Consider the following 57,671-nt stretch of genomic DNA (forward strand, 5'->3'; position numbering starts at 1 on the left):
ACTGTTCATATTCTATATCCTTATTCTGCAGCTTCTTTCTCTTCAGCCAAGAGCTTTTCGCCCTTCTCTTCAGCCTCCTCAATGGTACCTACCATGTAGAAGGCATTCTCAGGCAGATGATCGAGTTCACCGTCAAGAATTTTCTTAAAGCCCTTGACCGTATCTTCGATGTTGATATACTTACCGGGTTGTCCCGTAAACTGCTCAGCAACAAAGAACGGCTGACTCAGGAACCGCTGGATGCGACGGGCACGGGCGACGGTTGTCTTGTCTTCATCCGAAAGCTCATCCATACCAAGGATTGCGATAATATCCTGCAAGTCCTTGTATTTCTGAAGAATTTCGATAACCCGCTGTGCCGTTTGGTAATGCTTCTTACCCACAATATGAGGATCCAGAATTCGTGAAGAGGAATCCAGGGGATCTACAGCAGGATAAATACCGATCTGCGTCAGCGCTCGACTCAATACCGTGGTAGCGTCCAGGTGAGCAAAAGTCGTTGCCGGTGCGGGATCGGTCAAGTCATCCGCCGGTACGTAAACGGCCTGGACTGAAGTAATGGATCCTCCCTTTGTTGAGGTAATGCGCTCCTGCAAATCACCCATCTCGGTAGCCAGCGTGGGCTGGTAACCCACGGCCGACGGCATTCGTCCCAGCAGGGCCGATACCTCGGAACCTGCCTGTGTAAAGCGGAAAATGTTGTCAATGAAAAGCAGAATGTCGCGCGAAACTTCCTCGCGGAAATATTCGGCCAGCGTCAAACCGGAAAGTGCCACACGTGCACGCGCTCCCGGCGGCTCGTTCATCTGGCCAAAAACAAAAGTGGCCTTGGATTCCTTGAGCGCTTCCTTGTCAACTTTCTCAAGCTCCCAGTTGCCACTCTCAAAGGCTTCCTTGAAGGCTTCACCGTAATCAATAATATCAGCCTCAAGCATCTCACGAAGCAAGTCATTCCCCTCGCGGGTACGCTCGCCTACTCCGGCAAACACTGACAAACCACCATGTCCCTTGGCAATATTATTAATGAGCTCCTGAATAAGAACCGTTTTTCCTACTCCGGCACCACCGAACAATCCGGTTTTGCCCCCTTTGGCATAAGGACACAACAAGTCGATAACTTTGATACCCGTCTCAAGCATTTCGGTCGAGGTTGCCAGATCTTCAAAATCAGGGGCGGGCCGGTGGATGGGATATTTGCGGTCCCCTTTCGGCGCCTCAATGCCATCAATGGGCTCACCGACAACATTAAAGACACGTCCCCGGATATCTTCGCCAACTGGCATGGAAATCGGAGCACCCGTATCAACTACCTCTGTCTGCCTGACCAAACCATCAGTAGAATCCATGGCAATCGTACGAACACGGCTTTCTCCCAAGTGCTGGGCAACTTCCAGGTACAGTTTAGAATTATCTTCTCGTTCGATGTAGAGTGCGTTTAATACAGGTGGAATATCTCCCTGATCAAAGTCGACATCCACAACCGGACCAATAACCTGTGCAACGGTTCCTTTATTCATTATTTATAGTGGATTGTAATGAGTTAAGTATTGATAATTTCGTTTTGATGACAAAATCTTCCATGACTATGGAAGCGGCAAAATTAGCCTTTTTCCTGTGAAAATGAAAGTAATAAGCCAATTTATTTTCCTCCAGTGCAAAAATAATGGATGAATTTCACCGGACTTCCAACTGAAGATTCAAGCCTACCCATGGGGCTTCCGGGTCTATGCCACCACCGCATGTGTCTTCAGCAGGAAATATCTTATAACTGTTGCCAGGAAATTTGCCTATCTAATAATATTTTTACTAGCTTGTGAGCTACGAATCATTTTTTTACATCTACCAAGGAACACAGAAAAAGTAGAGGGAGTTATACTAACGGGCCAAAATACCTAAGCATGCTGCACCCTGGCAATCTAACTACATTTCTCATCCAACGAAACAGGTGATCATCATGGCAACATACCTTCATCAGTCAATACGATCGATAACCCGCAACATATGCCTTGCAGGGATTTTACTCATATATACCCTACCGCTGAGTGCACAGGACCTGGATGTGCCTTACGTACCCACCCCGAACGAGGTGGTGGAAAAAATGCTTGATCTTGCCGAGGTCCAGTCTGATGACTATGTAATAGACCTGGGATCCGGCGATGGACGTATTGTTATTGCAGCAGCCAAGCGTGGAGCCTCCGGCCATGGAATCGACCTGGACCCCAAACGTATTGCGGAGGCGCGGAAAAATGCAACCATGGCTGAGGTAGATGACAAAGTCATGTTCAAACAGCAGGATATCTTTGAAACCGACTTTCGGGAGGCCTCCGTCATAACGATGTACCTGCTTCCTTCAGTCAATAAAAAGCTGCGTCCCCGCCTCCTCGATGAGCTGCGTCCCGGCACTCGCCTGGTGTCGCACAGCTTCGATATGGGCGATTGGGAACCCGACCAGGAAGTAACGCTTTCATCAGAAAGCAGCAACCGAACGCACAGCATTTTTTACTGGGTCGTCCCGGCCAAAGTGGATGGGAGCTGGCAGTGGTCGGCCGAGAACACCACCTTCAATATGAACATCGATCAAAAATATCAAGAGATCATCGTATCCCTGAAGGATGAAAACGGGACTTCCTACGATATTCAGGATAAGAAGCTCGAAGGAGAACGTATCACGTTCCAGGCTCTCAACGGCAACGAACGCTTTGTATACAGCGGGCGCATAAGCGGTGATAACATCGAGGGAACGATGCAACATCATTCCACCAACGACAAAACCGTCTCTGACTGGTCTGCTACGCGGCAGTAGCCTCCAGCCACAGCAAATTTAACAGCCTTATATATGCAAGACAGCGACCCGGGACAGCCGAGGCAGATCTTCAATAATCTGAGTGCGGCTGCAGTCGTTATCGGCATTGTTGTGGGCATCGGCATATTCCGCCTGCCCTCCATGGTTGCCCAGAATGCATCCTCTGAGTTGCATTACCTCGGGTTCTGGCTTGCCGGGGGTATTATCTCGATACTCGGGGCCCTCTGTTATGCCGAGCTGGCTTCCGCCAAACCGGACGCCGGAGGGGAGTATCATTTCCTGACCGAGGCGTATGGCCCGGCCATGGGATTTCTCTTTTCATGGGGACGAATGTCGGTCATTCAAACCGGCTCTATCGCTCTTGCCGCCTTCATCCTGGGCGACTATGCGGCCACTATATATTCCCTCGGGCCACAGAGTTCCGCTATCTATGCAGCTATTACGGTTATCACCCTGACCGGGCTCAACATCTGGGGTACCCAGCCATCCAAGAATGTCCAAAACCTACTGTCGTCACTTATCGTCATCGTTCTTCTTGCAGCGGGTATCTCCGGGCTGATCGAAGAGCCGATGGCCTGGGGCAACAGCAACTCGGGAGGTGTCAACACCTCGGCCGGTGCCGCTATGATCTTTGTCCTGCTGACCTACGGGGGATGGAATGAGGGCGTATATCTTTCTGCTGAGCTCAAGGAGGTACGCCAAAACATCAGCCGGGTACTGCTCCTGGCCCTCGCGACCATCACTGTTTTATACCTGCTCATTAACGTCGCCTACGTGCAGGTACTGGGAATGGAGACCCTTCGAAATTCTGCCACCATCGGCGTCACACTCAGTGACCGCATCGTGGGTTCGGGCGGAGCCTACATAATGGCACTCTTTGTCATCATCTCAGCCTTGTCTACTGCCAATGCAACCATTATTACCGGAGCCCGAACCAACTACGCACAGGGGCGCGATTTCCCTCTTCTTGGATTTCTGGGTCGATGGAATACAACAGCCAACGCTCCCGTTAATGCCCTCCTGTTACAGGGCGGAATTGCCCTGGCCCTGGTGGGGCTGGGAAGCTTTACCCAGGAAGCCGTCTCTACCATGGTGGATTATACTGCACCCGTATTCTGGTTTTTTATCCTTCTCACCACGGCCTCCCTGTTCATTTTCCGTCAGCGGACGGATGCCAGCTACAACCCGGGTTTTCATGTACCTTTCTACCCCCTGACCCCCATCCTCTTTATGCTTGTCTGCCTCTATCTTCTCTATTCAAGCGTAGTTTTTACCGGCGCCGGGGCCCTCATCGGCATTGGAATACTGCTGCTCGGATTGCCGGTTTATGCCCTGGCCAGGAAGAGAACAGCATAGCGAGCAGCTATGTTATTACCGGATCGACCGAATTTCATGATTCTTCATTAGCAACTCCCCTCCTAAAACTGTATTTTTTGCAACCTTGGTTGTCCATTTATTTTTGAATTATATGGCTGCATTTTAAGAATGGCCCCCGGTATCGGCAGCAACGCATTCGTCAGTTATGGTCAGCTAAGATCACCAGAAAGTTTAACCTAAAATTGGATATTGCATTGGATACTGAAGCATCTGCTCGTTCTGTCAGCGTAGAAATATTAATTGATTTTGATGAAAATAATGTCCTGGATTATTCAGCTGCCAATCAGCTTGATGCACGAGGCCGTGCTGAAGTACGTGAATATGTGCAAAACATTCTCAGACGCCGCTCCTACCTCGATTTCCTGATCGATGAGTTTTCAAATGTCAAAATCGTGGAGATGAAGTCCAGTTTAAAAAATATTCTCCGGCTGGGCATCTATGATATGATTTTCATGGACAGCACTCCCGATTATGCGGCCATTAATGAGTCTGTTGAAATTGCCAAGCTTAAACTTGGCTCCCGTACAGGTGATCTTACCAATGCCATCATGCGCAACCTGCAGCGCGATATCAATAATCTGCCCAAGCCATCTTTTGAAGATCGCACCAAGCTGGTGGCCACCACATTTTCACATCCGGAATGGCTGGTGAAGCGATGGACGAAGCGTTTTGGCGAACGCGAAGCTTTTCAGCTGATGCAGGCCAACAACCAGCGCCCCAATTATTACATACGAGCAAATAATCTGCGTACCAAGACCAAAAACTTCCGCCTCCGCATGACCAAGCATGGTATCACTTTTACGGAGAGCGACTGGCTGCCCGGATATTTCCAGGTAGACAGTGTGGCTCCCTTTATCAGCAAAGGCTGGCTAGACAAGGGCTTTTGCCAGGTTCAGGATATTGCTGCCGGCTTTGCTCCCTTCCTGCTCCACCCCCAGCCGGGCGAAAACATTTATGACCTCTGTGCCGCACCGGGCACAAAAAGTATCTTGATGGCTGACCTTATGAACGCCGAAGGCAGTATCCTGGCCGTCGACATCTCTTCTGAGCGACTGGACAAGCTGGCTGAAAGTGCCCTCTCCTACCATGCGGAAAATATCCGGGTACGTCGTGCCGACGTAACGGAACTAACGCTGGAAGAGGCCGACGGCGTGCTTCTGGACGCTCCATGTACCGGAACCGGCGTGCTAAGCAAACGGGCCGACCTTCGCTGGCGTCGAGACGAGGAAAGCCTAAAGAATGCTGTCGAACTGCAGAAAAAGCTTCTGGATTCGGCTGCCAGGATGGTCAAGAAAGGAGGACGCCTGGTCTACAGTACCTGCTCACTGGAAGAAGAAGAGAATATGGATCAGGTTATGAACTTCCTTGACCGGCATGAGAATTTCGAGCTTCAGACAGTAGAGGGATATGTGCCTGACGAAGTCATGGTGGATGGCGGATTTGGCTACCAGACCTTCCCCCACAAACATCAGTGCGATGGTCATTTTGGGGTGTTATTGAAAAGAGTAAACTAACCCTCTTTGTCATTGGTAATCTAGCAGCTCGAACATCGTGGCCCGGCGCCCGTCCTGTTCGAGCTGTACCATCTTATAAGAAGAGCGATTTCATAAATCACTCAACATCTTCTCTCCTTTTTCTTATCTTCCTTTTCTAAAATCGAAACCTGTTTAACACCTAACATATTTCCTCATTTTGAGTACTTCAGTATCCCAAACAAGCATTCCAAAGCATTTTGATCCCGCCAGCGTTGAAGAGAAATGGTATCGTTTCTGGGAGGAAAACGGTTTTTTTCATTCCGAACCTGATGACAGAGAATCCTATACCGTCGTGATTCCACCGCCCAACGTCACGGGAGTGCTTCATATGGGACACATGCTCAACAATACCATTCAGGACGTGCTGGTTCGTCGTGCACGCATGCTCGGGAAGAATGCCTGCTGGGTGCCCGGAACCGACCACGCCTCCATTGCCACGGAGGCCAAAGTGGTGCAGAAGCTACGGAAAGAAGGCATCACCAAAGCGGATCTCACGCGTGAAGAGTTTCTGGAGCACGCCTGGGAGTGGACCGATGAGCACGGCGGAATCATCCTGCAGCAGCTTCGGAAATTAGGGGCCTCTTGCGACTGGGAGCGTACCCGTTTTACCCTGGAGGATGACCTCTATGAGTCTGTTATTGACTGTTTTATCGAACTCTACGACCGGGGGTATATCTACCGCGGCAAGCGTATGATCAACTGGGATCCTGAAGCACAAACAGCCCTCTCCGATGAAGAAGTGATCCACCGGGAAGAACAGTCAAAGCTGTACCATGTACGTTATAGAATTAAGAACAGCGCGGAGTGGGTTACCATTGCTACCACGCGTCCCGAGACCATTCTGGCGGATACGGCCGTCTGTGTTCATCCCGAGGATGAACGCTACCAAAACCTCATAGGCAAGACCGCCATCATCCCCATTGTAGAGCGGGAGGTGCCTGTCATTGCGGATGAGTATGTGGACATGGAATATGGAACGGGCTGCCTGAAAATCACACCGGCTCACGACGAAAATGACTATCAGATCGGGCAGAAGCACGATCTTGAAATTATTGACATGCTGAATCCTGACGGCACTTTGAGTGAGGCGGCAGAACACTATATCGGCAGCGACCGGTTTGAGGCACGGCAGCGGATCATCGATGAACTTGAAGAACGGGAACAGCTGGTTGACACAGAAAAGATAAACAACAAAATAGGTTATTCAGAGCGAACGGATGCGGTCATCGAACCCCGCCTGTCACTTCAGTGGTTTTGCAGGATGGACGAACTCTCCAGGCCGGCTCATGAGAATGTAATGAACGACAACATCCAGTTCCACCCGGCAAAGTTTAAAAACTCATACAACCACTGGATGGAAAACATCCGGGACTGGTGCATTTCAAGACAGCTGTGGTGGGGACAGCGCATTCCAGCCTGGTACTACGGCCACGGAAAGGATGATTATGTTATTGCCAAAACCGAAAATGAAGCGCTCGAGAAAGCCCGGGAAAAATCTGGCACTCCCTCCCTGGGCCGCGACGATATCCGCCAGGATGAGGATGTACTCGACACCTGGTTTTCCTCCTGGCTGTGGCCCATAACAGTCTTTGATGGTATCAAGGATCCCGACAACGAAGAGATCAACTACTACTACCCTACCGATGATTTGGTAACAGCCCCCGAGATTATGTTTTTCTGGGTGGCCCGCATGATCATCGCCGGCTATGAATTCCGCAATGAAAAACCATTCAGTAACGTTTACTATACAGGCATTGTCCGTGACAGCCAGCGGCGGAAAATGTCAAAGTCACTGGGAAACTCCCCGGACCCCATCAAGCTGATGGAACAATACGGGGCGGACGGAGTGCGGGCAGGCATGCTTTTTTCCTCTCCCGCAGGCAATGACTTACTCTTTGAGGAACAGCTCTGTGAACAGGGCCGGAATTTTGCCAACAAGATCTGGAATGCTTTTCGCTTCCTTTCCATGAATAAAAAGGAAGAGACAGACTACAGTCCCGAGCTCCGTATTGATGAGTCGAACCTTGTTGACCGGTGGATGTTCTCCCGGCTGCACGAAACCATTGATGCCATCAATAACGATATGGAGTCGTTTCGCATCAATGAAGCACTGCATAAAATTTATTCACTGATCTGGGACGACTTCTGCGACTGGTATATTGAGCTTATCAAGGCGGATGAGCGGGGCGCTAAAATTCCCGCAGACCGGCTGGCAAGGGGACTGAACTTCTTCGAGCAGCTTATGAAACTGCTTCATCCTTTTATGCCGTTTATAACCGAGGAGATATGGCAGCATATTCGTCCCAGAGAAACCGGGGAAGCAATGATCGTTGCCTCCTGGCCGCAATTTGATAGCACTGCGGTATCAGAAGATGACCAGGCCCTCTTCGGCACTATCCAGCGGATCATTTCCGCTGTACGGAATATCCGCGCTGAATTCAAAATGAGTCCCAACGATGAGATTGAGCTGCTAATCAACGCTAAAGATAAACAGACGGAAGAGGCATTCCGCCAAAATAGCTGGATCTTTGAGAAACTGCAGACTATCGCACGTTTCGAGGTGAAAGCGGGCTTGAGCAAACCCGGCACCTCCGCTTCAGCCGTGGTAGAAGGTTCTGAAATTTTTGTGCCTCTTGAAGGCTTCGTGGATATCGAGAAAGAACGGGAACGCATCCAAAAGGAAATTAACCGGCTGGAAGGCTTCTTGAAATCAGTTGAAGGAAAGCTCAGCAACGAGGGTTTTATCAATAATGCCCCCGAGGCGGTGGTTCAGCGCGAACAGAACAAGAAACAGGATACAGAGACAAACCTTGAAAAGCTGCGCGGTATTCTATCAGAACTCACCGCATAGCATAGGGCGGGGCGGCGAATACCGCATCTCCCGCTCGGGAAGCTGCCCTCTGTTTGATTCACATATAAAAATATTTTTACAGTTAGCATATGCCTCGAGAACCCGAATTTATTCACGACCTGAATGATGAACAGCAACGTGCCGTTCGGCATACTAATGGTCCCCTGTTAATTGTTGCCGGGGCCGGAAGTGGAAAAACACGGGTATTAACCTACCGTATTGCCTACCTCATTCAACAGCAGAAGGCCTCCCCCAACGAGATCCTGGCCTTGACGTTTACCAACAAGGCAGCCAAGGAGATGAAAGAACGCATCAAGCAGCTCATTGGCGATGAAGCCCGGCGCCTCTGGATGGGAACATTCCACTCCGTCTTTTCCAAGATACTGCGTTTTGAGGCTGAAAAAATCGGCTTTACCTCTAATTATTCCATTTACGATACGGATGATTCCAAAAATGCCATCAAGCAGCTGCTGCGGGAAAATAACTATGACCCGAAGGAGATCCGCCCGCGAACCATTCAGCGCCTGATCAGCGATGCCAAGAATGAGCTGATCCACCCGGACCATTACCAGGAGAAATTTGTTCACAGCACCCTGGATGACATCACGGCAAAAATCTACGGACAATATGTTGAGCGGCTGAAGCATAACAATGCCATGGATTTTGATGACCTGCTCATCAAACCCATCGAACTGTTTCAAAAGCATGAAGAGGTCCTTGAAAAGTACCAGGATCGGTTCAAGTATATCCTGATTGATGAGTACCAGGATACCAATCACGCGCAGTACAAGGTAACCAACATGCTTGCAAGTAAATACCAGAATCTGTGTGTTGTGGGCGATGACGCCCAGAGTATCTATTCGTTCCGCGGAGCCGATATCCGCAATATTCTTGATTTTAAAAATGATTATGAAGATGCCGTAGAGATCCCGCTCGAACAAAACTACCGTTCTACCAAGGCTATTTTGAAAGCTGCGGACTCTATCATCAAGCGGAACAAAAGTCAGCTTGACAAAACGCTCTGGACCGACAACGACATGGGTGATACCATCACCATGCTCGACAACTATGACGAGCGTGACGAGGCCAACCGGGTGGCCAACTATATCAAGGAACTGAAGGCCCGCAAGGGATATGATTACAACGACTTCGCCGTTCTGTATCGAACAAACTACCAGAGTCGCGTCTACGAGGAGACTTTTCGCCGCAAAGGAGTTCCCTACCAGCTGGTGGGCGGACTTTCGTTCTATCAACGCAAGGAAATCAAGGATATCCTGGCGTATTTGACGCTTCTCATCAATCCGGACGACGACACCAATCTCGTCCGCATCATCAATGAGCCCTCGAGGGGGATTGGCAACAAGTCGCTGCATGATCTCATGGCCCAGGCTCGGGCTAAAAATCAGTCGCTGTGGCGCATCCTGGAAAATGTGGAAGCCATAGACCTCTACAAGCCCGCTGAAAACAGCGTTAAGAAGTTTGTGTCGATGATCAACGAGCTGAAACGGGATATGGAGAACGGAAAACGGCTCGTGGATATCACGAAAAAACTGTTGGAAAAGTCGGGATACATGAAAGCGCTGGTCGAGGAAAATTCCCCCAAGTCGATGTCGCGCCGTGAAAACATCCTGGAGCTTGAAAACGCGATCTCCTATTTCGAAAAAAATAATACCAATCCATCGCTGAGCTCTTTTCTTCAGGAGATCAGTCTCATTACCGATACTGACAAATACGATGAAGATAAGCCAGCCGTAACCATGATGACGGTGCATGCAGCCAAAGGACTGGAGTTTCCGGCCGTCTTTGTGGTAGGGTTGGAAGAGGAACTTTTCCCCGTCGGGAGTAGGGATAATGAAGAGGTCAATATTGAGGAGGAGCGCCGTCTCTTTTATGTGGCCATTACACGGGCCGAGGAAGTGCTCTTTTTCAGTCACTGCCGCAGCCGTTACAAATACGGGGAAGAACAGCGGAAGCGTCGCTCACGTTTTTTGGACGAGGTGAGTCCCGATGTTGTACGGACTGAAACAGGCGCCTCCATTAAGCAGAATAAGAAGAAGCTGGGCCAGAGCAATCAAACCAATCACAACTCTTCAGGCACCACGATAGAGTACGACTGGAAAAAACCTCTTTACCAGAAAAACAACCGGTCTTCGAACAATACTCAAATTCACTACGACAATCCCGATGAAGATCCGTTCCAGGTAGGAGCTAAAGTGGAACATAATATTTTCGGTCCCGGTAAAATAATTAGCCGGAGTGGGCAAGGTGAACGCACCAAAGTCGTTATCTATTTTACAGAGCGGAAGCAGCGCAAAACCCTGATGCTGCGGGTAGCCAAACTCCGTGTAGTCGGTTAGTATAAAACAGATCATCCATTGACAAAGGAACACCTTATTTCATCACATAAAGAGACACGGGCTTGGCTGTCGGCCTTCACCTTTCTGGTACTTGCACTGAGCACCCGGCTCGTCTGTGCCCAGCCGGCCATCACCGCCGAAAGCATTGGGCTGGGCGGAGGTGGAACGGCATACCTGAACGGACCCGAAACCACCTTTTGGAATCCGGCCAACCTGATGATTTCCGACCGTCCCGGCAACTTCCACATTGGAATTGGTCAAAGTGCACTCCAGTACAAACCTGTTCTCGCTGGCCGTTCATTACAGCATCAGCTATCAAATTTCATCGACGGCTACCAGCCCTACGAACGTAAAGCAGTCCGCATAAGCCCCTGGAAGCAAAACCGTATTCTCAATACCCATTTCCCTGACCATACACTCCGATCGCAGAACAGTCAACGGGCCGACATGGTCCTTGCGGGGGCCCTTTGGCAGCGGAAAGACTATGCCCTCTCCATCGCCTTGCGTGCCCGCTATGCTTCGATGACCACCACGGGACGCGGCTGGTACGACGACCGGTTTATTGAACAGAACGATCGCCAGGTTCGAGATTTTACACTGTCGCAGCGTCGCAGCGAATTTTATGAGCTTGCCGTGGGTTATGCCCAGGAGTTTACCTTTATCAATGGACTGATTCCACGACTGAACAAGCTCTATATCGGCATTTCTCCCAAAATCATCCTTGCCGGTCCCACCTTTCAGGCCGACTATAAGGCGCAATACCTGCGCGAAGATAAACCGGGCATCCGTCATACCTTTATTTCCGATTTCAAGCTGCATAGCTCCGGCAATTTCAGCAGGTTAATATCCGACTACCTGCAGGTACAGAATCCCCGCGACGCTGTCCGCCAAAACCTCAGCTGGGATTATCAATTCCAGCCAACGGGTTACGGTGTCGGTTTTGACTTTGGTTTCAACTATGTAATACCCCTGAATGGCAATTCCCCAGCCAGTGCTGGCTCCACAAGCCGCCCTCCCCTCCACAAGTCGCTGCGGTTGGCCTTCTCACTGAACGATATAGGTGCCATCCGGTATTATGATCAGCCCCTGGCCCTATCTTCTCCCGCTGACACCGCACATGCTGATCTTCAGGCATCGAGCAACACCATTTTTGTGGGAACGGGCGGCCAGTATATCAACCACCTCCACCAGGCGAAACTGCTTCCCAATCCCCTGCTTGCTGCGCCTCAGCGATCCGAAAACAATTACACATCTCTTCTTCCCACATCTTTGAATGCGGGGCTGCTACTCGATCTTTCACAGTTGCGGTTCATGGGAGACATTAGCCTCGGCCTTAACAATTCCGCGTTTACGAAGTCTGGACTATCCGCACAGCTGGGGGCCGAATTCCGTCCCGTTCAGCAGGTTCCCATTCGCCTGGGAACCCGTTTTGCTGCTGAACAGCCTTTTCAGATGGGCTTTGGAACCGGCATAGAAACAGAGCACTGGGATTTTGCGATCAGCGCTCGGGCCCTGTTTTACCGGGAATCTTCCCAGACAACCATCGGGAGCGGAGCTTTTGGCGGACTCCAGCTTCACTTTTAGCACATATTACTGCCAAGCTGTCAATTAAGACTCCATATTCTGCAACATTTTGTTATTTTGCCAGTAAGCATGACTAATTGGTAGGCAGAATGACCTTGGCTCCTTATTTGCATCTTACGTATCATAAAATATGAACCATTTACTAAATTATTGCTTACATGAAGGATATGTTCAAGAATATTATGAACTTTGAGGATATCGACGATCAACTGGAAGATTTTGAGCAAGCAATACCTTTGATGTCCGAGGAGGAAGAGAAGGCACTTACGGAGTCTGAGATTCCCGATGAGCTGCCGTTACTTCCGCTTAAAAACACGGTTCTTTTCCCGGGCGTGGTCGTTCCTATTACCGTAGGCCGCGACCGTTCCCTTGAGCTTGTCAAGGAAGCTTATGAATCTGATAAAACCATCGGGGTTGTCAGTCAGAAAGACGAAGAAGATGAAAACCCCAGTCCAAAGGACCTTTACGAGGTCGGAACAGTGGCCCAGATCCTTAAGCTCATTAAAATGCCCGATGGCAGCAAAAGCATTGTGATCCAGGGCAAGACCACCTTCAAGGTGGACGAATTCCTACAAGAGGAACCCTATTTCAAGGCCAGGGTGAGCCCCTATCGTCAGGAAATGGACCTTGAAGGCGTCGAACTGGACGCCTCTATCCGTTCGGTTAAAGAAACGGCGTCAAAGATCGTTAACCTGTCGCCCAATATCCCTTCGGAAGCGTCCATTGCCATCAATAACATAAGCAGTCCCATTTTCCTGCTGAACTTCATCTCCTCCAACCTGAATGTATCCACAGCGGATAAGCAGGAAGTGCTGGAGATTCGCACCTTCTCCACGCGCATGGAGCGTGTCATGGAATTCCTTAACAAAGAACTTCAGGTGCTGAACCTGAGCGAGGAGATCCGTACCAAGGTAAAATCCGATATCGATGACCAGCAGCGCGATTTTTACCTGCGCCAGCAGATGAAAGCAATTCAGGAGGCGCTTGGCGAAGACGGAGAGCACCAGGAGGTAGAAAAGCTGCGCAAGCGTGCCAAAGAAAAGAACCTACCGGAAGAGGCCCAGGAAACCGTCGATAAAGAAATCACCCGGCTGGAACGCACCCCCAATTCATCACCGAACTACGGGGTCATTCACAGCTATATCGAGTGGATTCTGGACCTGCCGTGGGATCGTTATTCCGAAGACAACCTTGACCTGGAAAATGCCCAGAAGGTTTTGGATGAAGATCACTATGGTCTGGACAAGGTGAAAAAACGTATCATTGAATATCTGGCCGTACTCAAGCTGAAAAGTGATATGAAGGCGCCCATCCTTTGCTTCTACGGTCCTCCGGGCGTGGGTAAGACCTCGCTTGGAAAATCAATTGCCCGTGCGCTGAACAGAAAATTCGACCGTTTTAGCCTAGGCGGCATTCATGACGAAGCAGAAATACGAGGACACCGACGCACCTACATTGGAGCCCTGCCCGGACGCATACTGCGATCTATGAAAAAGGCAGAGACGGCTAATCCCGTCATAATGCTCGATGAAATTGACAAAGTTGGCTCAGACTACCGCGGGGATCCCACCTCGGCACTGCTTGAGGTCCTCGACCCTGAGCAGAATGACAGCTTCACCGACAACTATCTCGAACTGGAGTACGACCTTTCGAAGGTACTGTTTATTGCTACGGCAAACTCGCTGGATACCATTCCCGCTCCCCTGCGCGACCGTATGGAAATTATCAATATCAGCGGTTATACCCTGCAGGAGAAGTCCCAGATTGCCAAGGAACATCTCATTCCCAAGCAGATTAAAGAGAATGGACTGACTGAAGATAAGATTAAGATTACCCACCAGGGCCTTGAGAAAATCATCGAACAATATACCCGTGAATCGGGGGTCCGCTCCCTCGAACGCCAGATAGGATCGGTCTGTCGTGGGGTCGCAGCCAAAATAGCCAAAGGCGATGAAGGGCCGCATACCGTGGGAGTCAATGAACTCCAGGAGTATCTGGGCAAGCGCAAATACTTCTCTGAGGTTGCTGAACGAACCAAGGTCCCCGGTGTAGCAACAGGACTGGCGTGGACGCCTTATGGAGGCGATATACTCTTCATTGAGGCCAGCGTTTCCAAGGGAAGCGGAAAACTGCATATTACAGGACAGCTCGGTGATGTGATGAAAGAATCAGCCATGCTGGCAATGTCTTACCTGAAGGCTCATTCCGAGGAGCTGAATATTCCCGAAGAGGCGTTCAAGTACTGGGATCTGCATATTCACGTACCCAAAGGCGCTGTGCCCAAGGATGGTCCTTCGGCCGGGGTATCGATCTTTTCGGCTGTGGCATCCATCTTTACCCAGCGCAAGGTCAAAGGTACGCTGGCTATGACCGGCGAAATCACCCTTCGCGGACTCGTATTGCCGGTGGGCGGTATCAAGGAAAAAGTGCTCGCTGCGAAACGAGCCGGTATTCAGAAGGTATTGCTGCCTCAGAAGAATGAAAAAGATGTGGAAGAGATAGACAAGGAAGTTATGGGTGACCTGGAAGTTCAATACCTGGAGCGGATGGATCCACTGCTGGATATTGTTCTGGAAAAGGAATCCGTTGCTGACCCGGCTGAACGGTTCAAAGTCAGCGAGGAATATAAATCGCAGAATGGTAAAAATTCCAAGAAAAGCGATTCCACCGAAGAGACCACTTTAATGGAATAAGGAACATGCGCCTCTGTTTTTCTGCATGTACAAGTCACCTCGATTTATCGGGGTGACTTTTTTATGTTATATTGACCAAAAATTATAAATAACCATAACCACTTGGAATACCGAGGACGTGTTGTAGAGTCAACGGGACGCTGGTACGAAGTCTCGTACCAACAGGATGAGGGCATGGAAAACATAAGCTGTCGTCTTCCGGGTCGATTTCGTCTTGAAGATCAGAAGCTCACCAATCCAATTGCTGTGGGCGACTTTGTGCAGTTCAGTATCAATGAGGATGGTACCGGTCGTATTGAAAAGATCGAGGATCGCAGGAATTACCTGATCCGTGAATCAACCCACCACCAGGAAGGCAACCAAATACTGGCCGCCAATATCGACCGCGCCTATGTTGTTCAGGCGATCAGACAACCAATTCTCAAGCGGGGATTCCTGGATCGCTTTCTGGTAACCTGCGAAGCCTACCAGATTCCGGCCCGCATCGTCTTGAACAAAATGGACCTGGCCACCGAGCAGGACCAGGCCTTTATTGATGATTTTACAGAACTCTATGATTCCCTCGGCTACCATGTCCTCCTTACCAGCATCTACGATGAGCCATCGCTGGAGAAACTGAAGGATGATCTGCGCGATAAAACCTCGGTCTTTGTGGGACCTTCAGGAGTTGGCAAAACCAGTCTGCTAAACCATATAGAGCCATCCATCGACCGTAAAGTGGGAGCAATTTCCCATTATAACGAGAAAGGCATACACACCACTACCTTTGCCAAGCTGCTCCCCCTTCACTTTGGAGGATACCTGGTGGATACTCCCGGTATCCGTGAATTCGGCCTCGTTAACATTGAACCCTGGGAACTCTCCCTCTTTTTTCCAGAGATGCTCGAATATCGACAGCAGTGCAAGTTCAACAACTGCACCCACAGCCATGAGCCCGGATGCGGTGTGGTTAACGCTTTTAAAGAGGGACATATCCATCCCGACCGCTACGACTCCTATCTCAACATCCTCGATTCTCTGGAAGAAGACTGACCGGCGGGCGAAAGTTCCGCTTCGTACCTGTCTTGTATCATAGATGGATGCACCGGCAAATGAACTGGCCGGAAAGTTTTGGAACTAAACGGGCAATTCGTTGTTTAAATAAGGGCAGGCGTCCCATAGTTTTACTCACTTTCTTCAATTATTTCCAACATTATTCCTCACGCTATGAATAAAACGATATATGCCATCATCAGTTTTGGTTTCCTTTTAATAGCAGGGGCTTCTCCTCTACGAGCCCAGCTCGACAATGCCGGAACCATTATCAAGGCGTCCGCCACCGAGCAGGGCCGGCAGGATGCCAACACGCTTCTAAAAGCCTATTTTAAGCCCATCGGTAAAGGATTTGGTACGGACCTCAACACCGGCTGGTTCAATACGGCAAAGACCCACAGCCTGCTGGGTTTTGATCTGACCGTCAGTGCCAGTGTAGCCCGGGTCCCCGGCAGTGATCGCTCCTTCAACGTACAGAAACTGAATTTGAAAGAACTGGAATATATCGAAGAGGAATCGACCTCACCGGTCACTCCCACCGCCTTCGGTCCCGGCGAATCAAATACTACCATGGGCGCCTACTATTCGTACACCAACCCGCAGACGGGCGAGCAACAGCGGGAGCGGGTGGACTTTGAAATGCCCGCGGGTACCGATGTCCCCTATGTGCCTGCCCCCATGGTACAGGCAAGCGTGGGCTTTATCAAAGGAACCGATGTAACGGTACGCTATGTACCTCCCCTTGATCTTCCCAACGATATCAAGCTGGACCTCTGGGGAGTCGGGCTCAAACATGACATCACAGAGTGGCTGCCTGGCGGTAAGCTTATCCCGGTCAATATTTCACTGCAAGCCGGTTATACCAAGCTGAACTCTTCTATTGCTTTTAATGTTGATCCGGAGCAGGGCGCTGATGTGGAAAACAACTATGATCCCTCTACCTGGAATGGACAAAAAGCAGCCCTGCGCACCAATGCCTTTACCGTGAACGCCCTGGTCGGCAAGACCCTCCCTTTCATCTCCTTGTATGGAGGCATCGGCTACGAAACCTCAAGCCTGGTCATCGACACCCCGGGTTCATATCCCGTGACCGTTCCTAATGAAGATTTTCCCGACCAGTCGAGCCAACCTAAAAAAATAAAAAAGGTCGATAACCCTATTGATATCTCCTATGACAAAAACAGCTCTTTTCGTGGGCTGGTAGGAACACGAATCAAGCTGGCCTTCTTTAATGTCACTGCGTCCTATACCCTCTCAAAATATCCCGTTGGTCAGGTCGGCGTGGGATTCAGTTTCCGGTAAGCCCCCCCTGTGGCGGCCCGGGCATGAGGCTGGCAGACCAAGCTTTGATAATACAGGGAAAACCGATCCTCGAATAGGTCAGGCACAGAAAACGGGATCCGGGGGCCTTCGCGTCGAATTTAATGGGCTTCCAGCCAGTTATCGGCCAGCCCCATCTCCACCTCCAGGGGTACAGCCAGCTCATAGGCCGATTCCATAAGATCCTTGAGTTTTCCGGGCACTTCATCCGCCTCTTCATCCGGTATGCTGAAGATAAGCTCATCGTGAACCTGCAGCAGCATGCGTGAGCCAAGCCCCTCCGTCTCAATATACCGCTGGATGTTGATCATTGCGGCTTTGATGATATCAGCTGCCGTACCCTGTATGGGCATGTTAATAGCCGTCCGTTCGGCAAAAGCCCGTACATTCCAGTTGCCGGAAGTGATCTGCGGGATATAGCGACGTCGACCCATCAACGTTTTGACGTACCCATGCTCTTTGGCGAATGCCTTGGTTTCATTAATATAATCGAGGATGCCCGGAAAGCGCTCAAAATACTGATCGATCATTTCCTGTCCCTCACTGTTGCTGATGCCCAGCCGCCGGGCGAGCCCATAGGCACTGACCCCATAGGGAATACCAAAGTTGACTTCCTTGGCTTTCCGGCGCTGGTTCGCGGTCACTTCATCCAAAGACGCCAACCCGAAGATCTCCTTGGCTGTCCGGGCGTGAATGTCCTCCCCGTTGTTAAAGGCTTCAATCATGTTCTTGTCTTTGGCGATGGAGGCAATCACGCGAAGCTCCACTTGCGAATAATCAGCCGAGAGCAGCTGACGGCCCTCCCCGGCGGTGAAAGCCTTCCTTATTTCACGTCCCCTTTTGGTTCGAATGGGGATGTTCTGCAGGTTGGGGTTGGAGGAGGAAAGACGTCCGGTTGCTGCAATACTTTGATTAAAATCCGTATGAATACGCCCGGTCTCCTCGTTGATCAGCTTCGGTAAGGCATCCACATAGGTCGATTTCAACTTGCTCAGGGCACGATATTCCAGAATGAGATCGGGCATTTCGTAGTCTTCAGCAAGCTTTGTGAGTACCGACTCGGCCGTGGAATACTGTCCTGTTTTGGTCTTCTTCCCGGCTGGCAGCCCCATCTTGTCGAACAGAACCTCTCCCAGCTGTTTTGGAGAATTGATATTGAACTCGGTTCCGGCCTTCTCGTAAATGTTTTCTTCCAGGGCAAGCAGGTCGTCCCTGAGCGTCTCGGAAAACTCCTCCAGCTTGGCACGGTCCACCAGCACCCCTTCCATCTCCATCTTAGCCAACACTTCCATCAACGGAAATTCAAGCTCCCGGGCAACCGCTGACAATTCATCATCTTCCAGGATATCACTCAACACTTCATACAGACGGAGCGTGACATCGGCATCTTCGCAGGCGTAGGTGGTAATCTTTTCAGCGGGAATTTCATCCATGGTCTTCTGCTTGCGGCCTGAACCAATGAGATCACTGATAGGAATACACTTATACTCAAGGTATTTGTGGGCAAGGACATCCATCTTCAGTTTCTGATTCGCATCAATCAGATAGGCCGCAATCATGGTATCAAAAGCGGGTCCGTCGACCTTCAGGCCCGCCCGGTGCAGCATCATGTAATCAAACTTAAAGTTATGAGCCACTTTCAAGGAAGAGGTCCCCGTAAAAAGTGGTCTCAGAAGATCCATGGCCTCATCCTGCGGTATCCCCTTTTCCACATTGAGGGGGATGTAATAGGCTACCCCGGCCGTGGTCGACAGGGAAAGCCCCACCAAACTATTCACCATCGGGTCCACACCATCAGTCTCCGTATCAAAGCAGAGCACCTCGCTATCCTGAAGACTCGAAACCAGCTCTTCCAACTGGCCTGCTTCATTCACAAAGTTGTAGCTTACCAGCTTTTCATCAAAGGACTGCAGGCTCTGCTCCTTTTTCTCCTCGCTTTCTTTACTGAAAAGATCGCCCTGATTGTCATTCCCTGTGTCCGGCTTTTGAGAGGCACGGGTGATTTCCTCGCCCAGGTATTTCTGGGTAAGGGTGCGGAATTCCATCTTTTTGAAGAAGCTCCCCAGTCGTTCCTTGTCCGGCCCCTCCCAGACCATTGCTTCCCAGTGGGCCGTATCCGGCACATCGGTCTTGATCTTGACCATTTCCTTGGCGTGGAGGGCTTCTTCCTTATACTCCTGGAGGCCTTCCCGGTGTCGCTTGGACGACATGTTGGGTGCATCCTTGATGGCCTCTTCCAGCGTGCCGTATTTATTAATAAGTTTTGGAGCTCCTTTCTTGCCAATACCCTTGACCCCCGGGATGTTGTCGGACGTATCGCCCAGGATCGCCAGTACATCCACCACCTTCTCGGGATAAACGCCAAAATAATCCTTGACCTCTTCACGGCCAATCAGATTGAAGCCACCATTCTGGTTGTCAGGTTTGTACATCATAATATGATCATGGACCAGCTGCATAAAATCCTTATCGGGGGTAACCATGTAGACCTCAACGTCCTTCGCATTGGCATCACTGGCGATGGTTCCAATCAGGTCATCCGCCTCATAGCCATCCTGTTCAATATTCTGGATCCCATAGCCCTCGATCATCTCCTTGATCAGCGGGATACCTATCTTGAGCTCTTCCGGCTGCGGAGGGCGATTAGCCTTGTAATCTTCGTCCATCTCATGCCGAAAAGTGGGCGCATGCGTGTCCCAGGCAACCGCGATATGAGAGGGTTCGTGCTCCTCAAGCAGCTTTTCAAGGGTATTGGCAAACCCCAGTATAGGGCCCGTGGGTATGCCTTCTGAGTTCTTTAAATTGCTGCGAATAAATGCATAATGAGCACGGTAGGCCAGTGCCATTCCATCCAATAAAAAGAGAATACTTTTAGACATCTCGTCGAATCATTAACTTCTGTTTAAATTATGTGCAAATGGTGCGGCTTACCGCGATCCGGGGCCACACAACTTGTTCCGGGAACTGCTGCTAAAAAGGTAAAACTTTTTGCTCCCGTTTACGAATAAGGATAGTATTATTTGGAACAACAAATTTTTTCATGGGCTTAAAAAACGAAGCACAATCTGCATTTCAAAATACTAAATCGGTCTATAAAGAATATATTTCCGGTATGACCCGGAAACGCATGGGCAAGGATCTTTACAAAGATACCGATCGGCTTAAACAGCTTTACCGGGAAGCTATTTATAAAGACATCGACCAGCCGCAACAGGAGGATATTCCAGGCCATATAAAATTTCTGCGCCTTTTTTCTGCCCTCACAGAACGGCTTAATCCTACGCGACGGTTGCTGTTTGGTTTATCCATCGTTGCCTTTCTGGGACATTATTTATTTGGTTTTCTGCAAATTACAGGCTTCGTGCTGTTCTACAATCTCCTGCTTCCCTTCGCCTTTGCATCCATGCTGATGCTGCTGCTCGTTGAACTGCTGGAAAAATCCGATGTCAAGCGAGAAATAGACCTGGCGCGAGAAATCCAGCTCAGTCTCCTGCCCGGAACCGCGTTCCGGTCGAAGGCCCTTGAAATTTTTTCTTTTGCCACAACCGCCCAGGAAGTGGGAGGCGACTATGTCGATATCATCAAGACCCCGGAGGGAACCTATGTCATCATAGCTGATGTCTCCGGCAAAGGACTGGCAGCAGCCCTCTACATGGTTCGGATGCAGGCCCTGGTTCATCTCATCATTGAAAAAAACCAGCCCACACCCAAAGAACTGTTTATGGAGCTCAATGACTATGTCAAATCGGGTATTGCAGATAAAACATTTGTAACGGCATGCGCAGCCTTTTTCCCAAAAGAAGAAAATCATTTTACGTTTGCACGAGCTGGGCACAATGCTCCTATCCTTTTTAGCAAGGAACGCGATGACACATTTGAACTGCGCTCCGACGGCTTTGCCCTGGGCATGACCTCATCACAGAATATGGAACTGCACCTCCAGGAAAAGAAATTCAAATTCCAGCCGGGAGACAGCATCCTTTTCTATACCGACGGCCTCACGGAAGCCCGTAATGAAGAGGGCGAAGAGTACGGACAAAAACGCCTGGATGCCATCCTCAGTATCTACGGGTCACTGCATGCGAAGACCATTATCCAGAAGATCCAGTCTTCGCTCGAAAATTTCATTGAGCAGGAACAACCGGGGGACGATATCACCTTTACCTGCGTCCATCATACCGGCTAAGCGGGGATGCCGGTAAGCATTCTTGCGCTGGACCTGGAGGTACCTGCAGCCCATGCCCTCCCCTTTTCAGCAGGATTTTATGTCCGATTCCCGAGAAGAAGTATCAGCCGAGCAGTTTATGGGCTTCATCAACAATACGATCAGCAGTGATTCCATATCTCTCAAAGATCTCTTTATAAGGTGCAGAAGCACCGAACCGGTCTACACCGATGGCAGTTCCGCCCGAACCTACCCATTCCCGCCAGCCAAAGGTGGCCGCCGCTTCAACAGAAATGCGAGTGGTCACTTCCTTAGGCAAGACACTTTGCTTGTACGTTTCGTCCTGCTGACGAAAGAGTTCCCACGAAGGCATGCTCACTACTCGGGCATCAATGTTTTGTTCACGCAGTTTCTTTCGGGCCTCCATGGCAAGCTGCACCTCGGATCCGCTTCCCATTAATATTACATCCGGCGTGTCTTTCCCCGCGTCGGCAAGAATATAGGCTCCTTTCAAAGTGTTATTAGCCCTGTTGTCGGCATTGCGTTCAAAGGTGGGGACGCTCTGCCGGGTAAGGGCCAGAAGCGCCGGACCGTCCGTATATTCCAGTGCGGCTTTCCAGGCCCAGGCCACTTCGTTGGCATCAGCTGGACGCAGTACCAGTGCATTCGGCATCGCCCGAAAAGAAGCGAGATGTTCGACGGGTTGGTGTGTTGGCCCGTCGCCCCCGAGTCCAATACTGTCGTGGGTGAAGACAAAAACAGAGGCTATATGCGACAAGGCGGCCAGACGAATCGCCGGTCGGCAGTAATCAGAGAAAATGAGGAAGGTCCCCCCGAACGGGATAACCCCCTTGTGCAGAGCCATGCCGTTAAGGGCAGCCCCCATCGCATGTTCACGTACGCCAAAGTGGATGTTCCTGCCCCCATAATTGGAGGCACTGAAAATACCGGCCTCATCCATCCAGGTCTTGTTGCTGCCGGTAAGGTCGGCAGATCCCCCTATAAGCTGAGGGATGTTCTCCGAAAGCTTCTGAATGACTTTACCGGAGGAAGCGCGGGTTGCCATTCCCTCTTCATCAGCCTCAAATTCAGGAAGAAAGGAATCAAGATCAGCCGGCAACACACGATTGACCGATCCCTGAAACTCCTCGGCCTGATCGGGAAATCCTGCCTTGTACTGTTCAAAAAGCTCCTTCCACTGCTGGTTTTCTTCAGCTCCCTTCTCTTTCGCCTGTCGAAAATGCGCCAGCACTTCATCCGGAATATGAAACTTTTCCTCGTAATCCCAGCCCAGATTTTCTTTGGTCTTTTGGATTTCTTCCTCCCCAAGCGGCGCACCGTGCGAGGCAGAACTGTCCTGCTTATTGGGACTTCCAAAACCAATGTGGGTACGGCATGAAATCAGGGACGGTTTGTCTGTAACCTGCTGGGCCTCTTTGACAGCATCTTCCACCGCCTGCCGGTCGTGCCCGTCAATACTGATGGTATGCCATTCATTAGCTTTAAAACGCTCTTGAACATTTTCGGTAAAGGCCAGATCGGTGCTCCCGTCAATCGATATTTCATTGTCATCATACAGGTAAATAAGTTTACCCAGCTTCAAATGGCCGGCCAGCGAGGCCGCTTCCTGGGCAATTCCCTCCATCAAATCTCCGTCACTGACAATGCCATAGGTGTAATGATCGGTAATGGAATATCCGTCTCTGTTAAATTTTTCCGCGAGATGTGCTTCTGCCATAGCCATGCCAACCCCCGTCGCAAACCCCTGTCCCAGCGGACCGGTAGTCGTTTCCACTCCGGGTGTCAGATGGACCTCGGGGTGACCGGGCGTCAGGCTGTCGAGCTGCCGGAGATTCTTCAGTTCCTCCAGGGACAGCTCATAACCGGTCAGGTGCAATAAGCTGTACAGGAGTATGGAACCGTGCCCAGCTGACAAGATAAAACGATCGCGATCGTACCAATCCGGATTAGCAGGATTGTGTTTTAAAAATTTAGTCCATAAAACATAAGCAGCGTCAGCCATGCCCATCGGCATGCCGGGATGACCGGATGCGGCCTTCTGAACCGCGTCCATCGAAAGTGTTCGTATTGTATTGACGCAAAGATCATCGAGTGCGTTTGAAGAGTGACTCATCAGTACTAATTCCGGGAGTATTTGAAGTTAAAGGCAAAAATTTCAGAACTGAAAATAGCCAAAGCAGGGCTTACATAAAAGAAAAGAATACCGAACAGTCGATTAATAAAAAAGGCCTCCGGAACCGGAGGCCTTTTTACTCATAACAGTAACTGAAAAATCAGGGGGCTAGATATTTTCGCACTTAAGCTCGAATTCCATTTTGTGCTCAGCAGAGTTTTTAAACGATCCATAAGCGGCGTTACTGAAAGCATCACAGGCATCTGCACGCTGCCCTAATCCCTGATAAGCTGTACCCAGCGAGAAATAATTCTTGGCTTTGTCGGTACGTCCGCCATTGCTGAGCTCAAGTGATTTCTGAGCTGCTTCAACAGCTTCGGCCCATTTTTGCTGACCATTGTAGGCCTCGGCCAGTCGGTAATACGCATCTTCAGAAGATTCGTTGTATTCAAGGGCACGATTCAAATAATCAACCGCATTACTGAAGTTCTTGGATTCAATAGCCTGTGAACCACGATAAACAAGCTCACTGCCAGCCGCTTCGCGGGACCGGGTTACAATCTGATTATCGTTGTTCTGGTTCCCGACCTCTATAGCCTGATCAAAATATCCCAGTGCTTCATTCAGCTCTCCGCCTTCCATGTTTTTGGTCACAATACCCTTCTGGTAATATGCCTTGGCATAATTAGCATTGCGCTCAATCACTTCATCAAGGGTGGCCAGAGCCGCTTCGAAATCCTCCTGTTGATACTGGAGCAGAGCACGATTGTACATCAATTGCGTGATAACACCCGGTACTTTCTCAGCTATCTGGGTATTGCCGTACTCTTCGCTTACCTCACCCGCTTCCTCAAATGCACTGATCGTGGCATCCAGGCTGCTGAGAGTTTTGCTGTTCTGAAAAGCCCGGTATTCCGTTAATGCCATTTGATAATAAGTTGTGGGCAACTGCTTACGGGCACGCTCTACAATATCCTGCCCTTCCTCTCCCAGTTCTTCACCCTGGGCAATAGCTTCTTCAAACATACTTACAGCCTGTTCATAGTCCTCCGAATTAACAAGCTCTAACGCTTTATTATAGGTTTGAACAGCTTGGCGTTTATCCTGTGCGTTTCCATTTGTGGTAAAACCAACGATAAACAGCGCCAAAAACAGTGTTGTAAGGCTATTTTTAAACAACTTCATAATTCCTACGGTTTTAGGTGAATGTTAAAAAGCAATTAATGTAATGAATTAAATTATTTATTTAAAAGTAAAACCAATTCAGTGGCAATTTATTGTGCAGGAGGTGATATTGTCGGGGGCAGTATCGCCGCACATATCACTTCAACATGTTTTAAACGAGGCTCGACCTGCATTGTTTCGTACCACTACAAAGCCTTGAAAAACAAGTGGATACATTTAAAAATTAGGTTTCAGGGTATGACGCTGATAAAAATCACAAATGAAATGTACAGCTTCATCAGGATCATCCGTGAGCTGGAAAAGGTCAACATCCCCATCAGATATGGTCCCATTGTCAATCATCGTGGTTGTTATCCAGTCGACCAGTCCCTTCCAATACTCCGTTCCTACCAGCACCACGGGGAAGGCCTCAATTTTATGCGTCTGAATGAGGGTCAAAGCTTCAAAGAACTCATCCATGGTCCCAAACCCCCCCGGAAACACAATGAATCCCTGGGCATATTTTACAAACATCACTTTCCGGGCAAAGAAATAATTGAAATTAATAAGGTAGTTTTCGTCCACATACGAATTAGCCCCCTGCTCATGGGGCAGCGTTATGCCAAGTCCTACCGACTTTCCCTTCCCCTGCTGGGCTCCTTTGTTGGCCGCTTCCATGATGCCGGGCCCTCCGCCGGTGATTACGCCGAAGCCTTTCTCCGTAACTTTCTTTGCCGTCTCCTGGGCCATCTTGTAATACCGGCTGCCCGGCCGGGAGCGGGATGATCCAAAGATGGAAACGCAGGGGCCTATTTTAAAGAGCTTGTCATATCCTTCAGAAAACTCCCCCATGATCTTAAATACACTCCAAACATCTTCGCTGTGGGTCTGGTCAAAACTTTCAGGGGCAATACGATTTCTTTCTTCCTTATTCATAACCTTGATTACATTACTTGGTTTTCTTTAGCAGCGCTATTGAGAGTGTGACACCGACCGGGGCCTGTGCCATAATGCCGGGTTTAATCGATGGACGCATGCTGAGATTTTCCGAAACATCGAATGATCTCATATGGGCAAAAACATACGCATCGATAATATTCAGCCCATAGGCCAGCCCAATACCGATATAGACCATATCCCGCCGGTTGCGATACGAATTCCGAATGGTTTTTAGTTGTTCAAGATTGGCACTCTCGGGTATATAAGCAGGTGTTGGCCCGAAACGCTGGTCGTCGGGGGTTTGGCTGTTCAAATTATAATAAGCCGCCCGGTAGTCATGATAACGTTTCGTCAAATCAATGCTATACCAGACCAGTCCACCTAAAAGACCATAGACGATCGGAACCTTCCAAATTTGCCTGTTTGTTATCTGTCCCCAGCCCGGTAAAATCATCGATTTGTACATCACACTCTTGGGGCTCGGCAATGAATCACGGTCTCCCGCAGTCGTATCAGCAATAGAAATAACATCAGCGGATTTCCCCGCAGAAAACGACGTCTGGGAAGAGGAAGCAGCCGGGAAGCCGGTCAACGATGGTTGCACGACTTGTCCATAGCATGTGCTGCAGACCAAACATCCGAAAAGAACAAGAAGAAGGCTAGGAAAGGGTCTCAAAGAGTTCCAGCAGGCGGTCCAGCTCCTCATCCGAATAATATTCGATCCGTATTTCGCCACCATTCTTCTTGGATTTAATTTTCACTTTGGTGCTCAGCTTGCTGCGTAGCCGGTTGGATATCTCTTTCAGAAATGTACTCTGTCTATCCTTCTGGCGATCATTGACCGTTTTATTCTTCTGTTCCGATAACGATTTAACCGCCTTTTCCGTTTGACGTACCGAGTACCCTTTGTCAATAATATCATTAAATATGGTTTCCTGGTCGTCCGGGTCGTCAACAGAGATAAGCGCACGGGCATGGCCCATCGATATCTTTTCATCCCGCAGCGCCACCTGGATAAAGGGTGGAAGATTGAGGAGTCGCAGCATGTTGGCCACCGTAGAACGGTTTTTTCCTACGCGACGGGCCACTTCCGCCTGCGTGTACCCCGCCTCGTCAATCAATCGCTGATAACCCAGGGCCACTTCAACCGGGTTCAGATCTTCCCGCTGAATGTTTTCGATCAGGGCATAAGAAATAATATCATCATCATCCACTTCCCGGATATAGGCGGGAATTTTCTCAATGCCGGCCAGCTTGGAAGCCCGCAATCTTCGTTCCCCGCTGATCAGCTCAAACCTTTTCTCCCCGATATAGCGCACGGTAATAGGCTGAATAAGGCCATGCCGTTCTATGGAGTCGGCAAGTTCCTCCAGCCGCTCCTCGTTGAACTCTTTGCGGGGCTGATGGGGATTGGGCCGAATACTGTCAAGCGGCACTTGCAATACGATATTTACACGTTGCTCCGGCTCAACATAGGTGCCGGAAGGCTCTTGGCTCTCCTCCTTATTTTTGTCCTGATCTGCTTCTTCACCGTGTTCAGGAAAAAAAGCACTGAGACCACGACCTAAAACCTTTTTTGATGCCATAATATACTACTCCTTAACTGCTTGCAAAAACGGGACTGTCTTTAAAAAGTTCCTTGTTTCGATGGATGATTTCACGGGCCAGGCTCAGATAATTCTTGGCCCCTCGGCTTGTTGAATCATAGAGCAGGGCCGGCTTGCCAAAACTCGGCGCTTCCGCCAGCCTGATATTACGGGCAATGACCGAATCGAAGACGCGATCTTCAAAGTATTTGCGTACCTCCTCTGCCACCTGGTCTGACAGGCGGGTACGGGTATCGAACATGGTGAGTAAAACGCCCTCAATTTCCAGGTCCGTATTCAAGTGCTGGCGGACTATTTTTATGGTATTCAGCAACTGTCCCAGTCCTTCAAGGGCAAAATATTCGCACTGAACCGGGATAATGACAGAATCGGAGGCCGTCAGCGCATTAATGGTAAGCAAACCCAGAGATGGCGGACAGTCGATGATGACAAAATCATAATTATCTTTGATTCCCCTGATGGCTTTCTCCAGGATTCGTTCTCGCTCCTCGCGATCAATCATCTCAATTTCAGCTCCCACCAGGTTGATATGGGATGGGACAATCTCCAGAAAGGGCAACTCCGTTTCCCGAACCGCATCGGCTGCATCAACGCCCCCCACCAGCACTTCATAAATGGAGTTGGTGACCGTCTTAGCCTCAATTCCCACTCCACTGGTGGTATTGCTCTGAGGATCAATATCAATAACAAGGGTGGAGTGCTCAATGGCTGCAAGACTCGCGGCAAGGTTGATGGCTGTTGTAGTCTTGCCAACCCCCCCTTTTTGATTTGCGATGGAAATTACTTTACCCATGTTATATAACTAATGCTGTTGCAACAATTATCTATCTAATGTTTCAAAAATATAATGGGATGTCTCATGGTAAACAAAAATACTTATTAACAAGTCAGTAATCAGGGTCAAAATATCCCTATCATCATGTACCACAACAGCTTATAACCCATGAGCTAAGAATTTATTTCATTTCATCCACAATTTATTATTTCAGAATCAAACCACTGGTGCTCTGTTGCCTTCATCAGGGCCGCTAAACGTCTTCCAGGCCGCCTTCCCGGCCTCTTCAGGCTGTGTCTTGCCTACAGTACCTCTTCACTGGGAGTATAAGCCAGCTCAAATGCTTCTGCTACCGGTTTGTATACAATCTTCCCGCCTGTAATGTTAAGTCCTTGTTTAAGTTCAGGATCATCCTGCAGGGCCTTTCTCCAGCCTTTGTTGGCAATATCCACCGCATAGGGCAGTGTCACGTTGGTCAGTCCCAGCGTAGAGGTATAGGGAACGGCCCCCGGCATGTTGGCCACACAGTAGTGAACGATGCCATCCACTTCATAGACTGGGTCATTGTGGGTGGTTGCTGTTGAAGTCTCAAAACAGCCCCCCTGGTCTATAGCCACATCTACCAGCACCGTCCCCTTCTGCATCGAAGCCAGCATGTCCCGGCTAATCAGATGGGGGGCCTTGGCACCGGGCTTCAGAACGGCCCCTACAATCATATCCACGTGGGGCAGCATCTGCTCAATATTAACCCTGGAGGAAAACATTGTATCTACATTGTGGGCCATCAGGTCATCGAGCTGGCGCAGACGGGCAATATTGATATCCATGATGGTGACATTTGCCCCCATCCCGGCAGCAATTTTAGCGGCATTCACGCCTACGATACCGCCACCCAGTACCATCACATTGGCAGGCTTGACCCCGGGAATGCCGCCCAGGAGGATGCCGCGGCCTCCCTGTGGTTTTTCCAGATACTTAGCACCCTCTTGCGTAGCCATGCGCCCGGCCACCTCGCTCATGGGTATCAACAGCGGAAGCGAACCATCGGACTGCTCAACAGTTTCATAAGCAATCGCTGTACAGTTTGACTCAATCACCGCTTTAGTCAGCGACTCGCTCGCCGCAAAATGAAAATAGGTGAAAATAATCTGCCCGTCCCTCATCCGCGGATATTCCACCTCCAGCGGCTCCTTAACCTTCATGATCATATCGGACCGGCCCCAGAGTTGCTCCACATCATCGACAACCGTTGCCCCGGCTTTTTCATACTGTGCATCCGGAAAACCACTCCCTACACCCGCCCCCTGCTCAATAATGATTTCATGTCCGTTTTCCTTCAGCTTTGCAACTCCACCGGGCAGCAGGGCTACACGGTTTTCATGCGTCTTAATCTCCTTTGGTACTCCTATGATCATGGATCCAGTTTTAAAGTTAGTAAAAAGGTGCTCGAAAGTTTCTGTAACCTGATGCCCGGCCATACCACCTGAATGTCAGAACCTAACTGTCGGTTGTATGTCGAAGGTTAAAACCTTCAGGCCAAATCCGTGCCAAAGGTAGGCAATTTTCGGGAAAGTTTTAATGCCCTGAATGATAAAAAACATAAAAAAGGGAATACGACAGAATGGCTATATGTCGTTATATTTTCTTAATCCGGCCGCAGTAATGCTGATATGACCATACAGCAGCGGACCGCCAATAGTTTCAATATTGATAAAGCCGAGCTCTCGCAGGTGTTCAAGTACGTTCTTCATTTCGGTCCGATCGGTATCGAGGCTGTCGTTAAGCTCCTGAACCGAAATTTTACGGGAGCTGTCGTCTTCAGACATTGCCCCGATTTTGCGTAAAAACCGGTGATGCTTCCTGCTGAATCTGCTCCCTATGATCATGACATGAATCTATCGTTACGATGGTAGTTCACAAGCCTTTTTAAAAGAAGCATCTAGCATTAACACATCGTTATCTGAATATTATCAAATCATTACCATGAAGGCCCTGATCAGTGAACCCATAATTTTACGCCGCCCCTTTCAACTGCCTCTGAATTCTTGTATTCTTCCAGCAGACCTTTAACCAACGAGCTACCTATGATTTCAAAAGAGATCCTCAAGAAAGTTCGAAAAATTGAAATCCGGACCAAGGGCATGGTCAACAGTATCTTTGGAGGGGAATATCAATCCACCTTTAAAGGCCGGGGCATGGAATTTTCTGAAGTTCGCCAATATAACTACGGGGATGACATCCGCCAGATCGACTGGAATGTTACTGCTCGTTCCGGCGATCCTTTTATTAAGCAATTTGAAGAGGAGCGCGAACAGACGCTTATGCTGTGTGTGGACATTTCGCCCAGTGGCTTGTTTGGCAGCAGAAACCAGAGCAAGATGGACCTCTCTATCGAAATATGTGCCGTACTGGCATTCAGCGCCATAAAAAACGGGGACAAAGTGGGACTCGTCTTGTTCACCGATGAGATCGAAAAAGTCATCCCTCCCAAAAAGGGACGCCTGCATGTCCTGCGGCTTATCCGTGAACTTCTTACCACGGAACCCCGGGGCAAGGGAACAGATATCAGCGAAGCCCTCTCCTATGTCAACCGTCTTCTAAACCGTCGGGCCATCATCATCCTCGCCAGTGACTTCCAGGACTCAGAGTTTCAGCGACAGTTGAAAATCACCAACCGCAAGCATGACCTGGTCAACATATTCATCAATGACAAGCTTGAGGATGAACTTCCTGATCTGGGACTGATTCCCCTTACCGACGCGGAAACAGGCCGGGAAGTACTCGTAGATACCTCAAGCAAGAGTGTTCGAAAGGAATATCGGAAAAAGCGCCTGCAGCATAAAAAGAAGCTGCATGATCAGCTCTTACGGCTTAAAATTGATATGATTGAAGTAGAAACCAATGCCTCTTACGTTCGTCCCCTTATCTCGTTTTTTCACCGGCGGATGCATCGCTATTGATCAACGCCCGGACATGTTGTATGTGATAACTCCCTCCTCCCCGGCCTCTCCGCCCTGGCTGTCCAACTGCTGTTCGTAGGCTTTTTTAACTTCCTTGAATTCTGCCATCATGCTGTCGGGAATGGAGGTTGAAGATGGCAAGTCCATTGTCAATGGGTTGATAGCCCTATTATTCCGCTTAACCTCATAATGCAGGTGCGGGCCGGTCGAACGTCCGGTACTTCCCACATAACCAATAACCTGTCCCTGGTCCACATGCACGCCCGGGCGGATGCCCTTCGCAAACTTGCTGAGATGCAGGTAGGCCGTTTGATAGGTTCTGTTGTGTTTGACCTGCACCATATTACCACTGGCCCCTCGATAGCCCGCCCTGGTTATCACGCCGGAGCCGGTGGAAAGAATGGGGGTTCCGTAGGGTGCGGCATAGTCAACGCCATTGTGGGGCCGGCGCCTGTTCAGGGTCGGATGCATCCGGTTCTTGGAAAAGGGTGAGCTGATCCTATGATCATACTCAAAGGGGGCCTTGAGCAGCGCACGCTGCACGCTTTCGCCCTCCTCATTGAAAAAGCCTTCTATCTCGCCACTGGAAAAGTAATAGGCGCGGAACAGCTTGTCTCGATGCCTAAGCTCAGCCGCCAGTACATCACCCACCCCGTAGAATTCATCGTCGACATAACGATTCTCATACAAAGTTTTAAAACTGTCTCCGCTCCGAATACTGAAAAAATCAACCTGCCAGCCGAAAATCTTGGCCATCTTCTGGGCCAGCAGCGGGCTGCCGCCATTGTGACTGATGGTCTGGTAAAGCGAGTTGTTGATGGTGCCGGAGGTGACAGAGGTTTCGGTATAGAGCGGACGAACGGCCTTGTACACCTCAAGAGAATCCTGCTGCCAGTCAAATACGACATACTCCATTTCGTTTTTCTGCCAGACAATGCGATCAGGTGAGGAGACAGTATCCGATTCGGTATAAATATGGTAGCGCTGGCCGGGCCGCATTGATTTCAGATCGACCAGTTTCTGCGCCTTGTTGCTGATGGAAAAGATCTCGCGCGGTGAGAAGTCAAGCTTATCCAATATAAGATATAAACTTTCATTTCGCTTTATGGTCCGCTCTTCCACTTCAACATCATTGCTGCTGAAACCAAAAGCATCAAGCTGCGAGGCATCAAGAACATCAACAGTATCCTGGGAGGTGGAACGGTCGGAAGGAGGGGGCGTTTTCGATTGACTGGTACAGGCCAAAAGGGAAAAACCGAGCAGCACCCCGGACAATAGGATTCGCATTTATTTTCGTGTTGTATATTGGAGATTATTTGACTGTAAACATACTATTTTATTGGTTTTTATGCACATTCATTTTTTGACTTTAAGTGTCTTTCTGGATATTAATTTTTTTCCCGGGGAGAGATTTTTTCTATTTTGAGCGCCGACGTTTTTAAATTGGCTGCAATAATTAATTTCCTGGTCTGTTTTAAGTATCAATCAACGACGAACGGTAACAGTGACCAATACAAATATAACCAATTTTCTTTTCCTGCTGGTACTTTGGCTCAGCGTGGGATTGCTACAGGGCAGCCAAGCCCAGACGGTGGATGAATATGCCGCGGTCGATTCCCTTAAAGTAGGAGACACTTTTGATTTCTCGATCGTACTGAATCGGGAACGGGAATATGATCAGATCATTTTTCCGGATTCCAGCCAGCTGCCCGGCGATTATGTCGAAATTCGATCACGGTCGCAGTACAAGGTGACCGCCTTCAAAGACAGCGTTTACTACCAGCTGCAGTTTTTTGCCACAGCAGACACCCTTCTTCCCGAACTGCCTGTTTTACTGGTACAGGGGCAAGACACCACGGTCCTCCATACTACGCCCGTCCCCCTCCCCTTTCACAGCGTACTGGCCCAGGGAGAAGACGCCTTTCGTCCCCTGAAACCCATCTTTGAATTTGCCCTTGCCTGGTGGCCGTATATCCTGGCTATCATTCTTCTCTGCCTTGCCGCCTATCTGCTCTATTCCAACTGGACAAAGGAAGAGGATCAGCCTGCCGAAGCTCCCAGGGAGTTCTCCGCCACACCCTTCGAAAACCCGCTGAAGGTACTGCAGCAACAAATTGCCCGCCTGGAGAAAAGCCGGCCGGCAACACATGAAGAGTTTAAAATCTTCTATATCGATCTGGGCGATGCCATCCGCCGGTATTTTGAAGACCTGCACCATATCCCTGCACTGGAATCCACCAGCCGTGAAATTATCCAAAGCCTTCAGGCCCGCTCTATTGACCGCGACCTGATTGACAAAACACGATCCGTATTGCAGGAGGCCGATATGGTAAAGTTCGCCCACTTTACGCCTTCGCCCGACCAGGCTGAAGAGGCCCTTCGCAAGGCACAAATTTTTCTCAGACGAGCCAAAGAGATAGACAGCCCCCGGGTAGAACATTTGCGTCGCCAGCATCAATCGAGGATGGAAGCACAGCGGGAACGTTTTGAAAAGGAGCAAAACACACAAAAGGTGGATGTATGAGTTGGGCAAACCCGCAATGGCTCTGGTTACTGCTGATTCTCATTCCCCTGATCGGCTACCAGGTGTGGAACCTGTGGAGTGCCCGTCTTCCAAGCCTCACTTTCTCCGATACCTCCCGGCTTGAACATATCCCGGGAAACTGGAAATCCTATGGCATCTACCTTGCGCCCCTGCTGCAGTGGCTTGCCTTCGCCCTTTTTGTTCTTGCAATGGCCCGTCCCCAGTATCAGAACACGACCGTTGAACGCAATGCCGAAGGAATCGATATTGTACTCACACTGGATATCTCCACATCGATGAAGGCCGAAGACCTCAAGCCCAATCGGCTGGAAGCCGCCAAAAATGTAGCTGCCGACTTTATTGACGAACGCATTTCGGATCGCATCGGGCTTGTTCTGTTTGCCCGAAAAAGCTTCACTGCCGTTCCTCCCACTCTGGATTATGATCTTCTTAAGAGGCTGCTTGGCGAGGTCGAGATGGGGGTCGTGGAAGATGGCACCGCGATTGGAATGGGGATCGCTACGGCCGTAAACCGGCTGAAGGAGAGCCCAGCCGAAAGCAAGGTTATTATACTGCTGACCGACGGACAAAACAACTCGGGTGAGATTGACCCGGTGACTGCGGCAGATCTGGCCGTCTCCCAGGATATTAAAATCTATACGATCGGTGCCGGCACGCACGGCACGGCTCCTTATCCCGTACAAGACCCCATTTTCGGCAATCGATATCAGAACATAGAAGTAAATATCGACGAGGACATGCTGACCGAAATCGCCAACATGACGGGCGGCAGCTATTTTCGGGCCACAGACACCGAAAATCTGCGTTCTATTTATGAACAGATCAATGAGCTGGAAAAAACAGAGATCGAAGAAGTCATTTATACTGACTACCGGGACCTTTATCCCCGGTTCCTGTTGCCCGGTATTCTGCTGCTGATACTGTCTGTTGTGTCCCAGCGTTTTGTCTTTCGCAACGCAATGGAATAAATTCAACCCGGGCAGCAGATCCGTCATAATTTGAACGGACATAATCTGTACCTTTGTTACATAAACTCCTGCGCTAAAATTCCTAATCTGTTTTCCCTTTCATGGCATTACAGTCTGTATTAAAAACGTTCTCTGCTCAGATCCCCTGGAAAGAGCTCCATGCCAACATCCGCGGGCGGAACATCCTGCTGCTGGACCATTTTGTGGGATCCACCCCCTCTCTTTTGGTGGCAAAGATCATCGAAAAGTATGACCAGGTAGTCATCATACATGCAGATACAGAATCAGCAAAATTCATGAAAGGCGACCTGGATGCCCTTGGGATAGAGAGGGCCAACTACTTTCCGGAAACAGGACAACATCCCTACGACGACCAGCAGATAACCGACAGTTCGATCGTGGTGCAGCGATCGGAGGTACTGGAGAACATCAAACACCACAACCAGCACGTCCTGGTCACCTCTGCGGCCGCCGTCTTTGACAAGATTGTTGCTCCCGAAATTTTTTCCCGGGCCTCCATCACCATCAACAATGGCGACAGTGTGGACCTGGCAGCGCTCAAGGAAGAGCTCGTTGACCAGGAATATGACCCCGTAAAATTTGTCAGCCAGCCCGGTGAGTTCGCCCAGCGCGGTGGTATTCTGGATATTTTCCCCTATACCGGCGAATACCCGATTCGGCTGGAGTTTTTTGGCGACGAGGTAGACTCCATACGCGAGTTTGACCCCGATTCACAACGGTCCATATCCTATTTGAACACCGTACGCCTGGTACCCGATGCCTCAAGCCTGAACCAGGGAGAAAAGCGAGGGCTCCTCTCCTATTTTGACGAAGATACCGTCGTTTTACTGGTCAATCCCTCCCTGGTTCAATCAGACATTGAAAACCGCTTCGAAGCAGCCGTTGCCCGGTTCGACCAGCTGTCTGGCAAGGACGGGGTCCTCAGCCCGGAGGATCTCTTTGTTGCCCCCGAACAGTTTGAACAGTCACTTGCAGCCTTTGCACAGCTTCACCTGGGCGGCTTCTCTAAAGAAAAACAGGCCGATTGGAGTACTAAGCTCGATGCAAGCCCACAGCCCGACTTCAACGGGAACATCAAACTGCTGCGTGAAAATATTGAGAGTCTGAGCAAGCAGGGTTTTGATACGTACATTTTGTGCGACAACGAGGGGCAGCGCGATCGGTTTGAAGAGCTGCTGGGTGAACCGGGACCCGATCTCCGGTACCACCTTTCGGTGGAAACCATCCATCAGGGATTCCTGCTCAACAAAAAAGGCCTGGCCGTCTATACCGACCATCAGATTTTCAACCGCTACCACCGCCCCAAGGCCGGCCGAAGACGACACACCGGTAATATTTCTTTCAAGGAGCTGCGTGATCTTAATATCGGCGATTATGTTGTCCATGTGGATTACGGAATAGGAAAATTTGCCGGGTTCAAGAAAATTGAAGTGCGGGGCATCGAGCAGGAGTCGGTCGTATTGCGGTACAAGGAAAATTCTGTCCTCTATGTCAATGTCTCCAGTTTACATAAAATCCAGAAATACTCGGGAAAGGAAGGAACACAGCCACGCATTGACAAGCTGGGATCTGGCCGCTGGGCCCGCAAGAAGGAGGAAACCAAGAAGAAGGTCAAGGATATCGCCCGCGATCTCATTAAGCTCTATGCCAAGCGAAAGTCCCAGAACGCTTTTGAGTTTGATCCCGACAATTCCTGGCAAACCGAGATGGAAGCCCGCTTTGAATTCGAGGAGACCCCCGACCAGCGCAAAGCTATTGAAGCGGTAAAAGAGGATATGCAGGCCAGCACCCCGATGGACCGGCTGATTTGCGGAGATGTCGGCTTTGGAAAAACCGAGGTGGCCGTACGGGCCGCTTTCAAGGCTGTGATGAATCATAAGCAGGTAGCCGTACTGGTGCCCACAACCATCCTGGCCGACCAGCACTACAAGACCTTCAAGAAGCGAATGAAGGATTTTCCAGTTACAATCGACGTAATCTCCCGCTTTCGCAGCCGTAAAGAACAGAAAAATACCCTGAAAAAACTCAAAGAAGGAAAAGTCGATATTATTGTCGGTACCCATCGCCTGACATCCAAGGATGTGGCCTTCAATGATCTGGGGCTGCTGATTGTTGATGAAGAACAGCGCTTCGGCGTCTCAGCTAAAGAGAAACTGAAAAAATACCGTGCTACGGTCGACGTCCTTACGCTTACGGCCACCCCCATCCCGCGGACCCTGCAATTCTCGCTTATGGGCGCCCGCGACCTGAGCATCATCAACACCCCGCCTGCCAACCGACAGCCGGTCGAGACGGAGATTCACAGTTTTGATGAAGACCTTATCCGGGACGCTATTACCCAGGAAATCTCGCGCGGAGGACAGGTTTTCTTTATCCACAACCGGGTTAAAAACATCGAGGCTGTTGCCAATATGGTACGGCAACTCGTTCCTGACGTACGCATCCGTTTTGCCCACGGACAGATGAGCTCCAAAAAACTGGAAACCATTATTGAAGATTTTTACGACCACAAGTTCGATGTTCTCCTGTCGACAAATATCGTTGAAAACGGTATAGATATCTCCAATGCCAATACCATGATTATCAATCGTGCCGATCGATTTGGACTGGCGGAACTCCACCAGCTCCGGGGGCGAGTGGGACGATCGAACCGCAAAGCCTTCTGCTATTTGATTACTCCGGACATCAAATCGCTCACCGATGAGGCCCGGAAACGGCTGCTGGCGCTTGAAGAGTTTTCGGACCTTGGTTCCGGTTTCAATATTGCCATGCGAGACCTGGATATCCGGGGAGCGGGCGATATCCTCGGTGCCGAACAAAGTGGATTCATCAATGACCTGGGCTTTGATCTGTACCAGAAAATCCTGAATGATGCGGTCAAGGAACTTAAGAAAGAGGAATTCAGTGACGTCTTCAGTGATGTAGAGATAGATGTGGAACTACCCGAAACCCAGGTTGAATTCGACCTTCCGGCCTTGCTGAAAAATGACTATGTGAGCGACAGCGTAGAACGGTTAAACCTCTATCGGAAATTGTCCGGTGCGGAAAAACTCGAAACCATCAACGAGTGGAAAGAAGAAATTGAAGATCGGTTCGGCCCTGTTCCCGATGAGGCTCAAAATCTTATAACAGGAGCCGTAATTAAACTGTATGCTTCCCGCCTTTTCATCACGAAAGTCCGGATCCGATCTAACCGGATGTGGATGGAATGCCCCAAGCATGATTCCGGGCTGGGTGAAGAATTTTACGGCCAGCGGTTCCAGAAGCTCTTGAAGACCCTTCAGGTGGAGGCAAACGACCGGTTCAAGGTTATTCAAAAAGATGACCGGGTACGATTCGTGATTCACCAAATGCCGAACCTCAAAGCAGCTGCAACCTTTTTAAAAGAACTTTCATCAGCATACGAGAAGGAGGCCAGTTTTGCTTGATCGATTTATCCGATTATTGAATGATGGAGAAATTGTTGCCTTTCCCACAGAGACCGTCTACGGGCTCGGGGCTGATGCCTGGAACCCATCGGCCATAAAAAAAGTTTTCGCCCGGAAGGGCCGGCCTTCCGACAATCCGCTGATCGTACACGTGGCCTCCATCCAGTCTGTAGACCCATTTGCCCTGGACATTTCGGATGATGCCCGTAAACTGATGCACCATTTCTGGCCGGGTCCCCTGACCCTTATCTTCAAGAAGAAGCCGGCTGTTCTGGACCTTGTAACAGCCGGCCTGGATACGGTGGCCATCCGTTGGCCCAGCCACCCGCTGTCGCAGGAACTTATTGCCCGGACCGGTCCCCTGGTTGCGCCCAGTGCCAATTCCTCGGGAAAACCAAGTCCCACTAAACCGGAGCACGTCCGCGAGGATTTCGGCGATGACTTCCCCGTCATCGATGCCGGGGAAACAGCCATCGGACTGGAATCCACTGTTCTTGACGTATCTCAAGAACCTTACCGCATCTACCGGCCGGGTGCCATTACGGCCCGTGAGATTGAAGACGTTATCCACAAAAACATTCTCACGGTTTCATCGGATAACCAGGAGGCAGCAGCCAAAAGCCCGGGCACAAAGTACACTCACTATGCACCTGATGCGGCCGTGCGGTGGCTTGGTGCCGACGAATTGCCGCATGACCCCGATACCCTTTACCTGCTGCATAGCCGCCTCCCGGAACAGCAGGGAGACAACGTTATTTCCTATGCCGGGGATTTCAGAAAATTGGGACACGAGCTTTATGATCGATTTCGGCAGGCCGACCACCAGGGTTATCGCACCGTGGCCATCGAAGTTTTTACCGCTGACCAGCACGATTCGCTGGTCCCGGCCCTTGTTAACAGAATTCAAAAGGCAGCCGGGTCAAAACAATAGCTGCAGCACCCCTATTGCCCGGCAGTACCATTTCAAATGATCCCCTGTATTATAAGTGGAACCCATCCCTGTTAAAACAGTTAAATTTTCGGATGGGATAGTCATTAGTCCTTTGCCAAGTGTATTATTTGTCTTACCATACAAGAACAATCCCAATTTAGCTCATATTATGCAATCGATAGTGAATAATAGATTTTGCCTTCTTCCTGTTATCCTTCTCATATCTTCCCTGGCTCTGACGTCCTGCCTCGACAGCAGCACCGATACCAACCAGGGCGCAAGCAAGAACCTGCTTGAGCAGGCCCAGTCCTATGCTGATTTTGATACCTTTGTTGACATCATAAGTGATACGGAGCTGAATACCACCATTGCCAATGAAGGCCCCCTGACCCTCCTTGTTCCCACGAATGATGCCTTTGATGCCTTGCCGTCGGGCACCCTGGAGTCTTTGACAGACGAGCAGCTCATCGACATCCTCTCCTACCATGTTATCGAACAGATTATCGACCTGAACCAGCTTTCTGCCGAGGAGACATTTACGAGTATGCAGGGCGACAATATTTTCTTCGTTATCAGCAACGACAGCCTGTATATCAACGGCAGCAACTATGTGGGTGGTGTAGGTGCCAGTAACGGGGTCCTCTATGCCACCGACCAGGTTCTTTTTCCGGATGCCTACCTGGATGTGACCGGTCTTGTGCACAAGCGAAAACAGCTCAGTGAACTGGATAAGAGCATCGATAATACCGGCCTGGCCAGTACTCTGGAAGACACCAGCTCCGCTTACACCATTTTCGCCCCCTCGAATACAGCCCTGCAGAATGCGGAACTGTCAGCTGACACGCTAAAGTATCACGTGGTCTCCGGGAAACTGCTCTCACAGGATTTCTCTTCCTCCCAAACCTACACCACCCTGAATGGCAAAGAACTGTCGGTTGAAGTCAGTGGCAGCAGCGTTACGATCAACGGGGAGGCCGCCGTAACTACTGCAGATATTGAAGGAGTCAACGGGGTGGTCCATATTATCGATACAGCCCTTGCCCCGCCATCGGAATAGTGGTTGATTGTTACCACCGAAAGATTCTCATAAAAAAAGCCTGTCCCTCCGGACAGGCTTTTCTGTTTCTTACCTTCCAGGGCACACTACTGTTCGCCGATCCAGCGGTTATTCTCCGGGTTGACGTCCGGAAATTCGCGGCGGGGATCGATCTCAATCCGCTGTATCCTGGACGAAGAGTCATAGGAGATGGTCCAGCTGTCACCCCGGTGCCAGACCTGCACAGGAAGTTCAAGGATCTCCTCCCTCCCGTTCTCCTGCGTGATTTTAATCACCACCGGCATCACCAGCCTGTCGTTATTGCTGATGCTGATCAGGGCGCCCTCTGACGGTTCATCATTCACATAAGTTACCGAATCCACCGCTTGGTCCATGGTCCAGCTTTTTTCGAACCATCCCCGCCAGAACCAGTCGAGTTCACGGCCGCTGACATTTTCCATGGTATTGAAGAAATCATCCGGCGTTGGATGCTTATAGGCCCAACGGTCAATATACTCCGTAAAAGCTTCATCAAAAGCTTCTTCACCGAGAATTGAATTCCTAAGGATCCTGAGTCCCAATGCCGGTTTGCGATAGGCTACGGCCCCCAGGTTCCCGGGCTGAATCTGGTCCGGAGCCGTCATGATCGGTTCGCTGGCCTCACTGCTCAGCCAGTTGTTGAGCAGGCGGGCATTTGTCTCCCGATGGTACTCCCCACTGTTAAAATGGTTGGTACTCAGGCCATTGATGAAGAAGTTGAATCCTTCATCCATCCATGCATGTTCACGCTCATTGGATCCCACAATCATCGGGAACCAGATATGACCGAACTCATGATCCGTCACTCGCCAGAGGCTTCCTTCGGTGGCCTTCCAGCTGCAAAATACAATTCCGGGATACTCCATCCCCCCCACTTTTCCTGCTACGTTAACGGCCGTCGGGTAGGGATACTTGCTCAGGTAGTCGGAATAAAACTCAATGGAAGCCTTCACATATTCCGTGGAACGCGACCAGGCCGTATCGCCCGCGCTTTCCGCCGGGTAGACCGACATTGCCAGCGACTGGTCGCCGTCGGGCAGGTTGATGCGCGCGGCATCCCAGATAAAGGCTTTGGAAGCGGCCCAGGCCACGTCACGGGAATTCTCAATCTTGTATTTCCAAGTCAACCGTTCCGCCCCCCGGGGACGCGAGGCCTCCGTACCCACCTCCTCCTGTTTAATGATGAAAACCCGTTCATCACTCTCTTGTGCTTCCTGCCAGCGTGCCTGCTGTTCGCGGGTTAGGACCTCTCCTGGATTTTGAAGTTCGCCGGAAGCCACAACAATGTATTCCGAGGGAGCACTGATCTGGTACTCGAAGGTTCCGTAATCCATATAAAACTCCCCGGCCCCGAGATAGGGACGAATATTCCAGCCCTGCACATCATCAAAAACCGCCACTCTCGGGTACCACTGGGCTACCTCATAGATAAGCCCCTCCTCGGTCTCCAGTCGTCCCAGACGATCCGAGCCATACTCCGGGATTACAAAAGTATAATCGATGGTAAGGGATATTTCTCCCCCCTCGGCGGAAAGGTCCTCCTCAAGGTCAATCTTCATCTTTGTATCCACCGTGCGCGTTTCCGGCCGGTAGCTCTCACTTCCCTGTCGAACGGTGATCCCCTTAATCGTCAGTCCTCCGTCAAATTCCCGGTTTCCAAATCGTGAACCCGAATAAGGAGTCAGTTTGGCGCCCCAGGAATCATCATCAAACAGGTTCTGGTCAAGTTTAAGCCATATAAACTCCAGCGGCTGCGGACTGTTATTGGTATAGTGAATGGTCATACTGGTCGTGACCCTATGCTCTTCCGGATGCAACGCAACATCCATCTCATAACTGGCCGAATTTTGCCAGTAGTGGGCCCCCGAGGCACCACTTGCACTTCGGTAAATTGTACTGGGGCCCGTTTCGTAGGGCACGAAGGCTTCCTGCACCGTATTATTCTCACGCTCCTGGGCAGACAGGGGCGAAACGGTCAGTAACAAGCCGGTAATAATCAGGGTGATAGGTAAACGCATAAACAAAAGAAGGTTCTTGAGGTTAAAAAATTCTCAGACAGCATTCCTCCAAGGAAATGCCAAACCGGGCATCAAACAGCAAAACAGTCAAATGACCTGAAACGTTTGGTCGGGGGCCAGCCGCAGTACAGATTCCGTCATCAAGTCAACCAGGGCCTCCACATCGTTCAGCGAAGCTGTCTCAACGGGTGAATGCATATACCGAAGCGGCAGTGAAATCAATGCACTGGGGATCCCGGTTTTCTGATAAAAGATGCTGTCCGTATCCGTTCCTGTTCGAACGCTGGTTGCTTCATGCTGGATGTCAATCTCATGCTCCTTGCTAACCGTTTCCAGAAACTCCACAATTTTGGCATGATTTGCCCCCCCGTGCTGAATAGAGGGCCCGTTGCCCAGCTTGACCAAGCCATGCTCCTTGTGGTTGATCCCCGGGGTGTCGGTGGCATGCGTCACATCCGTCACAAGAGACAAGTCCGGAGCTATGCGGTAGCTCATCATCCGGGCCCCGTACCCCCCAACCTCTTCCTGTACAGAATTTAGGGCCACTACATTCACATTGAGCTCATCGCGGCGATCCTTCAACTGACGCAGGACCCGGGCAATCATGTAGCCGCCTATGCGGTTGTCCAGGGCGCGCCCCGAAAGGATATGGTCGGAGAGGTAATCATATTCATCGGCATAGGTAATCGGATCACCCACCTGTACAAGCTCGAGGGCTTCTTCACGGCTGGATACCCCGATGTCCACGTAGATATCCTTCCAGGACGGCTGCTTGCCCTTGCCATTTTTTTTATCCTGCAAATGGATGGCTTTATTGCCCGTCACTCCCGATACCACACCGCTGCTGGTATGAATATGAACCCGTTTGGCCCGGGCGATAGTTGAATCGCTTCCTCCCAGCTTGTTGATATACACGAAACCGCTGTCGGTGATATGCTGCACAATCATGCCAATTTCATCACAATGCGCCTCAAGCATCACGGTTATCACATCAAAGCTGGTATTCAGACGGGCGCAGGCTGAACCATAGGCATCTACCTCCACTTCGTCGGCAAACTGTTCCACATATTCCTTCCAAACTTTCTGGCCCTCGGCTTCAAACCCCGTAGGGCTGGGGGTAATTAACAACTTCTCTAAAAACTGCTGTTCATTGGCATCCATCATGATGTCATTTCAAATTTGGATTTTGGAATTGACCCCATGAATATAAGCATGTGATCAGACATCCGTTAGCTGTAATTTAACCCGCGCCAGCACCCGCTGTCTCCCTAATCCGCCCGACCCTCTCACCCGCTTTGCTGTGTGGCAGTCGATTTTATCTTTAGCTAAATTTATCTAACTTCTTTTTTTTGCTTCAGGGACACACGTACGATCTTTCAGCTATTAACAGCTGTTTTGCCCCCCTGTAATCATTCTGATGAACAGCAGCGGCAATGCAGCGGTACCGGCACCGGCTTACCACCGGCGATAATCAAACAGATTTTTTATGAAAAAACCTCCATATCAACAGGGTCTGTTCCCGCACTGGTCTTCCATACCCATTCGATTTCGGGATCTCGATCCGCTTAACCACGTCAACAATGCCCTTTTCAGCACCTATTACGAAGAAGCGCGCATCAAGTTCATACAACAGGTACCCGCCTTTGCCCAGCAGCTCGAAAAGGGGTTCAGCTTTGTTCTGGCAAACATCACGATTGATTTTATTCATCCAGCCGAGTACCCGGGAACGCTTCTTATCGGATCAGGCATAGCCTCTACCGGCAACTCCAGCATCTCCAGTTTCCAGGCCATTTACACAGAAAAGGAAAAAACACTTGTTTCCGTAGCTGAAGCACATGGCGTATGGTTTGACCTTCAAAAGCAAAAACCCAGCAGGCTGCCACAGATAAAGGATATCGATCGACTTACCGTATCCCTGTAAACCAGCCTTAAAGCCATAGCCCGTGCTCATGCACGACAGTACCTAACTGAAACCATATACACGATGGACAAGAGTACGCAATACAAAATCTTCAACGATCCCATTCATGGATTCATCACGGTCCCCAAAGGGGTCATACTGGATCTTATTGACCATCCGTATGTGCAGCGGCTGCGCCGAATCAAGCAGATGGGGCTGGGATACCTGGTCTTCCCCGCCGCGGAACATTCCCGGTTTTCCCACGCCCTCGGAGCAATGGAGCTGGCCCAGCGTACACTCAACAATCTGCGCGAAAAGGATACCACCATCAGCCCCGCAGAATATGAGGGCACCCTCATTGCCGTTTTGCTGCACGACATCGGTCACGGCCCGCTCTCCCATACCCTTGAGTTCAACCTGATTGATGACTTCCATCACGAGATGATGACCCTGGCCATCATGCGGAAACTCAACAGGCAGATGAACGGGGCCCTGGACCTGGCGATCCAGATTTTTACGAACCAGTATGCCAAAAAACCCTTTCTGAACCAGCTCATCTCTTCACAGCTCGACATCGACCGCCTCGATTACCTCAAGCGCGACAGCGTCTTTACCTCAGTCTACGAAGGATCGGTCGGCATTGAACGGATTCTTAAGACCATGCGGGTGTACAAGGGCAACATCGTAATTGAAAAGAAGGGCATCTATGCTATTGAAAATTATATTCTGGCGCGCCGGCTGATGTATATGCAGGTCTACCTGCACAAGACAGTGTTAAGCGCCGATATCCTGCTTCGGAATATTTTCAAAAGAGTGCAGGAGCTTATCCAGGCCGGAGCATCCCTGTACCAGCCGTCCCCGGCCCTGAAATTTTTTCTCGAAAACCAGCCCGAAGCCACAAAAGGCATTTCACAGCAGGTGCTGGAGCAGTATCTTCAGCTGGACGACAATGACGTCTACCAGAGCATTAAGTACTGGCAGCATTCCGATGATCCGATCCTGTCGGATCTCTGCCGGCGCTTCCAATCTCGTTCTCTTTTCCGTACAACCTTCCTGGACAGCACACCGACCGAAAAACTCAAAAAAAAGGTTCGTCTTAAAACTCAGAAGGTGTTGAAAGAACGCAGCCTACCGCATGACGATGCTTCCGCTCAATATTACTATTCATTTGATGAAAGCTACAGCGAGGCCTACCGTTACGAGAATGAGGGCATATGGATTCTGGAGGAAAAAGATAAGGCTGTGGAATTTTCCAAGGCTGCCGATACCCAGAATATTATTGCCCTGACCCAGCCCGTAGTCAAGCCATATGTAGTTCACATGAAGAGTTTTGACATCAAATGATCGCCCGCAACATTTCTTTGTTCGCGGACTCCCTGCTCCCTATTTTACATGTGTGGATGATATTTTTATTGCTGAATATCAAAATACTTCAAAATTCCTATAGATTTCAGCCATAAGTTTCCATTCGCAGGATTACAGGATTATGTAGAACCTCGACTTTCTGTTGCGATAAGAGGTTCCGTCATCTAACATAGGGTATATGGATTGGAAAAAGACGCTTCTCATCAGTTTTATTATTCTGCTTGCGGGCAGTGCAATTACGGCTCTTATATTCAATACCGAGCCTACCGCCTCTCGTTCCGGGGCTACCCAGCAAACCGCAATGCTTGTCAATGTGACGGACGTTGAGCGGGCGACTCACCAGCCCACTATCAGGGCCATGGGTACCGTTGAACCCGCCCAGGATATCGTGCTGAGTCCCCGCGTCGGCGGTGAGATCACCAGACGCTCTGATGCATTTACCCCGGGTGGATATGTCCAAAAGGGAGACGTTCTGCTCCAGATTGACCCCGCCGATTACAAGAATGTGCTTCAGCAGCGCCAAAGTGAACTGCGCCAGGCCCTGGCTGACCTGAATCTTGAGATGGGACAACAGAGGGCCGCACAGAAAGAGTATCAATCCTACGGTGACACGCTCAGCGAACAAAATAAACAGCTGGTTCTTCGCAAGCCCCAGCTCGAAAGCGTGCAGTCGCGGGTTGAATCGGCCCGGGCTGCAGTCCGGCAGGCAGAACTGGCCCTTGAAAGGACCACCATCCGTGCGCCTTTTGATGCCCATATTCTCAGTCGCAATGTGAATGTCGGCTCTCAGGTCGCCCCTGGCGAAAATCTCGGTCGACTGGTTGGTCTCGACACCTTCTGGATCGAGGCCACCGTTCCGGTGTCGCAGCTGCGCTGGCTCTCCTTCCCGGATGACAATCGCCCTCAATCAAAGGTCATCATCCGTAACCAATCGGCATGGGGTCCCAACACAACCCGTGAAGGGCATTTGTACAAACTTATCGGATCGCTGGAAGGCCAAACCCGCATGGCACGGGTACTCATAGCTGTGCCCGATCCCTACGGTTATCATTCCGACACTCCCGGGGTCCCCAATTTAATTATTGGCTCCTTTGTAGAAGTCCGTATCAATACCAAACCGCTGCCCGATGTCATCCGGCTTAACCGGGACTATATTCGTGATGAAGAAACCGTATGGACAATGGAGGAAGGAAAACTGCGAATTAAAGAGGTAGATATCGCTTTTAATGATGCACAGTACGCCTATATAAGCAGCGGCATTGATGAAGATGATCAAATCGTGACCACCAACCTGAGTACGGTTGCCGACGGAGCGGCGCTCAGGGTCGCAGAATCCGATACCACTTCCACGACCAACACAACCCCATGAGCAATTCTGATTCACATAAGGAATCCGGCACTGCCACTACCGGACCTATTGCCTATATGGCCCGCAATCCCATCGCTGCCAACCTGTTGATGATCATTCTTCTGGGCGGGGGGATATGGACCATGTTCAACATCCAGAAGGAAGTGTTTCCGGAATACCAGCTTGATATCGTTGAAGTTAGTGTGGTATATCCGGGAGCAGCTCCCGCGGAGGTGGAACAGGGGATCCTGCGTCCGGTGGAAGAAGCCATTCGGGGCGTACAGGGGATCAAGGAAGTCACCTCCACGGCCGATGAGGGCTCCGGGGAAATCATGATTGAGCTGGTTGCCGGCACCGACCGAATGCAGACCTTCCAGGATATTGACCAGGCTGTCAACCGCATCCGTACCTTCCCGGACGACATCGAGGAACCCGAGGTACGCCTGCAGTCGAATCAGCGCGAAGTCATGGTCATCGGGCTCTATGGTGATTCAGACATCTGGACACTTCGCAAACTGGCGGAAAACATCCGCGACCAGCTGCTAAACAGCGAGGAGATCACCCAGGTCGAAATAGGCAATGTGCCTGATTATGTTACCCATGTGGAAATTCCGCGAAATACGCTGAGAAAATACCATCTTACGCTGGGACAGGTTGCCGACCTCCTTGCCCGCTCAAGCGAGGATATTCCAGCTGGTGCCATAGAAACCAATGCCGGGGAGATCCTCCTTCGGATGCAGGAACGCAAACAATGGGCGGAGGAATTCGAAAATATTGCCATTATCCCCTCTGATGACGGAAGTGCCGTCACCCTGGGAGATATCAGCGAAATCACCGATGGCTTCGAAGAGACAGGATTTCACGGTGAATTCAACCGGCAGCCCACTGTTGACCTTCAGATCTATCGCATTGGCAACCAGTCTCCCCTGGCTATAGCCTCCAGTGTCCAGACCATCCTTGAAGAGGCCGAGCAGAACTTCCCCCCCGGAATTCAATACCGCATTGACAGCAGTACGGCAGATGACTACCGGGAACGGCTGGGACTGCTGGCTGAGAACGGGGTGCTTGCCGTCCTCATTGTCATTTTTATCCTCGCCCTGTTTCTGGAATACCGGCTGGCCTTCTGGGTAATGATGGGAATGACCATCTCTTTTGTAGGGGGCATTCTCTTTCTCCCGGTTTTCGGGCTGAGCATCAATATGATTTCGCTGTTTGGGTTCCTGGTGGTTCTCGGCATTGTGGTTGACGATGCCATCGTCGTCGGAGAGAATGTTTACGAATATCGCCAGCAGGGTATGAGCTTCATTGAAGCAGCTATTGCTGGAACAAAAGATATCAGCCGGCCGGTGATCTTCAGCATCCTGACCAATATCATCGCCTTTATACCTCTCCTGTTTATTCCCGGGACAACAGGCAAATACTGGTGGCCCCTCCCTGCCGTGGTGATCATCGTCCTGGCGGTATCACTGCTGGAAGCCCTGTTGATCCTCCCGGCACACCTGGGACACAGTTCAGAAAAAGAATGCTCCTTCCGTATCGGCAAGCACCTGCACCGGTGGCAGCGCGCCTTTGGCCGGCAGTTCAATCGATTTGTAGACCGCTATTACCGCCGTTTTCTCGAACGCTCTCTCCGCTACCGCTATATTACCCTAAGTTCGGCCATCGCTCTGCTCGTGGTTGTGGGCGGCTACGGCTACAGCGACCATATGGGCATGGTCATGATGCCGGAAGTCTCGGCCGACGAAATAGAAGCCGGAGTGTCACTCCCGGTGGGCACAACCCCTGACCAGGCCGCCAGGGTGGCCAATGAAATAACCAACTCCACCCACCGAATGTTTGAGGAGCATGAACTGTTTCGTGTGGCTGAAGGGATCAAAACCAATGTGCGGGGGCAAAGCTTTATAGACGTAGAAATTGTGATGAAGCCCCCCAATGAACGCGACATGACTGCCCAGGATGTCATTGAACTGTGGCGCAACGAAATCGGAGACCTCGAAGGCATCGATCAAATCACTTTCGAAGCTGAACGGGGACCGGCCGGTTACCAGCAGGATATCAGTGTTGATTTAAGTCACTCAGATATTAATGTGCTGGAAAAAGCCAGCCAGGCATTTTTAGAACGGGTGGAGTCATTTGATGCCACCCAGGACGTGAATGACAACTACAACCGCGGCAAGACCCAGTTTGATTTCAAGCTGCTGCCGGAAGGTCGAAAACTCGGGCTCACCGCTTCCGATGTGGGAGAACAAATCCGAAATGCATTCTACGGGGCTCTTGCCATGCGCCAGCTGCGCGGGACCAACGAGATTGAAGTCCGCGTTAAACTCCCCAAAGAACAACGCAAGGACATTTACCACCTGGAGGACCTGGTCATTCAGACCCCCTCCGGTACTGAAGTACCCCTGATGGACGTAGTTTCCATTGAAGAGGGAGAAGCATTTACAACAATCAACCGCCGCGACGGCCGACGTGTTGTTACAGTAGGTATGGATGCGGAGCCGGCCAATGCAGTCACGCGGGTACTTGAATCTATTCAGCAGGACGTACTTCCCCAGCTTCGGGTTGACTTTCCGGGCGTAACCTGGAGTTTCGAGGGCAGCCAGGCCGAGATGCGGGAGTCCACCCAGTCGCTCTGGGGCGGCTTCTTCATGGCAATGCTGGTTATCTATGCCCTGCTGGCCATCGCCTTCGGAAGCTACGTACAGCCCCTCATTGTAATGGGCGCCATTCCTTTTGGCATCGTCGGTGCGGTGATTGGACATATCTTGCTGGGCTATGACCTCTCTCTGGTGAGCCTAATGGGGGTTATAGCCCTCTCGGGCGTGGTGCTGAATGATTCGCTGATAATGATCGACTATGCCAATAAAAAAAGAGCCGACCATTCCGCCTTTGAAGCTGTTCACGAGGCCGGCCTGCGTCGCTTTCGTCCCATTATGCTGACCACGCTGACCACCTTCGGGGGACTTACGCCCATCATTCTGGAAACCTCGCGGCAGGCCTATCACCTCATCCCCATGGCCATATCTCTCGGTTTTGGCATTGTGTTTGCAACATCCATTATCCTGGTTATCGTCCCCTGTCTCTATTTAATCCTGGAGGATATCCTTGCGGCCTTAAAGCCGGCTGATCGCACCTGACATATGGAAAAAGGTCTCGTTCCCAACAAGGAATTGGGAATCCGGGAAACAAAAAGGTACGGACAGGCAAGCTAATTATGAGCCATGCGCTCATAGACCACGAAACTGAGCTCGGGATGGTCGTCCCTTTTGATTTCTTTCCATACTGACCCTATATCCTGGCGGTATTCGGGGAAAAAGGTATCCCCCTGGTACGACTGGTGTATTTCTGTAACAAAAAGCTTGTCAATTTTGTCGAAGAGCTGTCGGTAGATCTGGGCCCCTCCAATCACAAACACCAGCTCCTCATTGGCCACATAGGCCAGGGCCTGCTCGATGGAAGAAAAGGTGGGAACCTGATCATAGCTCTTTGACCGGCTGAGCACGATATTCTCACGCCCAGGCAGCGGCTTTTCATTCAGTTCTTCAAAGACCACCCGGCCCATGATGATGGGATGTCCCATGGTGATTTTTTTGAAATACTTTAGATCTTCAGAATAGTGCCAGGGCAGCCCGCCCTTGCTTCCGATAACCAACCGGGGATCATGTGCGACAATTGCGGCAAGTGTCATACGGCTACTTCAAACTTTATGGATGGATGCGGTTCATATCCCTCGAGGGTAAAATCCTCGAATTCCAGCTCATCAATGGGCTTGTCGGCAATGTGAAGCTCAGGCAGCGGACGCGGCTCACGGTTCAGCTGCTGCTTCAGCCCCTCTACATGGTTCTCATAAATATGAGCATCCACGATGGTGTGGGCAAAAGTTCCATACTCCAGGCCCACTTCGTTGGCAATGGCCATGGTCAGGGCCGAGTAGCAGGCCAGGTTAAAGGGAATACCGAGCGCGATATCTCCGGATCGCTGTGTCAGATGACAGTTCAGTTTTCCATTGGATACATTAAAAATATACATCAGGTGGCAAGGCGGAAGCGCCATCTGCTTCAGCAGTCCGGGATGCCATGCACTTACCACGATGCGCCGGCTGTTTGGATTCTCTTTCAACATATCAATTGCCCGCTGCACCTGGTCAAACTCTTTTTTTATCCAGACGGTTTTGCTGATGTGAGAGGCATCCCCCTCAAAGCCGATTTCCTCTTCATCATAGTAAGGGAAGCGACGCCACAACACGGGATAGATGGGCCCCACATGGCCGTCTTCGTCGGCCCATGCGTCCCAGATATGGCAGTCATTTTCATCTCTCAGCCAGCGGATGTGGTCTTCTCCCCGCAGATACCAGAGCAATTCCAAAATTACAGATCGGAAAAACACTTTTTTTGTCGTCAGCAGCGGGAATCCCTCCGCGAGGTCCACTTTATAAAATTCTGAAAAATTGGATATGGTGTCTGTGCCGGTTCGGTTCGACTTTCTGACCCCGTTATCCAATACGCTCTCAACCAAGTCCAGATACTGTTTCATGAGTTTCGCTCTTTTATACCATGTTGTAATTAACTAAAGAATAATACCTTCGAGCAGCGCAATAGCAATAGAGAAATAGATAATAATTCCAGTTACATCGCTCAATGTCGATACAAAAGGAGCCGAGGTCACCGCTGGATCCAATCCCATTTTGGAAAGTACAAATGGCAGCATGGAGCCGCTCATATTACCCCACAAGACAACGCCTATCAAACTCAGACCAACCACCACTGCGCTGAGAGTCAGCTCCTGTGTTAAAGCGCCATTAACCAGAAAGCCCCAGCTAATAATAACCAAAAAACCGATAACCGCCATAATCCCCCCGAGCATCAACCCGGAGAGCAGTTCCCGGCCGAGCACTTTCTTCCACTCATTCATGTCAATGTCGTCGGTAGAAAGAGCACGTATGATAAGTGTAGCCGCCTGGGTGCCCGAATTTCCGCCGCTGGAGATAATCATCGGTATAAATAGCGACAAAAACACCGCATTGGCTATAACACTTTCATAGGCCCCAAGAGCAGTTGTAGTAAACAACTGGCCAACAAATAAAAAGGCCAGCCACCCAATGCGTTTTTTTACCATTTCAAAGACCGTAGTTTGCGAGTAGTAGTCGTCGAGTACGTCCATCCCCGCCATGAGCTGCATATCCTCGGTGGTCTCTTCCTCTGCGACGTCAATGATGTCATCCACTGTAACGATCCCTACCAGAATACCGTCAGAATCAACCACCGGCATCGCTACCCGGTCGTATTTACTGAGCATCTTTACCGCATCTTCCTGGTCGTCAAAAGCACTCAGGGCTTCAAAGCTTTCGTCCATCAGTGACGAAATGGGCGCCTCCGGATCAGCCAGGATCAGCTGATTCAGCCGCAAATCATCGATGAGGTGCTCGTTATCATCGACGACATAGATGACGTTCACGGTTTCAGCGCTCTGTCCAAACCTGCGGATATGATCCATCCCCTTCTGAATGCTCCAGTCTTTTCGCACCTTCACATAACGGGGTGTCATCAGACGACCCACACTCTCTTCGGGATAGCCCAGGAGTTTCTGCACCTGCTTCCGGTCGGAAACATTCATGGAATTCATGACCCGCTGGGTCAGATTACCGGGCAGCTCTTCCATCAGTGCCACACGCTCATCGGGCTCAAGGTTAGACATCACTTCGCTGAGCTGCTGGGCTGTAAACATGCCCAACAACTCCATGCCTTTCCCCGAACTCAGATAGATAAACACATCGGCCGCTTTCTGCTTTTTGAGCAGCCGGAAGATGACAATGGCTACCTCGGCATCCAGTTCTTCCAGAAGTTTGGCTACATCGACCGCGGGAACATCATTGAGAATATCCTTAAGTGCCACCCAATCCTTGGCCTCAATAAGTTCGTCAAATTCCGGTTTTAGTAGATCAACGATCATGGAATACGTGGCTCGGTTGGTAATTCCTGTTGGAGGGATATGCGTCTAAGAATCGCACTAATTACGTAAAAAAACAAGCGTTCATTGAACTTCAGGGGAATGATCTGTTTCCCTTTTCCACTTGTTCCGTAGTAGGCCGGCCACCTACCAAATTTCACTGACTATTGTTGCGATTGTGATCACACTTTTCGACTTTTAGCGTACTTCTTAATAAAGCTGGAGTTCATACTTTGAAAATAATAATTATTGGAGCCGGTGAGATTGGATACGATCTGGCCAGTGTGCTATCTCAGGAGCAGCATGATGTCATTGTGCTTGACCGCGATAAAGATGCCCTTAAGAAGGTAGCCGACAATCTTGACGTTCTATATTTTGAAGGCAATGCAACCTCGGCCAAGGATCTGGTGGACGCCGGCGTAAAGGATGCCGATATTCTTATTGCCGTGACCAGCATTGACGAGGTGAACATGATCGCCTCCATGATGAGCAAGCGCCTGGGAGCTGAAATGGTTATTGCCCGCATTCGCAGCGACGAACTTTCCCGTCCCAATGCACCGTTAAAATCCACTGATCTGGGCATCGATGTTCTCATCCATCCTGAGCAGAGTGCCGCCATGGAAATTGTACGGCTTATTAAACGGGCCTCGGCCAGCGATCTGGTCAACCTTGCCGATGGCCAAATGCAGATGATTGGACTGCGTATTGGCAAGGAATCGCCCCTCGTTGGTAAGAACCTGTTGGAATATACCGAACAATTTCCGGATGTGACCTTCCGGGTTGTTGCCATATCCCGCAAGGGAATGACCATTATTCCAAGCGGTTCGGTCCGCATACAGGCCTACGACCAGCTCTTCCTGATAGCCAAAACGGACTCCATCCCGGAAGTCATAAAAACCACCGGCAAACCCGATGTTGAAATTAACCGCATCATGATTGCCGGCGGGACGCCCATTGGAGCCATGATTGCCCGGATACTCTGCCAAGAGGAAAAAAACTGGAATATCAAGCTTATTGAACCCGATCATGACACGGCTGTCGAGCTGGCCCAGGAACTCAAGGGGGTGCTGGTGCTGAACGGAAATCCCACCGATCCGGACCTTCTGGCTACCGAGGGCATCACTGACACCGACGCTTTTATTTCAGTGACCGAAGATGAGGAGTCGAATATTATCTCCTGCCTTATGGCCAAGCACCTGGAAGTCCAGAAAACCGTGGCCCTCGTTTCAAAAGCCGATTATATACCACTCAGTCAAACAATCGGACTGGATGCGGCTATCAATAAGAAGTCAGCCGCTTCCAATGAAATCCACCGGCACGTACGCGGCGGGCGTGTTATCTCGGTGAAAGCCCTTCAGGGCATCAAAGCTGAAGTTATTGAATTACAGGCGGCTCCCCGGTCCAAGGTTGTCCGGAAACCTATTCATAAAGTTCGTTTTCCAGAAGGCTGCGTGGTTGGTGGCATCTTAAGCAACGGATCAACGACGATTGCAACCGGTCAGTCGCAAATACAGCCCAATGACCGTGTCATCATTTTCTGTCTCCCCGAAGCTGTTGATAAGGTAACTTCACTTTTCAAATAATGCAGAACTCCTCAATCAAAAGTTTTCGCCGTCCTCAAATTGATTTTCTCACCGTACTGGGGATCCTGGGAGCCTTCATCTTTTTTCTCGGCTTTGCCCTGTTGACACCGATGGTCATTGCTTTCATTTATGAGGAAGAAGTCTGGCATACCTTTCTCTCATCGGCATCCATTGCTTTTATCTTCGGCGGCAGCCTCTACTACTTTTTCAAACCTGAACAGGAATTGCGTGTGCGCGAAGGATTTCTTGTTGTAAGCCTGACCTGGCTGCTGCTGTCACTGGTCGGGGCCCTGCCCTTTGTCATTTCGGGTATTCTGCCAAGCTACACCGATGCGGTCTTTGAAACAATGAGCGGACTTACGACTACCGGGGCGACCATCTTCGGCGGAGAAACCAGCAGCGGCTTTATGAATCCCCAGATTGAATCGCTGCCCATGAGCATGCTTTTCTGGCGATCTCTCGCCCACTGGCTCGGCGGCATGGGCATTATTGTATTAACGCTGGCAATTCTTCCTCTGCTGGGTATCGGCGGCATGCAGCTCTTCCAGGCAGAGTCGCCCGGCCCGACGGCCGACAAGCTCACTCCCCGCGTACAAGAGACTGCCAAACTGCTTTGGGGCGTCTATGTGGCCTTCACAGGCATGGAATTCCTGCTGTTGTGGGTTCACCCCTCCATGGATTGGTTTGACGCCTTAAACCACGCCTTTGCCACCCTGGCTACGGGAGGCTTCTCAACTAAGAATGCCAGCATTCAGGCATTTGACTCGGTCTACATCGATGCCGTTATAACCCTTTTTATGTTTCTGGCCGGCATCAGCTTTGCCATGCATTTTCGCCTGCTGCGCGGTGATAGCAAATCATTTTTTGACAACCGGGAAACCCGCTTTTATGCACTCATCATAGCGATCAGTGTTACCATCGTAACCTTCTCACTCTGGATATTTGACGGGTATTCTTTCGGCAGCGCCCTGCGATACGGCTCATTCCAGGTAGTCTCCATCGTAACTACTACGGGGTTCGGCACCGACAATTATGAACTCTGGTATTCGTTTGGCGGCTTTTTTCTTTTCCTGCTTTTCTTTGCCGGCGGCTGCGCCGGCTCTACGGGCGGTGGTCCAAAGATGATCCGGTGGATGATTATCATTCGCAACTCCTTCCGAGAATTCAAGCAGATTGTCCATCCAAAGGCCATCCTTCCGATCCGCATTGGAAACAAGACCATCGATGCAGACATCCAGCGTACCGTACTTAGTTTTTTTGTGCTTTACCTTGTCATCTTCGGCCTGGGAGCACTCGTTATGGCCACCATGGGCTATAATCTGGAGTCCGCCATCGGGGCGAGCATTGCCTGTCTCGGAAACATTGGCCCCGGGTGGGGAGCATTCGGTCCTACTGATAACTTCGCCCAGATCCCCTATTTCGGCAAATGGGTGCTCATAGTTATGATGATGGTCGGACGGCTGGAACTATTTACCGTACTGCTCATTTTCACTCCTGCTTTTTGGAAGCAATAGCCTGACCGCGCCTTTGCCTTCCAACCCAGATTCCAACCGGTGGCCGCAGGTCCTGGTGAGCCCCGGTCCTCACTTCACATCCGGTATAATTCCAGTCGCTAGAATTTGATCCAGCGACGCGCTTCCAGACGTTCGATCAAGGCTGGTAAAAAGGTCAGAGCGGCCACGAGGGTCATCCCAATACCGATCACCGCCATCTCTCCCAGTGACTGCAGTCCCGGGTGAGTGGTAAAGAGCAAGCCGGAAAAGCCGAGCATCGTCGTCAGTGATCCGATCGTTACATGCTGACCGGTGCTGGAGAGTACATCCCACATACTTCGTTTCCCCTCCTCCCGGTATCGGTGGGCCAAGTGAACGCCATTATCCTCGCCGATCCCCAGAATGGCCGGGAGCACAACCAGGTTGTAGAAATTGAACATCATGCCTGTTAGCATCATGATGCCAAAAAGCCACAACAGCCCCACTACCAGGGGGAGCATGGCAATCAGTGCCCAGCGCAGCGATCGAAACGATATGAGCATTAAGACAAAGACCATCAAAAAGGTAGCGCCGACCATGTAAGGACTCTCTGTCCGCATCAGATCCAGCATCTCGGCGGCAATGATGGAGGTACTTGCAGCATACACCGTCTCCCCGCTGTCGAGGGTTATTTTACCGATGTCGTCCTTGAAAGCAATTGATTTTTCTCCATCAGAAAGCCCCACGCTGGGATATACAATCACAAAGTTTCCTATCTCTCCCTCCTTGGTCACAAACTGGTTTTTAAAGTAGTCCGGAATCTGACTGATATTCAATCGGCTGGTCGTCTGTGCAGCCCGACGAAGTTTATCCAGCTGGGGATCCTCCTGGTCCCTGATGAAGGGGTCATTCAGAAGACCGCGAATCTGAGCAATATCCTCAAGCTTTTCATTGGCGCCATCTTCCGTGGGCGGAAAGCGTTCCGGCAGGGCCTCCACATCCAGTATGGTTGGGCTGGTGGTGTCTGTTTTCATCTTATGACGGACCTTCTCCAGGATCTCAATCACCTGCTGCTGGTTATCAGCCAGGATATAGGCCGGATTCCGCTTGTCGGACTGCTCGACGCCCCGGGTGAATTCATTGTAGGCCTGGTACTCCGGAAACTCAGGTTCAAGCTGACCGAAATCATATTGGAAACCCAGTTGGCTGGGAGCATATATGCCTACGGCCAGGGCAATAAGCAGCCCCGTAACGACCACGGAACGGGCCATCGGGAACCGGTTGAACAAAGAGGCTTTTTCGCCGTCAGCCTCCCGGTTGACATTCAAGAGAATCCAGTTGTGTCGTTCCGAGATAGTCAGAAGGGATGGCAGCACAAAAAGCATGCTGCAGAGTGCCAGAATAATACCGGACCCCGCTATGAATCCAAATTCAGAGAATCCCCTGAAACGGGCGATAATCAATATGAAGAGGGAAAATGCGGTTGTCAGGCCACTTACCACGATAGCCGATCCGGTATTGTCGTACGTTGAATACAGGGAATCCAGGACAGTTTCTCCCGCAGATCTGAATTCAATATAGCGGGCATAAAAGTGAATGCCATAATCAATGCCCATGCCGAACAGGATTACGAACAGAACGGACGTCATGGTATTCAGGGTTCCCAGCACAAAATAGGTGACGCCAAAAGTCCAGGCCAGACTCATCAAAAGGGGCAGTCCAATCACCAGCACCGGCACCGGCATGCGGATCAGGTGCTCCCAGAAACGATGTTC

Annotated in this window: 40 protein-coding genes (2 of these 40 running past the window's edge); 22 read left to right on the forward strand and 18 right to left on the reverse strand. The window is 50.4% G+C overall.

The window, feature by feature from the left end:
• Both atpC and atpD read right to left on the reverse strand, forming a co-directional pair.
• Nucleotides 1–9, reverse strand: the 5' end (the start) of a protein-coding gene (atpC, locus tag FN808_RS03070; RefSeq protein WP_142713086.1) for an ATP synthase F1 subunit epsilon. It extends 411 nt beyond the left edge of the window; the window shows 9 of its 420 coding nt (coding positions 1–9); its start codon is at nt 7–9; its stop codon lies beyond the left edge, outside the window.
• Between the two features lie 11 nt (nt 10–20).
• Complete coding sequence (gene atpD, locus FN808_RS03075) at nt 21–1,520, reverse strand: F0F1 ATP synthase subunit beta (protein WP_142713087.1); 1,500 nt, start codon at nt 1,518–1,520, stop codon at nt 21–23.
• Between the two features lie 434 nt (nt 1,521–1,954).
• Here atpD and FN808_RS03080 point away from each other — a divergent pair, with 434 nt between their 5' ends.
• The 9 genes from FN808_RS03080 to FN808_RS03120 all read left to right on the forward strand — a co-directional run bounded on the left by FN808_RS03080 (nt 1,955) and on the right by FN808_RS03120 (nt 17,534).
• A complete protein-coding gene (locus tag FN808_RS03080) occupies nt 1,955–2,803 on the forward strand; it encodes a class I SAM-dependent methyltransferase (protein ID WP_142713088.1) in 849 nt (282 codons plus the stop codon).
• A gap of 33 nt (nt 2,804–2,836) precedes the next feature.
• Nucleotides 2,837–4,159, forward strand: a complete 1,323-nt coding sequence (locus tag FN808_RS03085; protein WP_142713089.1) for an APC family permease — start codon at nt 2,837–2,839, stop codon at nt 4,157–4,159.
• Nucleotides 4,160–4,374: 215 nt separating this feature from the next.
• Nucleotides 4,375–5,694, forward strand: a complete 1,320-nt coding sequence (rsmB, locus tag FN808_RS03090) for a 16S rRNA (cytosine(967)-C(5))-methyltransferase RsmB (protein WP_142713090.1) — start codon at nt 4,375–4,377, stop codon at nt 5,692–5,694.
• Between the two features lie 178 nt (nt 5,695–5,872).
• A complete protein-coding gene (locus FN808_RS03095) occupies nt 5,873–8,566 on the forward strand; it encodes a valine--tRNA ligase (protein WP_246068270.1) in 2,694 nt (897 codons plus the stop codon).
• Nucleotides 8,567–8,655: 89 nt separating this feature from the next.
• Nucleotides 8,656–10,923, forward strand: coding sequence for an ATP-dependent helicase (locus tag FN808_RS03100; RefSeq protein ID WP_142713091.1), 2,268 nt, complete (start codon nt 8,656–8,658; stop codon nt 10,921–10,923).
• 18 nt (nt 10,924–10,941) lie between these two features.
• Nucleotides 10,942–12,507: a DUF5723 family protein gene (locus FN808_RS03105; protein WP_142713092.1), complete on the forward strand. Its 1,566-nt coding sequence runs from the start codon at nt 10,942–10,944 to the stop codon at nt 12,505–12,507.
• Between the two features lie 158 nt (nt 12,508–12,665).
• A complete protein-coding gene (lon, locus tag FN808_RS03110; RefSeq protein ID WP_221929888.1) occupies nt 12,666–15,200 on the forward strand; it encodes an endopeptidase La in 2,535 nt (844 codons plus the stop codon).
• A gap of 102 nt (nt 15,201–15,302) precedes the next feature.
• Complete coding sequence (gene rsgA / locus FN808_RS03115) at nt 15,303–16,232, forward strand: ribosome small subunit-dependent GTPase A (RefSeq protein ID WP_142713093.1); 930 nt, start codon at nt 15,303–15,305, stop codon at nt 16,230–16,232.
• A gap of 174 nt (nt 16,233–16,406) precedes the next feature.
• Nucleotides 16,407–17,534: a DUF6588 family protein gene (locus FN808_RS03120; protein WP_142713094.1), complete on the forward strand. Its 1,128-nt coding sequence runs from the start codon at nt 16,407–16,409 to the stop codon at nt 17,532–17,534.
• A gap of 119 nt (nt 17,535–17,653) precedes the next feature.
• On the opposite strand, the gene polA is transcribed toward FN808_RS03120, so the two are convergent.
• The gene (polA, locus tag FN808_RS03125; RefSeq protein ID WP_142713095.1) at nt 17,654–20,431 is read right to left on the reverse strand and encodes a DNA polymerase I; all 2,778 of its coding nucleotides are present in this window, start codon (nt 20,429–20,431) and stop codon (nt 17,654–17,656) included.
• 161 nt (nt 20,432–20,592) lie between these two features.
• Between polA and FN808_RS03130 the strand changes: the two genes are divergently transcribed.
• A complete protein-coding gene (locus tag FN808_RS03130; RefSeq protein ID WP_142713096.1) occupies nt 20,593–21,738 on the forward strand; it encodes a PP2C family protein-serine/threonine phosphatase in 1,146 nt (381 codons plus the stop codon).
• A 103-nt stretch (nt 21,739–21,841) separates the two neighbouring features.
• Here FN808_RS03130 and tkt read toward each other — a convergent pair whose 3' ends face one another.
• The 8 genes from tkt to FN808_RS03170 all read right to left on the reverse strand — a co-directional run bounded on the left by tkt (nt 21,842) and on the right by FN808_RS03170 (nt 30,162).
• Nucleotides 21,842–23,851, reverse strand: coding sequence for a transketolase (tkt, locus tag FN808_RS03135; protein ID WP_142713097.1), 2,010 nt, complete (start codon nt 23,849–23,851; stop codon nt 21,842–21,844).
• A 168-nt stretch (nt 23,852–24,019) separates the two neighbouring features.
• On the reverse strand, nt 24,020–25,036 hold the full coding sequence (locus FN808_RS03140; protein WP_142713098.1) for a tetratricopeptide repeat protein: 1,017 nt from the start codon (nt 25,034–25,036) through the stop codon (nt 24,020–24,022).
• Nucleotides 25,037–25,252: 216 nt separating this feature from the next.
• Nucleotides 25,253–25,951, reverse strand: coding sequence for an LOG family protein (locus FN808_RS03145; RefSeq protein ID WP_142713099.1), 699 nt, complete (start codon nt 25,949–25,951; stop codon nt 25,253–25,255).
• Nucleotides 25,952–25,964: 13 nt separating this feature from the next.
• Complete coding sequence (locus FN808_RS03150) at nt 25,965–26,558, reverse strand: DUF5683 domain-containing protein (RefSeq protein WP_246068271.1); 594 nt, start codon at nt 26,556–26,558, stop codon at nt 25,965–25,967.
• Between the two features lie 55 nt (nt 26,559–26,613).
• On the reverse strand, nt 26,614–27,540 hold the full coding sequence (locus tag FN808_RS03155) for a ParB/RepB/Spo0J family partition protein (protein ID WP_142713100.1): 927 nt from the start codon (nt 27,538–27,540) through the stop codon (nt 26,614–26,616).
• A 13-nt stretch (nt 27,541–27,553) separates the two neighbouring features.
• On the reverse strand, nt 27,554–28,354 hold the full coding sequence (locus FN808_RS03160; protein WP_142713101.1) for a ParA family protein: 801 nt from the start codon (nt 28,352–28,354) through the stop codon (nt 27,554–27,556).
• 284 nt (nt 28,355–28,638) lie between these two features.
• Nucleotides 28,639–29,751 carry an alanine dehydrogenase gene (ald, locus tag FN808_RS03165; RefSeq protein ID WP_142713102.1) on the reverse strand — a complete coding sequence of 371 codons (1,113 nt, stop codon included), beginning with the start codon at nt 29,749–29,751 and terminating at the stop codon, nt 28,639–28,641.
• Nucleotides 29,752–29,961: 210 nt separating this feature from the next.
• Complete coding sequence (locus FN808_RS03170) at nt 29,962–30,162, reverse strand: hypothetical protein (protein WP_142713103.1); 201 nt, start codon at nt 30,160–30,162, stop codon at nt 29,962–29,964.
• 258 nt (nt 30,163–30,420) lie between these two features.
• Between FN808_RS03170 and FN808_RS03175 the strand changes: the two genes are divergently transcribed.
• A complete protein-coding gene (locus tag FN808_RS03175) occupies nt 30,421–31,296 on the forward strand; it encodes a DUF58 domain-containing protein (RefSeq protein WP_142713104.1) in 876 nt (291 codons plus the stop codon).
• On the opposite strand, the gene FN808_RS03180 is transcribed toward FN808_RS03175, so the two are convergent.
• The gene (locus FN808_RS03180) at nt 31,297–32,583 is read right to left on the reverse strand and encodes a peptidoglycan DD-metalloendopeptidase family protein (RefSeq protein ID WP_142713105.1); all 1,287 of its coding nucleotides are present in this window, start codon (nt 32,581–32,583) and stop codon (nt 31,297–31,299) included.
• Nucleotides 32,584–32,800: 217 nt separating this feature from the next.
• Here FN808_RS03180 and FN808_RS03185 point away from each other — a divergent pair, with 217 nt between their 5' ends.
• The 5 genes from FN808_RS03185 to FN808_RS03205 all read left to right on the forward strand — a co-directional run bounded on the left by FN808_RS03185 (nt 32,801) and on the right by FN808_RS03205 (nt 40,246).
• A complete protein-coding gene (locus FN808_RS03185) occupies nt 32,801–33,820 on the forward strand; it encodes a hypothetical protein (RefSeq protein WP_142713106.1) in 1,020 nt (339 codons plus the stop codon).
• Nucleotides 33,817–34,809, forward strand: coding sequence for a vWA domain-containing protein (locus tag FN808_RS03190; protein ID WP_142713107.1), 993 nt, complete (start codon nt 33,817–33,819; stop codon nt 34,807–34,809). Before FN808_RS03185 ends, FN808_RS03190 begins: the two co-directional genes overlap by 4 nt.
• Before the next feature lie 101 nt (nt 34,810–34,910).
• The gene (mfd, locus tag FN808_RS03195; protein ID WP_142713108.1) at nt 34,911–38,258 is read left to right on the forward strand and encodes a transcription-repair coupling factor; all 3,348 of its coding nucleotides are present in this window, start codon (nt 34,911–34,913) and stop codon (nt 38,256–38,258) included.
• Nucleotides 38,251–39,189 (forward strand): L-threonylcarbamoyladenylate synthase, encoded by a 939-nt coding sequence (locus tag FN808_RS03200; protein WP_142713109.1) that lies wholly within the window; start codon nt 38,251–38,253, stop codon nt 39,187–39,189. Before mfd ends, FN808_RS03200 begins: the two co-directional genes overlap by 8 nt.
• A gap of 181 nt (nt 39,190–39,370) precedes the next feature.
• Nucleotides 39,371–40,246 carry a fasciclin domain-containing protein gene (locus tag FN808_RS03205; protein ID WP_185958228.1) on the forward strand — a complete coding sequence of 292 codons (876 nt, stop codon included), beginning with the start codon at nt 39,371–39,373 and terminating at the stop codon, nt 40,244–40,246.
• 86 nt (nt 40,247–40,332) lie between these two features.
• Here FN808_RS03205 and FN808_RS03210 read toward each other — a convergent pair whose 3' ends face one another.
• Together FN808_RS03210 and FN808_RS03215 are read right to left on the reverse strand one after the other, a co-directional pair.
• Nucleotides 40,333–42,282 carry a M1 family metallopeptidase gene (locus FN808_RS03210; RefSeq protein WP_142713111.1) on the reverse strand — a complete coding sequence of 650 codons (1,950 nt, stop codon included), beginning with the start codon at nt 42,280–42,282 and terminating at the stop codon, nt 40,333–40,335.
• Between the two features lie 87 nt (nt 42,283–42,369).
• Nucleotides 42,370–43,446, reverse strand: a complete 1,077-nt coding sequence (locus FN808_RS03215; RefSeq protein ID WP_142713112.1) for a M42 family metallopeptidase — start codon at nt 43,444–43,446, stop codon at nt 42,370–42,372.
• 322 nt (nt 43,447–43,768) lie between these two features.
• Here FN808_RS03215 and FN808_RS03220 point away from each other — a divergent pair, with 322 nt between their 5' ends.
• The 4 genes from FN808_RS03220 to FN808_RS03235 all read left to right on the forward strand — a co-directional run bounded on the left by FN808_RS03220 (nt 43,769) and on the right by FN808_RS03235 (nt 50,032).
• Nucleotides 43,769–44,203 (forward strand): acyl-CoA thioesterase, encoded by a 435-nt coding sequence (locus FN808_RS03220; protein WP_142713113.1) that lies wholly within the window; start codon nt 43,769–43,771, stop codon nt 44,201–44,203.
• A 63-nt stretch (nt 44,204–44,266) separates the two neighbouring features.
• Nucleotides 44,267–45,526 (forward strand): HD domain-containing protein, encoded by a 1,260-nt coding sequence (locus tag FN808_RS03225; protein ID WP_142713114.1) that lies wholly within the window; start codon nt 44,267–44,269, stop codon nt 45,524–45,526.
• A gap of 199 nt (nt 45,527–45,725) precedes the next feature.
• Nucleotides 45,726–46,916, forward strand: coding sequence for an efflux RND transporter periplasmic adaptor subunit (locus tag FN808_RS03230; protein ID WP_142713115.1), 1,191 nt, complete (start codon nt 45,726–45,728; stop codon nt 46,914–46,916).
• Nucleotides 46,913–50,032 (forward strand): efflux RND transporter permease subunit, encoded by a 3,120-nt coding sequence (locus FN808_RS03235; RefSeq protein WP_142713116.1) that lies wholly within the window; start codon nt 46,913–46,915, stop codon nt 50,030–50,032. The genes FN808_RS03230 and FN808_RS03235 overlap by 4 nt, the downstream gene beginning before the upstream one ends.
• A gap of 71 nt (nt 50,033–50,103) precedes the next feature.
• Here the strand turns inward: FN808_RS03235 and FN808_RS03240 are convergent, their stop codons facing one another.
• Genes FN808_RS03240 through mgtE form a run of 3 tightly spaced genes read right to left on the reverse strand, consistent with a single transcriptional unit; the run spans nt 50,104 to nt 52,844 of the window.
• Complete coding sequence (locus FN808_RS03240) at nt 50,104–50,583, reverse strand: dihydrofolate reductase (protein ID WP_142713117.1); 480 nt, start codon at nt 50,581–50,583, stop codon at nt 50,104–50,106.
• Nucleotides 50,580–51,428, reverse strand: coding sequence for a thymidylate synthase (locus tag FN808_RS03245; protein ID WP_142713118.1), 849 nt, complete (start codon nt 51,426–51,428; stop codon nt 50,580–50,582). The genes FN808_RS03240 and FN808_RS03245 overlap by 4 nt, the downstream gene beginning before the upstream one ends.
• 33 nt (nt 51,429–51,461) lie before the next feature.
• On the reverse strand, nt 51,462–52,844 hold the full coding sequence (gene mgtE / locus FN808_RS03250; RefSeq protein ID WP_142713119.1) for a magnesium transporter: 1,383 nt from the start codon (nt 52,842–52,844) through the stop codon (nt 51,462–51,464).
• 230 nt (nt 52,845–53,074) lie between these two features.
• Here mgtE and trkA point away from each other — a divergent pair, with 230 nt between their 5' ends.
• Together trkA and FN808_RS03260 are read left to right on the forward strand one after the other, a co-directional pair.
• Nucleotides 53,075–54,424 carry a Trk system potassium transporter TrkA gene (trkA, locus tag FN808_RS03255; protein WP_142713120.1) on the forward strand — a complete coding sequence of 450 codons (1,350 nt, stop codon included), beginning with the start codon at nt 53,075–53,077 and terminating at the stop codon, nt 54,422–54,424.
• The gene (locus tag FN808_RS03260) at nt 54,424–55,938 is read left to right on the forward strand and encodes a TrkH family potassium uptake protein (protein WP_142713121.1); all 1,515 of its coding nucleotides are present in this window, start codon (nt 54,424–54,426) and stop codon (nt 55,936–55,938) included. Before trkA ends, FN808_RS03260 begins: the two co-directional genes overlap by 1 nt.
• Nucleotides 55,939–56,036: 98 nt before the next feature.
• On the opposite strand, the gene FN808_RS03265 is transcribed toward FN808_RS03260, so the two are convergent.
• Nucleotides 56,037–57,671, reverse strand: the 3' portion of a protein-coding gene (locus FN808_RS03265) for an efflux RND transporter permease subunit (protein WP_142713122.1). The gene runs 876 nt beyond the window's last position; the window shows 1,635 of its 2,511 coding nt (coding positions 877–2,511); its start codon lies beyond the right edge, outside the window; it ends in the stop codon at nt 56,037–56,039.

Source organism: Fodinibius sediminis, from assembly GCF_900182555.1.
Classification (GTDB): domain Bacteria; phylum Bacteroidota; class Rhodothermia; order Balneolales; family Balneolaceae; genus Fodinibius; species Fodinibius sediminis.

Coding starts and splice junctions, on each gene's coding strand:
- FN808_RS03080 (WP_142713088.1), top strand. CDS start 1,955: ATGGCAACATACCTTCATCAGTCAATACGATCGATAACCCGCAACATA.
- FN808_RS03085 (WP_142713089.1), top strand. CDS start 2,837: ATGCAAGACAGCGACCCGGGACAGCCGAGGCAGATCTTCAATAATCTG.
- FN808_RS03100 (WP_142713091.1), top strand. CDS start 8,656: ATGCCTCGAGAACCCGAATTTATTCACGACCTGAATGATGAACAGCAA.
- lon (WP_221929888.1), top strand. CDS start 12,666: ATGAAGGATATGTTCAAGAATATTATGAACTTTGAGGATATCGACGAT.
- FN808_RS03120 (WP_142713094.1), top strand. CDS start 16,407: ATGAATAAAACGATATATGCCATCATCAGTTTTGGTTTCCTTTTAATA.
- polA (WP_142713095.1), bottom strand. CDS start 20,431: ATGTCTAAAAGTATTCTCTTTTTATTGGATGGAATGGCACTGGCCTAC.
- FN808_RS03130 (WP_142713096.1), top strand. CDS start 20,593: ATGGGCTTAAAAAACGAAGCACAATCTGCATTTCAAAATACTAAATCG.
- tkt (WP_142713097.1), bottom strand. CDS start 23,851: ATGAGTCACTCTTCAAACGCACTCGATGATCTTTGCGTCAATACAATA.
- FN808_RS03140 (WP_142713098.1), bottom strand. CDS start 25,036: ATGAAGTTGTTTAAAAATAGCCTTACAACACTGTTTTTGGCGCTGTTT.
- FN808_RS03145 (WP_142713099.1), bottom strand. CDS start 25,951: ATGAATAAGGAAGAAAGAAATCGTATTGCCCCTGAAAGTTTTGACCAG.
- FN808_RS03155 (WP_142713100.1), bottom strand. CDS start 27,540: ATGGCATCAAAAAAGGTTTTAGGTCGTGGTCTCAGTGCTTTTTTTCCT.
- FN808_RS03160 (WP_142713101.1), bottom strand. CDS start 28,354: ATGGGTAAAGTAATTTCCATCGCAAATCAAAAAGGGGGGGTTGGCAAG.
- ald (WP_142713102.1), bottom strand. CDS start 29,751: ATGATCATAGGAGTACCAAAGGAGATTAAGACGCATGAAAACCGTGTA.
- FN808_RS03170 (WP_142713103.1), bottom strand. CDS start 30,162: ATGTCTGAAGACGACAGCTCCCGTAAAATTTCGGTTCAGGAGCTTAAC.
- FN808_RS03175 (WP_142713104.1), top strand. CDS start 30,421: ATGATTTCAAAAGAGATCCTCAAGAAAGTTCGAAAAATTGAAATCCGG.
- FN808_RS03180 (WP_142713105.1), bottom strand. CDS start 32,583: ATGCGAATCCTATTGTCCGGGGTGCTGCTCGGTTTTTCCCTTTTGGCC.
- FN808_RS03190 (WP_142713107.1), top strand. CDS start 33,817: ATGAGTTGGGCAAACCCGCAATGGCTCTGGTTACTGCTGATTCTCATT.
- mfd (WP_142713108.1), top strand. CDS start 34,911: ATGGCATTACAGTCTGTATTAAAAACGTTCTCTGCTCAGATCCCCTGG.
- FN808_RS03210 (WP_142713111.1), bottom strand. CDS start 42,282: ATGCGTTTACCTATCACCCTGATTATTACCGGCTTGTTACTGACCGTT.
- FN808_RS03215 (WP_142713112.1), bottom strand. CDS start 43,446: ATGATGGATGCCAATGAACAGCAGTTTTTAGAGAAGTTGTTAATTACC.
- FN808_RS03220 (WP_142713113.1), top strand. CDS start 43,769: ATGAAAAAACCTCCATATCAACAGGGTCTGTTCCCGCACTGGTCTTCC.
- FN808_RS03225 (WP_142713114.1), top strand. CDS start 44,267: ATGGACAAGAGTACGCAATACAAAATCTTCAACGATCCCATTCATGGA.
- FN808_RS03230 (WP_142713115.1), top strand. CDS start 45,726: ATGGATTGGAAAAAGACGCTTCTCATCAGTTTTATTATTCTGCTTGCG.
- FN808_RS03235 (WP_142713116.1), top strand. CDS start 46,913: ATGAGCAATTCTGATTCACATAAGGAATCCGGCACTGCCACTACCGGA.
- FN808_RS03240 (WP_142713117.1), bottom strand. CDS start 50,583: ATGACACTTGCCGCAATTGTCGCACATGATCCCCGGTTGGTTATCGGA.
- FN808_RS03245 (WP_142713118.1), bottom strand. CDS start 51,428: ATGAAACAGTATCTGGACTTGGTTGAGAGCGTATTGGATAACGGGGTC.
- mgtE (WP_142713119.1), bottom strand. CDS start 52,844: ATGATCGTTGATCTACTAAAACCGGAATTTGACGAACTTATTGAGGCC.
- FN808_RS03260 (WP_142713121.1), top strand. CDS start 54,424: ATGCAGAACTCCTCAATCAAAAGTTTTCGCCGTCCTCAAATTGATTTT.